The organism is Nocardia sp. NPDC057272 (assembly GCF_042668615.1).
GTDB lineage: Bacteria > Actinomycetota > Actinomycetes > Mycobacteriales > Mycobacteriaceae > Nocardia.
In genome coordinates, this window is sequence record NZ_JBHUYK010000013.1 from 56,952 (window position 1) to 102,265 (window position 45,314).

40 protein-coding genes (1 of these 40 only partly in view) are annotated in these 45,314 nt (G+C 68.1%); 23 read left to right on the forward strand and 17 right to left on the reverse strand.

Annotated elements, in window-relative coordinates; all coding sequences use genetic code 11:
• The 4 genes from ACFULV_RS19005 to ACFULV_RS19020 form a co-directional block, all read left to right on the forward strand.
• A protein-coding gene (locus ACFULV_RS19005; protein WP_378658319.1) for a ThiF family adenylyltransferase crosses the window boundary here: on the forward strand, window positions 1–350 show its end. The gene continues 829 nt to the left of window position 1, outside the view; only the last 350 of its 1,179 coding nucleotides appear in the window; the start codon falls outside the window, past its left edge; it ends in the stop codon at window positions 348–350.
• Window positions 347–979 (forward strand): GNAT family N-acetyltransferase, encoded by a 633-nt coding sequence (locus ACFULV_RS19010; RefSeq protein WP_378626793.1) that lies wholly within the window; start codon window positions 347–349, stop codon window positions 977–979. The genes ACFULV_RS19005 and ACFULV_RS19010 overlap by 4 nt, the downstream gene beginning before the upstream one ends.
• Before the next feature lie 158 nt (window positions 980–1,137).
• Window positions 1,138–2,112, forward strand: coding sequence for a helix-turn-helix domain-containing protein (locus tag ACFULV_RS19015; RefSeq protein WP_378658321.1), 975 nt, complete (start codon window positions 1,138–1,140; stop codon window positions 2,110–2,112).
• 199 nt (window positions 2,113–2,311) lie between these two features.
• Window positions 2,312–2,524: a multiprotein-bridging factor 1 family protein gene (locus ACFULV_RS19020; protein WP_378626795.1), complete on the forward strand. Its 213-nt coding sequence runs from the start codon at window positions 2,312–2,314 to the stop codon at window positions 2,522–2,524.
• 68 nt (window positions 2,525–2,592) lie between these two features.
• Here the strand turns inward: ACFULV_RS19020 and ACFULV_RS19025 are convergent, their stop codons facing one another.
• The gene (locus ACFULV_RS19025; protein ID WP_378658324.1) at window positions 2,593–3,966 is read right to left on the reverse strand and encodes a cutinase family protein; all 1,374 of its coding nucleotides are present in this window, start codon (window positions 3,964–3,966) and stop codon (window positions 2,593–2,595) included.
• A gap of 206 nt (window positions 3,967–4,172) precedes the next feature.
• Window positions 4,173–4,616, reverse strand: coding sequence for an acetyltransferase (locus tag ACFULV_RS19030; protein ID WP_378658326.1), 444 nt, complete (start codon window positions 4,614–4,616; stop codon window positions 4,173–4,175).
• Between the two features lie 848 nt (window positions 4,617–5,464).
• On the opposite strand from ACFULV_RS19030, the gene ACFULV_RS19035 reads away from it, so the two are divergent.
• A complete protein-coding gene (locus tag ACFULV_RS19035; protein ID WP_378658328.1) occupies window positions 5,465–6,988 on the forward strand; it encodes a flavin-containing monooxygenase in 1,524 nt (507 codons plus the stop codon).
• Between the two features lie 132 nt (window positions 6,989–7,120).
• Here ACFULV_RS19035 and ACFULV_RS19040 read toward each other — a convergent pair whose 3' ends face one another.
• From ACFULV_RS19040 to ACFULV_RS19055, 4 genes are all read right to left on the reverse strand, one after another.
• Window positions 7,121–7,405, reverse strand: a complete 285-nt coding sequence (locus ACFULV_RS19040) for a GlsB/YeaQ/YmgE family stress response membrane protein (RefSeq protein WP_378626799.1) — start codon at window positions 7,403–7,405, stop codon at window positions 7,121–7,123.
• Between the two features lie 171 nt (window positions 7,406–7,576).
• Entirely contained in the window at window positions 7,577–8,107 is a 531-nt protein-coding gene (locus tag ACFULV_RS19045) for a hypothetical protein (protein WP_378658331.1), read from the reverse strand.
• A gap of 91 nt (window positions 8,108–8,198) precedes the next feature.
• The gene (locus ACFULV_RS19050) at window positions 8,199–9,902 is read right to left on the reverse strand and encodes an amidohydrolase (protein WP_378658333.1); all 1,704 of its coding nucleotides are present in this window, start codon (window positions 9,900–9,902) and stop codon (window positions 8,199–8,201) included.
• A gap of 227 nt (window positions 9,903–10,129) precedes the next feature.
• The gene (locus ACFULV_RS19055) at window positions 10,130–10,648 is read right to left on the reverse strand and encodes a MarR family winged helix-turn-helix transcriptional regulator (protein WP_378658336.1); all 519 of its coding nucleotides are present in this window, start codon (window positions 10,646–10,648) and stop codon (window positions 10,130–10,132) included.
• 90 nt (window positions 10,649–10,738) lie between these two features.
• Between ACFULV_RS19055 and ACFULV_RS19060 the strand changes: the two genes are divergently transcribed.
• Both ACFULV_RS19060 and ACFULV_RS19065 read left to right on the forward strand, forming a co-directional pair.
• Window positions 10,739–12,844, forward strand: a complete 2,106-nt coding sequence (locus tag ACFULV_RS19060; RefSeq protein WP_378658338.1) for an MMPL family transporter — start codon at window positions 10,739–10,741, stop codon at window positions 12,842–12,844.
• 35 nt (window positions 12,845–12,879) lie between these two features.
• Window positions 12,880–13,473 carry a hypothetical protein gene (locus ACFULV_RS19065; RefSeq protein ID WP_378658341.1) on the forward strand — a complete coding sequence of 198 codons (594 nt, stop codon included), beginning with the start codon at window positions 12,880–12,882 and terminating at the stop codon, window positions 13,471–13,473.
• A 19-nt stretch (window positions 13,474–13,492) separates the two neighbouring features.
• Here the strand turns inward: ACFULV_RS19065 and ACFULV_RS19070 are convergent, their stop codons facing one another.
• Window positions 13,493–14,056 (reverse strand): TetR/AcrR family transcriptional regulator, encoded by a 564-nt coding sequence (locus tag ACFULV_RS19070; RefSeq protein ID WP_378658344.1) that lies wholly within the window; start codon window positions 14,054–14,056, stop codon window positions 13,493–13,495.
• Window positions 14,037–15,254: an MFS transporter gene (locus ACFULV_RS19075; protein ID WP_378658346.1), complete on the reverse strand. Its 1,218-nt coding sequence runs from the start codon at window positions 15,252–15,254 to the stop codon at window positions 14,037–14,039. The genes ACFULV_RS19070 and ACFULV_RS19075 overlap by 20 nt, the downstream gene beginning before the upstream one ends.
• A gap of 263 nt (window positions 15,255–15,517) precedes the next feature.
• Between ACFULV_RS19075 and ACFULV_RS19080 the strand changes: the two genes are divergently transcribed.
• From ACFULV_RS19080 to ACFULV_RS19095, 4 genes are all read left to right on the forward strand, one after another.
• On the forward strand, window positions 15,518–16,936 hold the full coding sequence (locus ACFULV_RS19080) for a glyceraldehyde-3-phosphate dehydrogenase (RefSeq protein WP_378628298.1): 1,419 nt from the start codon (window positions 15,518–15,520) through the stop codon (window positions 16,934–16,936).
• A 165-nt stretch (window positions 16,937–17,101) separates the two neighbouring features.
• Window positions 17,102–18,604: a hypothetical protein gene (locus ACFULV_RS19085; protein ID WP_378658348.1), complete on the forward strand. Its 1,503-nt coding sequence runs from the start codon at window positions 17,102–17,104 to the stop codon at window positions 18,602–18,604.
• Window positions 18,605–18,737: 133 nt separating this feature from the next.
• Entirely contained in the window at window positions 18,738–19,985 is a 1,248-nt protein-coding gene (locus ACFULV_RS19090) for an AAA family ATPase (protein ID WP_378658351.1), read from the forward strand.
• Window positions 19,982–21,205 carry a VWA-like domain-containing protein gene (locus ACFULV_RS19095; RefSeq protein ID WP_378658354.1) on the forward strand — a complete coding sequence of 408 codons (1,224 nt, stop codon included), beginning with the start codon at window positions 19,982–19,984 and terminating at the stop codon, window positions 21,203–21,205. The genes ACFULV_RS19090 and ACFULV_RS19095 overlap by 4 nt, the downstream gene beginning before the upstream one ends.
• Before the next feature lie 11 nt (window positions 21,206–21,216).
• Here ACFULV_RS19095 and ACFULV_RS19100 read toward each other — a convergent pair whose 3' ends face one another.
• A complete protein-coding gene (locus ACFULV_RS19100) occupies window positions 21,217–21,627 on the reverse strand; it encodes a hypothetical protein (protein WP_378658356.1) in 411 nt (136 codons plus the stop codon).
• Between the two features lie 179 nt (window positions 21,628–21,806).
• On the opposite strand from ACFULV_RS19100, the gene ACFULV_RS19105 reads away from it, so the two are divergent.
• From ACFULV_RS19105 to ACFULV_RS19115, 3 genes are read left to right on the forward strand one after another with little or no spacing between them, the layout of a single operon-like run.
• A complete protein-coding gene (locus ACFULV_RS19105; RefSeq protein WP_378658359.1) occupies window positions 21,807–22,739 on the forward strand; it encodes a PDR/VanB family oxidoreductase in 933 nt (310 codons plus the stop codon).
• A 13-nt stretch (window positions 22,740–22,752) separates the two neighbouring features.
• A complete protein-coding gene (locus tag ACFULV_RS19110; protein WP_378658362.1) occupies window positions 22,753–23,955 on the forward strand; it encodes an FAD-dependent oxidoreductase in 1,203 nt (400 codons plus the stop codon).
• A complete protein-coding gene (locus tag ACFULV_RS19115) occupies window positions 23,952–25,463 on the forward strand; it encodes a class I adenylate-forming enzyme family protein (RefSeq protein ID WP_378658364.1) in 1,512 nt (503 codons plus the stop codon). The genes ACFULV_RS19110 and ACFULV_RS19115 overlap by 4 nt, the downstream gene beginning before the upstream one ends.
• Here the strand turns inward: ACFULV_RS19115 and ACFULV_RS19120 are convergent.
• The 7 genes from ACFULV_RS19120 to ACFULV_RS19150 are packed head-to-tail and all read right to left on the reverse strand — an operon-like array spanning window position 25,441 to window position 32,625.
• Window positions 25,441–26,151, reverse strand: a complete 711-nt coding sequence (locus tag ACFULV_RS19120; protein WP_378658367.1) for a 5'/3'-nucleotidase SurE — start codon at window positions 26,149–26,151, stop codon at window positions 25,441–25,443. The two genes, ACFULV_RS19115 and ACFULV_RS19120, sit on opposite strands and share 23 nt — an antisense overlap.
• Window positions 26,126–27,307: an ABC transporter ATP-binding protein gene (locus ACFULV_RS19125; protein WP_378658370.1), complete on the reverse strand. Its 1,182-nt coding sequence runs from the start codon at window positions 27,305–27,307 to the stop codon at window positions 26,126–26,128. Before ACFULV_RS19125 ends, ACFULV_RS19120 begins: the two co-directional genes overlap by 26 nt.
• Window positions 27,308–27,312: 5 nt before the next feature.
• Entirely contained in the window at window positions 27,313–28,128 is an 816-nt protein-coding gene (locus tag ACFULV_RS19130) for a carbohydrate ABC transporter permease (RefSeq protein WP_378658373.1), read from the reverse strand.
• On the reverse strand, window positions 28,115–29,041 hold the full coding sequence (locus ACFULV_RS19135) for a carbohydrate ABC transporter permease (protein WP_378658376.1): 927 nt from the start codon (window positions 29,039–29,041) through the stop codon (window positions 28,115–28,117). The genes ACFULV_RS19130 and ACFULV_RS19135 overlap by 14 nt, the downstream gene beginning before the upstream one ends.
• The gene (locus tag ACFULV_RS19140; protein ID WP_378658378.1) at window positions 29,038–30,024 is read right to left on the reverse strand and encodes a sugar phosphate isomerase/epimerase family protein; all 987 of its coding nucleotides are present in this window, start codon (window positions 30,022–30,024) and stop codon (window positions 29,038–29,040) included. The genes ACFULV_RS19135 and ACFULV_RS19140 overlap by 4 nt, the downstream gene beginning before the upstream one ends.
• A 47-nt stretch (window positions 30,025–30,071) precedes the next feature.
• Window positions 30,072–31,364: an extracellular solute-binding protein gene (locus tag ACFULV_RS19145; protein WP_378658380.1), complete on the reverse strand. Its 1,293-nt coding sequence runs from the start codon at window positions 31,362–31,364 to the stop codon at window positions 30,072–30,074.
• A gap of 37 nt (window positions 31,365–31,401) precedes the next feature.
• Window positions 31,402–32,625 carry a cytochrome P450 gene (locus tag ACFULV_RS19150; protein ID WP_378658383.1) on the reverse strand — a complete coding sequence of 408 codons (1,224 nt, stop codon included), beginning with the start codon at window positions 32,623–32,625 and terminating at the stop codon, window positions 31,402–31,404.
• A 74-nt stretch (window positions 32,626–32,699) separates the two neighbouring features.
• Here ACFULV_RS19150 and ACFULV_RS19155 point away from each other — a divergent pair, with 74 nt between their 5' ends.
• The 6 genes from ACFULV_RS19155 to ACFULV_RS19180 all read left to right on the forward strand — a co-directional run bounded on the left by ACFULV_RS19155 (window position 32,700) and on the right by ACFULV_RS19180 (window position 38,975).
• On the forward strand, window positions 32,700–32,903 hold the full coding sequence (locus tag ACFULV_RS19155) for a hypothetical protein (RefSeq protein WP_378658386.1): 204 nt from the start codon (window positions 32,700–32,702) through the stop codon (window positions 32,901–32,903).
• 94 nt (window positions 32,904–32,997) lie between these two features.
• Window positions 32,998–33,936: a LysR family transcriptional regulator gene (locus tag ACFULV_RS19160; protein ID WP_378626831.1), complete on the forward strand. Its 939-nt coding sequence runs from the start codon at window positions 32,998–33,000 to the stop codon at window positions 33,934–33,936.
• A gap of 69 nt (window positions 33,937–34,005) precedes the next feature.
• Entirely contained in the window at window positions 34,006–34,527 is a 522-nt protein-coding gene (locus tag ACFULV_RS19165) for a DUF4442 domain-containing protein (protein ID WP_378626832.1), read from the forward strand.
• On the forward strand, window positions 34,527–35,405 hold the full coding sequence (locus tag ACFULV_RS19170) for an alpha/beta fold hydrolase (RefSeq protein ID WP_378658388.1): 879 nt from the start codon (window positions 34,527–34,529) through the stop codon (window positions 35,403–35,405). The genes ACFULV_RS19165 and ACFULV_RS19170 overlap by 1 nt, the downstream gene beginning before the upstream one ends.
• 154 nt (window positions 35,406–35,559) lie before the next feature.
• On the forward strand, window positions 35,560–37,140 hold the full coding sequence (locus tag ACFULV_RS19175; protein ID WP_378658391.1) for a PfaD family polyunsaturated fatty acid/polyketide biosynthesis protein: 1,581 nt from the start codon (window positions 35,560–35,562) through the stop codon (window positions 37,138–37,140).
• Window positions 37,137–38,975: an AMP-dependent synthetase/ligase gene (locus ACFULV_RS19180; RefSeq protein WP_378658394.1), complete on the forward strand. Its 1,839-nt coding sequence runs from the start codon at window positions 37,137–37,139 to the stop codon at window positions 38,973–38,975. Before ACFULV_RS19175 ends, ACFULV_RS19180 begins: the two co-directional genes overlap by 4 nt.
• On the opposite strand, the gene ACFULV_RS19185 is transcribed toward ACFULV_RS19180, so the two are convergent.
• The gene (locus ACFULV_RS19185) at window positions 38,972–39,442 is read right to left on the reverse strand and encodes a PaaI family thioesterase (protein WP_378626839.1); all 471 of its coding nucleotides are present in this window, start codon (window positions 39,440–39,442) and stop codon (window positions 38,972–38,974) included. The genes ACFULV_RS19180 and ACFULV_RS19185 overlap by 4 nt on opposite strands.
• 274 nt (window positions 39,443–39,716) lie before the next feature.
• On the opposite strand from ACFULV_RS19185, the gene ACFULV_RS19190 reads away from it, so the two are divergent.
• The 3 genes from ACFULV_RS19190 to ACFULV_RS19200 form a co-directional block, all read left to right on the forward strand.
• Entirely contained in the window at window positions 39,717–40,919 is a 1,203-nt protein-coding gene (locus ACFULV_RS19190; RefSeq protein ID WP_378626841.1) for an NAD(P)/FAD-dependent oxidoreductase, read from the forward strand.
• A complete protein-coding gene (locus ACFULV_RS19195) occupies window positions 40,906–41,517 on the forward strand; it encodes a GDSL-type esterase/lipase family protein (RefSeq protein WP_378658397.1) in 612 nt (203 codons plus the stop codon). Before ACFULV_RS19190 ends, ACFULV_RS19195 begins: the two co-directional genes overlap by 14 nt.
• Before the next feature lie 23 nt (window positions 41,518–41,540).
• On the forward strand, window positions 41,541–45,314 hold a 3,774-nt coding region (locus tag ACFULV_RS19200; RefSeq protein WP_378658399.1), incomplete at its 3' end, for a beta-ketoacyl synthase N-terminal-like domain-containing protein.

The window sequence follows — 45,314 nt, forward strand, 5'->3', positions numbered from 1 at the left end:
CCCATCGCCCGCTGTTCCACGGTCGCACCGGTGGGTCGACCGCGTCCGATGTCGCGGGGATGGACCGGGGTGAGCTGCTGGCGTTTCTGCTGACAGTGGTCGATGAGCCGCGGCTGAGCCCGGCGATGCGCGACGCGGTCGGTGAGATCGGCCGAAGCCTGTGCAGCTGGCCGCAGCTCGCCTCCGGGGTGATGCTCGGCGGCGCCCTGGTGGCGGACACGGCTCGCCGGATCCTGCTCGGCGAGCCGATCCCGTCGGGGCGAACCTATATCGACCTCGACGAGCTCATCCCCGCGGTGGGCCCACAGATCGCTCCGGCGTTCGTGCGGGCGATGGAGGAAGTCCGTTGACGATCGACCTGCGCAATGTGGAACTGGTCGGCCCGCGGCTGCGGTTGCGTGATCTCCGTGCCGGTGATCTGGGCGTGTATCAGCGGATCTTCACCGACCCGCACCTGACCCGATACATGGGCACCGACAGCATGGGCGTCCGGGCGGCCGCGACGTCGTTCGAGGCCGCCCTGTGCTCCCGCGGCGAGACACCGCGGCGCAAGTACACATTGGCGATCACGGCACCGGGTGAGGACACCATGGTCGGCACCATCGGCCTGCTGGTGGAGGATTTCGGCAGCAACGCGATGATCGGCGGTCTGGTCGTGGTTCCGGAAGGGGCGCTGCGCGCCGGTGGGATCGAGGCGGGGCGGCTGATGGCGGCATTCGCCTTCGGGCCGCTCGGGATTCACCGGGTATGGGCGGGGCACCGCCACGATCATCCGGTGATGGACACGGTGATGTCGGGAGTGGGCTTGACGCCGGAGGCGCGGCTGCGCCAGCTGTACCGAACCCAGGGTCGGTGGCGCGACGTGTGCATCTATGCGGCTCTGCGGCCGGAATGGGCTGCGACGGCGACGCCTGCCGAACGTCGAATCCTGGCGTTACGGCCCACCACGGCAAGGGAACACGCCACCGTGGGTCGGTGAAGTCGGTGCGGCAACCCTGCCGAATCGGGCTCCGGGCGCGCCACGGCGCGATAGCATCGCCGACTACAGGCCCCCGAATCGCCACCACCCGAATACGCGCAGCGGTCGGCGATGGGAGGGACTCCGCCGCCGACGAGAATCCGAAGTAGAGATCACAAATGGCAGTGCTGATCGACTCCGACTACTTCACGCCGGCGGACCGGCGGGAGGCGGTCACCGCAATCCTGCAGGAAGCCGATATCGGGGCCACCCTGCAGATGTGGGATTCGCCTGCCGAAGTGGTCAGCCGTCACCAGGCCTGGATGCTGGGCCCGATCGCGCTCACTCGCTCCGAGGTATCCGGTCACCAGGTCTGCCGAACCAGTCGGCACGAGCGAACCACGCCCAGCGACACCCTGACGGTGACCGTGCAGAACGGGCAGGTTCGCAGGCACGAACAGTTCGGTGCGCAAACGCTGATCGAGCCCGGCGCCTGCGAAGTGATCGACCTGGCCACGACGTTCGCCTCCGGCTGGCACGGTCTCGGCGGAACGCTGTGCCTGCAGCTGTCCAGGGAGCGCCTCGGCATTTCCGCGGAGACGGTCGTCGCGGCGCACGGGCGGCTGGCGGCGTCACCGCTGTACCCGATGGTCACGGCGCAGATTCAGCATCTCGTCGGGATCGCCGACCAGCTCGAAGCGGATCCGGCCGCTGCCTCCGTGGGTGAGTCGTGCCTGGAAATGGTTCGGGCGCTACTGATCTCGGCGGCCGGCCGCGGGCCGGGTGACGGCGCCGCCATCCCGGAGCAGCTGCTGATCGAGCAGATCCTCGGGTATGTGCGGACCCACCTGTCCGATTCGGACTTGAAGATCCCCGATATCGCCGCAGGCAACAACATCTCCGTGCGGCACCTGTACAAAGTCTGCGCGCAGTCGGGTATCAGCCTCGAGCAGTGGATCATCGAACAACGCCTGGTCCGGGCCCGCGACATGCTGATCGACAGAGGCTACGCGCACCGGTCCATCGCGTCCGTGGCCGGTGCCGTGGGTTTCCGCGACGCCGCCCACTTCGCCCGGCGATTCCGCGAGGCATTCGGGATGACGCCCCGTGACTGGCGCCGCAGTGCCACCGATGTGGGCACCCCACCGAAGTAGCGGGGGTCCCGGGCCCGAATGCACGCACGTTTGTGCGTGCACAGTCAGTCGTCGTGCAGTCACAGCCTCCTTCGCGGGCCGATTCGCCGATACCTTTCGAATGTGGCTGCGCGAGACCGCATCAGGAGGACGAGGGTTCGCCGACGGGCACCCGCGCCGATGCGGTCCGTGCTGAGGGCATCGAGAGAAAGGGGAGACCATGTCCACGATCGGCAAAGCGATTCGGGCGGCAAGGATGGCCTCCGGGTTCACCCAGGCGGAGTTGGCCGACTGGATCGGAATCGCGGACGGAAACCAGATCAGCCGGTGGGAGCGCGATGTGGTGACACCCAGTGCCGACAGTGTCGGCGAGTTGTCGAGAGTTCTGGGGGTGCGTCTCGACAACTCGGTCGGAGATGCCGTGACGTGCTGATCTGATCTGAATGCTGGTGTGTCAGCTCGATGCAGGTCGAGCTGACACACCAGCGAATGTTGTCCCGGCTACGAAACGACCTGGGAGCTCAGGTAGTTCAGGAGGATCAGGACGTCGTCGCCGTAGTCGACGTGAGCCTCGGAGGCGTAGAAGTTGGCCATGTCCACGCCTTGGCGGGCCAGCTGGACGAGCTCGTCGATGGTGGCGGGGTCGGCGATGTCGAGCAGGGTTCGGGCGGTTGTGCGGAGGTCTGCCCGGATGCCGGCGGCGATGGGGCCGAGCACGGAACCGGTGAGGTCGGCGCCGGTGGCGGCCAGGTTTGCCAGGTCGGTGGCGGCGGCGAGGGGGTCGTTGCGATCGAGGGATTCGACCGCACGCCAAAGGATTTCCTGAATTCGGCCCACCCCGTCGGCGATGCTCAGAAAATCGATGGGCACGAGGGCGTCGGCGATGAGGCTGACGGCTGCGGTCCAACCCGAGGGGTCGACGGCGGCGGCCGCGCGGATGACCTGGGCGACCAGGGCTCGATCTACACCCGCGGCGGCCTGGACCAACGGGGACAGTGCAACATTCAGGGCATTCGCGGCCAGGTGCGCACCGCGAATGTCACCCGCCGCGATGAACTCCGAGAGGTGGGTGAGGTCGTCGAGAATGGTGGGCAGGTTCGCCGCGGTGGCGGTCCAGCCGGCGCCCATGGTCACAGCCTGAGCGATCAGGCTGCTGGGATCGACCGTGGCGGGGATAACATTCGCGATCGGTTCGGGATCACCACTCAGGACCCGGCCCAACGCGGCGAGGAACGGGGAGGCGGTGGCATCGAGAGAGCAGTACAGGTCGCCGTCGGTACACAGGGTGCGAACCCGGTCGGTCAACGCACCGAAATCCCGGCTCCGCGTTCCGGCTATGCCGAGGCCGGGCTGCGGATTACCGAGGGAGAGCGTGGTATTCGGATCGCGATGCGGATCGGCCAGTAGTCCGACACCGACCCCTCGATCGGCATCGAGGGGACCGTCGCCATTGCCGATCTCGGTGGCGAGATCGCCGATGCCGTCCGCGCCCTGGCTGTAGCCGGCGAGGACGACCCGCGTCGAGCTACACAGGCCGCGCATCATCTGGTGCAGGCGGGATTCCAGCGTCCCCAGGGACTCCGCGTAGCTCAGGCCCAGGTCGAAAGCGCTTGCGGCATAGGGGACGTAGAGCACGGTGATGTCACGACCGAATTGCCGTTGCAGGCCATCGCCGACGGGCTGGAGCATCCCGACGGGCACCCTGGGATCGGCGCCCGGCGTGGTCTCCCAGGTCCCCGGCGCGAAGATTGCCGTGTACGGGGTGCAGGGCCGCGCGCTGGGCGTGTCCGCCCGCGCGACGCCTGTCGCCGCGGTCCCGGCCGCGACGACGGCGGCAACCAGTATCGCCGCGGTGGATCTCGACAACCTGTCCATCGTCCAATTCCTCTGTTGCCGAAGGGAATTCGTGACGTACGACAGGTGCCGAGTTGCGCCGAACCGTCCGTCGGGGCCAATTCTCGCCACTCGCCGCCGGTTTCGCCGAGGTTTTCAGACACAGTTTCATTTCAGATTGTATGCCGGGGTCGCACGGTGTCGTGATCGAGCCCGGCTCGCGGCTTTCGCGCTTCGCGGCTTCGGCATCATGCCCGGTCGTGGCGAGCGGGCTGCCATGCGGTGACGGCCCAGATGACCACCACGCTGATCGCGATGATCACGATGGACCATGCGGGATAGTAGGGCAGGGACAAGAAGTTCGCGATGATCACCAGTGCCGCGATGCCCACCGCCGCGTATCGCGCCCACGCGGTGCCCGATATCAGACCGATCGAGCAGACGATGGCGATCACACCGAGGACGACATGGACCCAGCCCCAGGTGGTCGCGTCGAATTCGTAGACGTAGCTGAAGCCGGCGACATAGAACTCGTCCTCGGCGATCGCGGAGATGCCCTCGAGGATGGAGGCCGCCGCGGCGATGAACAGCATGATCGCCGCCAGTACGGAGATTCCCTCGGCGGCGGCTTGCCGTGCGAAGGGCTCTTCTTCGGGAACGGGACGATTTGCGGAACGATTGCGATCGGTCATGACAAGCCCCTTGCTGCGGCGAAATTCCGCCATCGCAGATCTTCGAGACTCCTGCAGGTCGCAATGACAGGCAATCGCGTACTTCGGTAGGGACGGCGGATTGCGCGGCACGCCGCTGCGCAGCGCCGACTGAAGGGTGGTGCTCGCGATCGGAGTTCGATCGCCCACGATCCGTCTAGCTCGACACGCAGCGATTTTACCGGAGACTCTCCTGTCGATGCGGCGATGTTTCAGGTTCGCAATCCGCGCTCGCGGCCTTCCCTGAACCCTCGTTGAACGACGTGGTGGCCACTCGTGGCGCGGTGGGCCGTCGGATCGTCGGCCCGAAGCGCGACGACACCCCGGCTCGACCGAGACCGCCTGCCGAACGGTCAGATTGCCGGATGATTGCCGTTGCTGGTGGGGCGGGGACAAGTCGCGTGCGCGCCGGTCGGAGAGAACTCCCGAGCCCGGAAGCAAGCGAATCATGTGCGGCCGTTTCCCGAGCATTGGAGGAGTTCACGGTATGACATGTCCCAATTCGATTGTTCGGGTGGTGATTCCGCGGACAACAGCGTCGTCTTCGGCGCACCCGGGACTCGGACGTGGACCGCCGCGGTGGTGAAGGCAGAAGGGTCGTTGTCGACCGCTCTGCTCGCGAATTCACCCGGGGTCGCGTCGCCGCATTCAGCGCGCATCTTCCTCGGATACCGGATCGGGTGCCTCCCCGCGAGCACGGGGAGACACCCGAAAACAGCTCTGCACGGCGGTCGCCACCGCCCACAGAGCAGATGCAGACACTTGGAGAACTCTGCGATGACCACACTAGATGTACTCGTCATTCTCGCGCGCCCCTATGGCGCCCGCCGATGACCGGGCCCACGATCACCCACGAAGTAGTTGTCGTCGGGGCGGGCTTCGGTGGGCTCACCATGGCCGCGCAGCTGCGGCAGGCCGGGGTGCGTGACTTCCTGATCCTCGAAGAAGGACCCGAGGTCGGCGGGGTGTGGCGGGAGAACACCTATCCGGGCTGTTCCTGCGATGTGCCCGCGCACCTGTACTGCTTCGCCTTCGACCCGTATCGAGACGTTCGCGTGCGCTACCCGGATCAGCAGGCGATCTTGACCTACATGCGGGAGGTCACCGACCGCAACGGTTTGCGTGCGCATCTGCGCTGCGATACCGCCGTGACGGCCGCCGACTACAGCGACACCGACCGCACCTGGACCCTGACCACGACCACCGGGGAGCGGATCCGCACCGACGCGGTCGTGTGGGCGCTCGGCCAACTGCATCGACCCGCGATTCCTCGGTTGCGGGGAGCACGCACCTTCGGTGGCCGTGCGTTCCACTCCGCACGGTGGGATCACACCGCGGATCTGAGCGGGCAGATCGCCGTCGTCGGCACCGGTTCCTCGGCGGCGCAGATGATTCCCGAGCTGGCCCGCGTCGCGGCCGGTGTCACCGTGTATCAGCGTTCCCCGTCCTGGGTGCTGCCCAAGCCCGCCGCGTCGTTCGGTCCGCTGTCGCGGTGGGCGCTGACGCATGTGCCCGGTCTGCACGACCTGTATCGGGCCGGGATCTACTACGCCGCTGATCTGGTTCTCGCGCCGATCATGCGTGCGGGGTGGTCGGCGGGACCGGCCGAACTCGTTGCGCGGGCCCACCTTCGGTGGCAGGTGCGCGATCGTGAACTGCGCGCGAAGCTCACACCGAACTACCGGATCGGGGAGAAACGGATCCTGCTCGACAACGAATACTATCCGGCGCTGGCCCAGCCACACGTCGAACTGGTCACCGACCGCATCGACCGGCTCGGACCGGACGGGATCCGCACTGTCGACGGCACCGAACGCCGCGCCGATGTCATCGTGTGGGCCACCGGATTCCGTGCGCCGGAGTTCCTCGCCGGGGTGCGAATCCGTGGCCGTGGCGGAGTGGACCTGCACGACCAGTGGCGGCGCCGAGGACGACCGACCGCCTTCTACGGACTCGCGGTGCCCGGCTTTCCGAATCTCTACATGATCGCCGGGCCGCACTCGTTCACTCCGTCGAACAGCAACCCCTCGGTCAAGCAACACCAGGCCCGCTACATCACGCGCTGTCTGGCCCTCAGCGCGGACCGGGGTGCACCGGTGGAGGTGACCGAGCGGGCAATGGCGCGCTACCTCGACCGTCTGGATCAAGCTCTCGCCCGGACGATCTGGTGTGATGGTGCGGCGACGGCATGGTGGAAGCGCGCGGACGGCACGATCACCAATGCCTGGCCAGGAACCGTCAGCGAGTTCGAGCACGAGATCGTCGGCAGCGATCCAGCCGAGTCGTTCGCGAAGGTAGCCGCGACCACCGGAGCACGCGACGCCGATCGAAAGGTCGCGGAGCAGATCACCTGACCGCGCTGCGGCGGGACCTCGGCACTGTTGGGCCGGGGCCCGCCGAGGAGCGGCACCGTTCGCCGCGCAGGGGCGCTCGACCTCGCCGCCGGCCACGACGGCGGGCGGCGGACGAGCGCCGACGCGTTCGGCTCAGGCCACCGGCGGGTGTTTGCGGGCGCCCATCGACTCGGCCGCGAACAGCAGCACCACCGCCGCGATGACCGCGAGGACGAAGCCCCAGAAGTTGAGCTCGGTGATGGAGCCGACGCCGATGAGGCTGGCGATCACGCCCGCGATCAGCGCCGCCGCCATGCCGAGCACCAGGGTCATGCCCATGCTCATGTTCTCTTTACCCGGCTTGAGCACTCTGGCGAGCACGCCGACCACGGCGCCGATGATCAAGAATCCACAGATCTGAACAATCGCGTTCCACATCGCTCGAACCTCCACGTTGTGCCGATGGCCGGGGAGTGCCGGTTATCATCGATCATTTCTCCCCTTCGCCCGCAGAACCAGGGTCGTGTCCTCGGCGTTGTCGAAGCGTGTCCGCGCCGACGCCGGATCACACCATCGCCGTCGATATCGCTCCGGTCGCCATGGACGGGCTCAGAACGCAGGATCCACCCGGCACTCGCTCGCGGACCGGCCCGTCGGGGCGGTGCCGTCGCCCTGATCGAACCGCCACTGTGCGATCGGGCCCGCCGGCCGCCAGCGCAGGCCGCGCCCGTCCGGCACGGCTTCGTAGACAGCATCCCGACCGCTGACCAGCTGCTCACCCACGCAATAGTCGTTGTATCCGGTGCCCGGCTGGACCGCCCCCGCGCTGAAGCGGCCGGTGGGCTCGGCGGCGGCGCCCGGATTGGCGACCGTGCTCGTCCGATGCGTCGATGCTCCGCGATCCCAGCGTGCGTCCCCGGTCCGCGATCGGTCGCAGGTGAAGGTCCAGCCACCGGCGACGATGGTGGCTCCCTGTGAGTACGGGGTGCCCGCCCACAAACAGCTGACGGCGGTGTCCGCGGACGCGGTTCCCGTCGAGAGCCCGAGCAGGCCCGCTACCGTGACAGCCGATGCCAGCGCTGCTACACCGCGACGCCGTCGAACGGTTCCTGAAATGTCCTGATTGCCAACGGTTTCCATCCTTCGATGCTCCCGTCGGGACGGGTCGGGCACATCAGGTCCCGACCCGGAGCTTCAGCTCAGGGATTCCCCTCGGTCGAGGGGCGCAGGCTCAGCAGCACGGTCCGAGGTGCGCGCCGGGGCGCGGGGTCGCGTCGCTGTTCGGCACTGCGGCCAGGAACGCGTCGAGGTCGACCCGGCGCCCACCCACCCACGTGCCGTTGACCCGGACGGTCTCGCCCAACGTGGCCGGGTCGACCTCGTAGGGGTCACCGGACAACTCGACGAAGTCGGCCAGCTTGCCGACCGTGATGGACCCGATCAGGTGATCGCGGCGCAGGGTGCGGGCGGCGTTGATCGTCTGCGCGCGGATCGCGTGGTCGAGCGGAATCGCCTGATCGGCGCCGTGGACGGTGCCGGCGCGGGTGCGTCGGGAGGCGACGGTCTGGATGTTGACCAGCGGCGACGGTGGCGAGACCGGCCCGTCGTTGTGCAGGGACACACACGCCCCAGAGGCCAGCGCGTCGGCGGTGGGCTGCCACCGGCTGCCGTGTTCGTGGTCGAAGATCGCGCCGTCGAGCAGATCGCCCCAGAAGTAGTACTGGAACGGTGACATCGACACGTGCACGCCCAGCCTGGCCGCACGATCCATCTGCGCGCGCGTCGCTCCGCCCAGGTGTTCGATCCGCCACCGGTGATCGGTGCCGGTCAGGCCGTGGCGCTGCAACGCCGCCTCGTAGGCGTCCAGGGCCAGCTCGACGGCGAGATCGCCGTTGGAATGGAACGACATCTGCCAGCCGGCGGGCGCGGCGTCGTCCAGAATCTCGTCCAGCTGCGATCGGGTGTAGTTCAGCGAACCGGTGCCGCCCGCGGTCGCCGGGTCGATACCGGCGCGCCGAGTCGCCTCGGTATCGAGGTAGGGAAACGACGTCGCCGCACTGCCCACCCAGACCGCACCGTCGGTCCAGAGCTTGACGCCGGCCTTGCGCAGCATCTCGTCGCCGGAGGCGAAGGTCTCGGGCTCGGTGTAGGTGTCTGTGGTCGACATCTCCCACAGGTTGACCCGCAGCGGGCACGATGTGGTGGCGGCCAGTGTCTCGTAGTCGTGTTTGGTCTGCGGGTCGTAGGCCATGTCCGAGGTCGTGGTGTACCCGGCGCGCGACATCGCCGCGAAGAACCCGGCGCCGCTGAGCAGCGGGCTGGGCATCTCGGCGATCAACGGAGTCATGACCGCGGTGAGCACCGGCACTTCGAATCCCTGACCGTCGAGCGAGCCGTCCGGATTGCGACCGTAGTGACCGCCGTCGGGGTCCGGTGGCGGGTTGCCGGACCAGCCGTACCGCTCGATGAGCGCGGTGTCGAAGTAGATGCCGTGCGCGGAGTTGTCCAGGACCACGGCCACCCGATCACCGAAGATCGCGTCCAGGTCCGATGCTGTCGGTGCCGCGTGTTCCTGGAGCAGTGCGTCGAACCCGTTGAACACCAACGGCGTCGACGGATCGGTCGCGGCGATGGCGGCTGTGAACACGGCCACCACATCGGCCCAGGTCGGGGCTACCCACGGGGTGATCTGCGCGATGGGTGGTTGGGTGAGGACCCCGCCCAGGAACGGATGCCCGTGCGGTTCGACGAACCCCGGCAGCAACGCTCGGGCGCCGGTATCGATGACCTCGGCATCCGGGGCCACCGCCGACACGCACTCGGCCAGCGACCCGACCGCGACGATGCGCGAACCCGAGACCGCGACGGCGTCAGCGCGAGGGCGGTCCTCGTCCATGGTGATCACGGTGCCTGCGGTGAGAACGAAATCCGACACAGCCAACTCCCTCGCTTGTGGTGTTCGAGGTGGAGAAAAACTCGCCCGACCGTGGACACCGATTCGGCGGCGACAAGGGCCGGACATGCTGCTGACCAGCACAGGCTATTCCGAGAGGGCTACCGGAAGAGGGGACGACACGCGTATCCGAGCGCAGATCGAGCGGCCCGGTAGACGTCGGCGTCGTGGCACGCTGAGTGGCTGCGAATGGCCGGTTCCGGACGTGCCTATTCGGCGGCGGTCTGCCCTGGCTCCGGCACCTCGGCGTAGAACTCGCGCAGCGCGGCCGTGACGCTGACGAGCACGCGGTGGGCGGCCGTCAGGTCGCTGTCGGGCAGGGCGGACAGCGCCTCGCGGGTGCGGGAACCGAGCGGTCCGAAGAATCCGGCGGCGACCGACATGCCGTGGTCGGTATAGGTCAGGTTGACCCGCCGTCGGTCCGCCGGGTCGGGCACGCGGTCGAGGTGCCCGGATTCGATCATGCGCTCGACCAGGTAGGTGACGGCGGGCGCGGAGACGCCCATCAACTTGCTCAACTGGCCCGCGCTCACGGGTGCGCCCTCGGCGTCAGCCGTGGCGACGTGCATCAGGGCGCGGAAATCGTTCGGGCGCAGGTCGTTCGATCGCGCGAAGACGTGACCGATCTGTTCGGAGATCGCGGTCAGCGCACGCAGATCCCGGGCGATACCGGTTTCCAGCTCTGCCCGGTCGGCGGCCGGGTTCGTGTCGGCGGTGTCGTCATCCACGCGCGGCCTCCTCTCTGTCCGACAGGGAGCTTAGCCGTCGGAGCCACCGGCATTGCCAATTAGTTAAGTTTCTGAAATAGTTTCGGCGTGATGCGAGTGAGCGACGGAAACGGGTGGGACCGGTTCGCCGGGCTGGTCACCGGTCGGCGATCGTGGGCGGTACTGCTCGCTGTCGTCGCGGCCGCGATGGCGGTGATGGCGCTGGCAGGGAGCAACGACAGCGCGGGCCAGGCCCCGGTGTCGTTGCCACGATCGGCGGAATCTTCCCTGGCCGCCGAAGCGGCGGCACGGTTTCCCGATGCCGGAACCGCCGCCGCGATCATGGTGGCGACCCGCGTCGACGGCGGAGCGCTGACACCGGCCGATCTCACGGCACTGGAAGCGGCGCTCACCCGCGCGGGTGGCCCGCCGACCGACGGCCCCCGGGTGATTCTCGCTCCCGACGAGCGGGCCGCGCTCGCCCAGATTCCGGTGTCCGCACAGCTCAACGGCTTCGCGCTCACCGACCGGATCGGCGAACTCCGCGCCGCCGTCACCACCGATCTGCCCGATACGCTGCGCGTGCAGATCACCGGCGGACCGGCTTTCGGCGCCGACATCGCCGACTCCTTCTCCGGTGCGAACTCGCTGCTGCTGATCGTCACCGCGATCGTGGTGATGGCCCTGCTCATCGTCACCTATCGCTCGCCGGTGTTGTGGCTGGTGCCGCTGACGGTGGTCGGGCTCGCCGACCGCGTCGCCACCAGTGTCGGCACGCTCCTGGCCGAGCTCACCGGGCTCGCTTTCGACGGTTCGACGTCGGGCATCACCAGCGTGCTGGTCTTCGGGGCGGGAACGAACTACGCGCTGCTGTTGGTATCGCGGTATCGCGACGAACTGCATCGCCACACCGACCATCGAGCAGCGTTGCGCGCCGCGGTGCGTCATGCCGCGCCCGCCATCGTGGCCAGCAATGTCACCGTTGTCCTGGCTCTGCTGACGCTGTTGCTCGCGCTGCTCCCCAACACCCGCAGCCTCGGCGCGTTCGCCGCCGCGGGACTCGTGGTGGCGCTGATCTTCGTGCTCGCCGCGTTGCCGCCGGCGCTGGCACTGTGCGGCCGGCGGGTCTTCTGGCCGTTCGTGCCGAAGGCGGACGGGCGCGACGCGGCCGAGCAGGGCGTCTGGGCGGTCGTCGCGAAGCGGGTGGTGCGACGCCCTGCCGTCGTGGCCGGGGCGGCGTCGGCGGTGCTGATCGTCTTCGCGACCGGGCTCGTGACCACCGGTATCGGGCTCTCGCAGACCGAGCAGTTCCGCGTCGAGGCCGAGTCCGTCGACGGGCTGGAAACGATGGCCGACCACTTCCCGTCCGGTTCGTCGGATCCCGCCGTGGTGATCGCGCGCAGCGAAACCACCACCCCGATCCAGTCGGCCCTCGATGGCGTGCGGGGCATTTCGCGCGCCACCGCTACCGGTACCTCCGCCGACGGTGCGACACGGTGGTCGGTCGTGCTGGACGCGCCGCCCGGCTCGGCGGAGGCGTTCACCACCATCGAGGCGATCAGGACGGCGGTCGGCACGATCCCCGGCGCTGAGGCCCTCGTCGGCGGTACGGACGCCGAAGCGCTCGACATCCGCGACGCCGCCCGCCGTGACCAAGCGCTGGTCATTCCGCTGATCCTCGCCGTCGTGCTGCTGGTGTTGCTGGCACTGCTGCGCGCGGTGCCCGCCGCCGTGCTGCTCGTCGGCGTCACGGTGCTCAGCGCGCTCGCGGCGCTCGGTGCGGGCAGCTGGATCAGCGGCACGATCTTCGGCTTCCCCGCCCTGGACACGAACGTGCCGCTGTTCGGGTTCCTGTTCCTGGTCGCGCTGGGTGTGGACTACACGATCTTCCTGGTCACCAGGGCCCGCGAGGAAGCGGGCGCGCACGGCACCACCCAGGGCATGGTGCGCGCGGTCGCCTCGACCGGGGCCGTGATCACCAGCGCCGGCGTGGTGCTGGCCGCGGTGTTCTGTGTGCTCGGTGTGCTGCCGTTGATCACCCTGACCCAGTTGGGCATCGTGGTCGGGATCGGCATCCTGCTGGATACGTTCGTGGTGCGCACGCTGGTTGTCCCCGCGCTGTTCGCGCTGCTGGGCGACAAGGTGTGGTGGCCGGGAGCGCTCGCGAAAGCCGAAGCGGCGCAGTCTGCGTCGACCGAGACAGTGGCCATGGACTGATTCGTGTGGTGCCCGCGAGGTGGCAGTATGCGGGGGTGGGTGATTTCTTCGAACGGATCGTCGATCTCGAGGTGGCCGCGGTCGACGCGGGCGCGTCGGCGGAGCGGATGGTCGACTGGATGGTGTCGCGGGGATGGCTTCTTCGGGAGACATCGGGTGAGGCGATGTACAGCCTCGATGTCGAGGAAGGGTATGTGGCGGGACCTGATTGGGTGGAGATCGCCCAGCACTGGGGCGATGATTGGACCCCGGCGCCGGTCGCCGTGATCGTCGGGAGGAATGCCCACTATCCCGGTCAGGGCGCTGTCGAACCGTCCACCGCGTCCTGTCCGCAGTGCCAGGCGACCACGGTGATCATCGACTACCCGCAGGCCTGGGAAGCCGATCCCGTGGTGTGGCAGCCGTTTTCGGAGGCGATCGACTCGTGGAAAGGGACCGGCGAAGGCGCGGTCACCTGCGTCACCTGCACTACGGCGAGCCCGGTCACCAGCTGGCAATGGGGCGACGGCTTCGTCCTCGGCGCACTCGCCTTCGACTTCTGGGGCTGGCCACCCCTGACCGACGAGTTCGTCGCCGAGTTCACCGCCGAGCTCGGTCACCGGACCGCACGCCACACGGGCAAATTCTGAGCGGATCGCCGTCTGGGTGTCAGCGGTCGAACAAGATCGTCCGCAGAACCGACTCCCATTCCGCCGCGCTCGGTGGTTCACCGGTGACCAAGGCCTGTATCAGCAGGCCGTCCACGGTTCCCGACAGAATGCGCAACCGGATGGCGTCGTCGGTGTATCGACGGCCGAAGCGTTCGATCGCGGCCAGCCAGCGGCGGGGTGGGTCCCGCAATTCGGGGCGGCAGGCGGCCAGGAGATAGAGCTCGAACTCGGCCTGCAGATGCACGGTGTCGGCCAGTGCCGCGACCATCATCGCGGCCAGCGCCCGCACGCCCTCCTCGCCGCCCCCGCTCGCGTCGGTCAGCTGCCGGATCCGCTCGGCATCGCGGTCCATGCAGGAGGTGAGGGCGGCGGTGAGGAGGTCGTCGATCGTCTTGAAGTGGTAGGCGGCCGAGGTCGGCGGCTGACCCGCTTCCTTGGCGACGGCGCGGTGGCTGACGCCGGCGACGCCGTCGCGAGCCACCACCCGGAGGGTGGCCTCGATCAGCTCCTTCTTGCGCCGCTCGCCCTTGAGCCTGCGGCCGTCAATGCTCGCCTCGACCAACCTCGACCTCCTCGCGCGCGGCTCTCGCCAGCGGCGCCCTCGCCAACAATGCCACCGCCAAGGCTACGGTGCCCGCCGCGACTGCCACGGCGAAGCCCGCTGCCGGCCCCGACCGGTCGACGACGGCGCCCGAGAGCAGTGCGCCGAGCGCGATGCCCGCGCTGAGCCCGGTGAGCGCCCAGGTCATGCCTTCGGTGAGTGCGGCCGCGGGCACTGCGCGCTCGACGAGTCGCATGATGACGATCATCGTCGGTGCGAAGAACGCCCCGGATACGAACATCGCGATCGCCAGTGCGGGGATGCCGTCGACCAGCAGCAGCGGCAATGTTGTCAGCATCGTGCCCGCCACCGCGAGTGCGAGTTGTCGCGGCAACGGCATCGACAGCTGGAATGCCCCGAACGCCAGTCCGGCCAGCCCGGAGCCGGCGGCATAGGCGGCCAGCACGGTCCCGGCGCTCGCGGGTACGCCGAGCTGCTCGGCGAAGGCGACGCTGACCACGTCCACGGTCCCGACGATGACGCCGCCCGCCGCGAGGATCGACGCCAGCATCCGCACCGCCGGGATCCTGATCGCCGAGGCTTTCTCATCATCCGGAACATCTTCTCGCACAGGAGGTTCGGTCCGCCTCTGCGGCACGAACAGCAGCACGCCGATCAACAGCAGAATCGCCGCGAGCAACGGTCCGGCCTCGGGGAACAGCGCCGTCGAGAGCACGACCGCCAGCGCGGGTCCGGCGACGAAGGTCAGTTCGTCGACCACCGATTCCAGGGAGAACGCCGTGTGCATCCGGGGGGAACCGGCGTGGACATAGGACCAGCGAGCTCGCACCATCGCCGACATGTTCGGCAAGGTCCCGGCCAGCACGGCAGCGGCGAACAAGGTCCAGGTCGGCGCGTCGTAGCGGGCGCTGAGCAGCAGCGCGGCCGACCCGAGCACGCTCAGCCCCATCGCGGGGAGCAGCACTCGCCCTTGCCCGAGTCGGTCGACCAGCCGGGAAACCTGCGGTCCGGCGACGGCCGTGCTCACGGTGAAGGTCGCCGACACGGCTCCGGCCAGCGCGTATTCGCCGCGCAGCTGCGAAATCATCGTGATGATGCCGATCGCCATCATGGCGAGCGGCAGCCGGGCGATGAAGCCGGCGGCGGAAAAGCCAACGGCTCCAGGGGCTTTGAACAGGGCGGCATAGGGATTCGCCATCGAGGTCGACCTCCAAACAATTTGAACGAGTGTTCCAATTGTTTACCGTACGCCATGGGGACAGGGCTGGTGCTCGAGGTGGTGGAGGTCGGTCGGTGCGCCGGTTCAGTGCGACGCCGATCTCACCGGTGGGGAGTGGCCCACGGTGAAAATTCCGCGCTCACTAGCATCGATGCAGCGGAAATATCGATGAACCCAGAGGACGTGTGTTGACTACCGAACAACTTGATCGCTGGAACGCTCAGGAAGCTGCGGCGGAGGCGATGATTCCCATCATCGGGACGTTGTACCGCAGCAAGGGTGTGACGATTCTGCTGCACAGCCGGTCGCTGGTGAACAAGTCGGTGATCAGCATCCTGCGGACGCATCGGTTCGCGCGGCAGATCGGCGGCGAAGAGCTGTCGGTGGACGAGACCCTGCCGTTCCTCGAGGTGATCAGCCGGCTGGATCTGGGGCCGTGCAAGATCGACCTGGGCCAGCTGGTGATGGCATTTCACGCCGACGAGCGGGGCCTGTCGGTCGAGGAGTTCACCACCTCGGTGCTGGCCGAGGTGAGCGACGGCAACAAGGCCGTGTCACAGGGACCGCGTGATGTGGTGCTCTACGGGTTCGGGCGGATCGGGCGGCTGGTCACCCGGCTGCTGATCGAGAAGGCCGGGTCGGGCAACGGGCTGAGCCTGCGCGCGGTGGTGGTGCGCAAGGGCGGTGACGACGACCTGGCCAAGCGGGCGTCGCTGCTGCGTCGCGACTCCGTGCACGGGCACTTCAACGGCACGATCAAGGTCGACACCGACAACGACACGATCACCGCGAACGGCAACGTCATCAAGTTCATCTACAGCGATGACCCGACGACCATCGATTACACCGCCTACGGCATCGACAACGCGATCCTGATCGACAACACCGGTCGCTGGCGTGACCGCGACGGCCTGGAGCAGCACCTGCGCCCCGGCATCGCGAAGGTCGTGCTCACCGCGCCCGGCAAGGGTGACGTGCCCAACATCGTGCACGGCGTCAACCACCGCGACCTGGACCTGTCGCAGCAGATCTTCTCCTGCGCCTCCTGCACGACCAACGCGATCGTGCCGCCGCTCAAGGCCATGGACGACGAGTTCGGCATCGTGCGCGGGCACGTGGAGACGGTGCACTCGTTCACCAACGACCAGAACCTCCTGGACAACTACCACAAGGCCGATCGTCGCGGTCGCTCCGCGCCGTTCAACCTGGTACTCACCGAGACCGGCGCCGCCTCCGCGGTGGCCAAGGCGATGCCGGACTTCAAGGCCAAGATCACCGGCAACTCGATCCGCGTGCCCACCCCGGACGTCTCCGTCGCGATCCTGAACCTGCAGCTGAAGCAGGACACGACCAAGGAAGACGTGCTCGCGTACCTGCGCCAGGTATCCCTCGCGGGCCCGTTGAGCCGCAACCTCGACTACACCGCCGCCACCGACGCGGTCTCGAGCGACTTCATCGGCTCGCGCGCGGCCTCGATCATCGACGCCAACGCCACCATCGTCGAGGGCGACACCGCCATCCTCTACGTCTGGTACGACAACGAATTCGGCTACTCGTGCCAGGTGGTGCGGACCGTGCAGTACATCTCGGGCATCGAATACCCGACCTACCCGCAGCTGGGTGCGCAGTCCGACACGCGCGAGCTCACCGACGCGCGGTAGCGACCCTCCGGCAAGGCGGGCATCTGGTCTGTGACCAGGGCCCGCCTGCCTCGTCGACTCGGTGGCAGCGCATGCGAGGCGACCACCACCGCTTGTCGGGTCGCGCGTTGTTGTGCATACTGGCGACATGACATCGAGTCGAAAGGGCGTTCTGCGCCCGGGCCGTTGAGCCCCACGCCGGTCATCGCACCGGCTTCTCTCCCGCGTGAACGCGGGGAATTCACCGAAAATCCGCAGTCTTCCCGTACGTCCTATGACGATGCGCGCCTCGACCTCTGGCTGCGTGTGCGCGAACTCGCTGTGCCGTCCGCCATGATCGAGGCCGCCACCGCACGGCGGCTCGTCGGCGACTGGTCGGGGGCCTGCGCCGCTGCGCATGTCGATCTCGATGTGGATCTGCGGGCGCTGGCGCGGACCCACGGGCGAGGACTCGCCGCTCGGGTACGGGCCGACCTGCGATATCTGGCGCCGGACCTGTTGCGCTGGCATCTACCCAGAATCGCGCCGGACGGTCTGTTGCGACCAGGGTTGACGATGGTGCTGGCTCGCTACGAATCCGGGAGCGTCACCGGTCTGGACAGCGCGGCCGGAGACGTAATGCGGTGTGACGGTGCGGATTCCGTGTATCTGGTGGTCCGTACGCCACCGGCCTGGGCGGCCGCCGGACAGCGGATCAGCCTCGCGCTGTGGGACATGACGAGCCCCGCGACCAGCGCGCGCATGCACCCACATCCCCGACCCAACAGTCGCTACCGACTCGACCTGCACCGGCATCTGTGGGATTCGCGCAGGGCAGGGGAGTTGCGACACCGTTCCGGGGCAGCACAATTCGCCGCACCGAGGCTCGCGACAGGCGACGACGGCGATCTCGGGGATTCTGTGCCCGCAACGGTGCCGCCGGGTTGCGCCGTCGACCGGTGGGCGGAGGAAGCGGCGATTCTGTTGCGGGCCGGTGGGCGTCGGTCCGGGTTGGTGCTGGTGCGGTGTGGTGCGCGGAAACGTGTCGTTCTGGACGTGCGTGCGGACGACCCACTCGCCGTGCGGATTTCGCGAGAACACCCGCGCGGCGGAATCTCCGCTCTTCCGGTGCTACCCGACGCGGCGACCTGGGTGCTCCCCGATCTGGAGTTGCTGCGAGCGGGCGTGCTCGCCGCCGATCGACTGCATCCGCTGGTCGCCTCGGCGCTCGGCTGTGACGGCGCGCCGACCGAGACATCCGGGACTACCGCCGCCGGTCATCGGATCGTGGAGTGCCGGGGTGAACGCCACCGGATCGGGTTGGTGAACGGCGTGCTCGCCGCACTGGATCACGACCCCGCCGAAATCCGGCGTGAAGAACTGCTGGCGGCCCTGACCGGAACACCGATGGCCTGCCTTCAGGCCATCGACCGATCACTGCGCCAACCGGATTGGCTCGCCGGCGTCTGCGATCGCCTGGACCATGGCGATATCGACGGCGCCCTCACCATCGTCGAAGGCAAGCTCGGCGCCGACGCGGTGCTGCGCGACGGACCGCTTCGCGACGCACTCGAAGCTGCTGTACGGCAACGGATCACCTATGGCCTGTTCCGGGCCGGCCTACCCGCACCCGGTCGCGGCCACATCCCTCCCGATCGGTACGACCGCAAGGGGCGTCGCCCCCGCCCGAGACACCTGACCTTGCACTGAGTTGCCGTCCGGGCCATCAGGGCGCGTCTTGTCGCGCTGCTGACCTTCGTGCTGTCTCGACCGACCCTGCGGTCGAGCTCGCTCCACCTGCTCTCATCCATCGAATTCTTCTGAACCCAAAGGTGATTCACACATGTCTGTTCAAACCCTGTGCCCGTCGCTCCCGATTCGCGTCACCGACTCCCAGCTCGACGTCGCGGGCGAACTCCTCGCCCTGCTGGGTACGGTGAAAACGGAGCCGCGCACCAACACGCAACTGGAAGCGCTCACCTTGGCCGTGGCCGCCGATCTGCCGGTGCTGCTGTGGGGTGAGCCGGGCATCGGCAAGACCGCTGCCCTGACCCAGCTCGCGCAGTCCCTTGACCTGCCGCTGACCACGGTGATCGCGAGTGTGCACGAGCCGTCGGACTTCTCCGGCCTGCCGATCATCGGCGACGACCCCGCGACCCAGGGCGTACCGATGGCGCCGCCGGACTGGGCGGTTCGACTCGTACGGGCCGGGCGCGGTCTGCTGTTCCTCGACGAACTGTCCACCGCACCGCCCGCCGTGCAGGCCGCGTTGCTGCGCGTTGTTCTCGAACGGCGGGTCGGCGCACTGGAACTGCCGCCGGGTGTGCGCATCGTCGCGGCCGCCAACCCACGCTCGTCGGCGGCCGACGGCTGGGAGCTGAGCCCGCCGCTGGCGAACCGATTCGTGCACCTGCAGTGGACTCACGAGCACGACGTCGTCGTCCGCGGCCTCGGCGGAACCTGGCCACACGCGACCTTGCCTCGGCTCGCTCCCGAAAGCCTGCCGGAGGCGGTCGCCTTCGCCCGTCGCGCGGTATGCACCTTGCTCGCGGCTCGGCCCAAGCTCGTGCACCAGATGCCCACCACCGAAACCCGGCGGGGCGGTGCCTGGGCGTCACCACGGAGTTGGGAGATGACCGTGCGGCTGATCGCCTTCGCCACCGCGGCCGACGCGAGTCGTGACGTGCTGTCGCAATTGATCCGCGGCACCGTCGGTGACGGGCCCGGTTTCGAACTGCTCACCAGCATCGACCGGATGGATCTGCCCGATCCGGAAGCACTGCTGGCCGATCCGGTCGCCGCTGAACTGCCGACCCGGGGCGACCTGCGCCAGGCCGTTCTCGACGGTGTGGTGGCGGCGGTGCGCAAACGACCGGAGCGGGCCCGATGGGACGCGGCTTGGTCGCTGCTGGTGAAAGCCGTGGAAACCGGAGCACCCGACCTGGTGGTTGTTCCCGCGACAACGCTGGCCACGCTGCGCCGCGAGAACTGGGAGGTGCCCGCGGCGATCGAACAACTCGCCGGGGTGGTGTCGGTGTCGCAGAGTGCCGATCGCGCCGCGGCCCGGGTTGCCGTGAAGGCGGGCCGATGACAGCGGATACCACCGGATTGGATTTCGGCAAGCTGTATGCCGCACGGCTGCACGCGGTTTCGGCCCGCCCCTATCTGGCGACCGCTCTGTACGCGCTGCACATCGTCGAGTCGCCGAGGGCGCCGACGATGGGCGTGGACAAACACTGGCGGTGCTACGTCTCGCCACGATTCGTCGACTACACACCGGTGGAAGAACTGGCTTCGATCCTGGTGCACGAGGTGTCGCACCTGCTGCGAGACCATCACGCGCGCAGCGACCGCTACGCCCACGCCCACGACCTGACCGGTCCAGGGGAGCGGCTGCGCATGAACATCGCCGCGGACGCCGAGATCAACGATGACGCGTTCGGTGACGGGCTGGTCTGGCCCGAGGGCGCCGTGCTGCCCAGCGCATTGGGGCTGGACCCGGGGCAACTCATGGAGGACTACCTGGGTCAGTTCCGCCTCGGGCGGCTGACCGAAGACATGGCGTGGCTCGACTGCGGCAGCGGCGCGGATGGATCGGACCGCGAATGGGAGCTGGGACCCGACGGCGCGGACGGTCTCAGCGAACAGCAGCGCGACGGCGTCCGATTCCTTGTGGCACAGGGCATCGTCGGGCGTCCAGGAGACGCGCCCCAGGGGTGGCGACGCTGGGCGAAGGAGGCGTTGCATCCTGCCCAGCCGTGGCGGGACCTGCTCGGCGCGGCACTGCGCGCGGCCGCCTCGGCTCCCGGCGTCGGCGAGGACTACACCTACCGGCGCCCCGCCCGCCGCTGCACCGCACTGCCCGGCATCGTGTTGCCCAGCCTGCGTCGCACCCCACCCAAGGTCAGCGTGGTCATCGACACCTCGGGCTCGGTCAGCGACGACGAGCTGGGCAGCGCCCTGCTCGAAGTCGCCGCCATCATCCGCGCCGTCGGCGGACGCCGCGACCTGGTCACCGTGTTCTCCTGCGACGCGGCGGCCAGAATCGCCCACCCGCTGTGCCAGGCCGAGGGCATGACGCTGATCGGCGGTGGCGGCACCGACCTGCGCACCGGTTTCACCCACGCCCTGCGCACCCGGCCGGACGTCCTCGTCGCCCTGACCGACGGCCAAACCCCCTGGCCCTCCCACCAACCGGCCTGCCGAACCGTCGTCGGACTCTTCCGCCGGGAACGCGCGTGGCGCCACGACGACCCGGACTACGTCCCGGACAGCCCACCCGCATGGGCGCGAGTGGTCGACATCGGCTGACGGGTCATCCACTACGGGGCGCGCCGCGCCCGTACCAGCGGCGAAACGAACATGAACGAGCCGGACAGGAAGAGCCCGGCGAGGGGGATCAGCGGGAGGTAGGAGATCCACACGATCGGCTCCGGTTGTGCCAGCGCGATCACCGTGGCGACAACGGTGACGACGAATACCGCCGCCGACCAGCGATGCACCTGACGGCCGCGACCAGCACTGCCACTGAACGCCGACAGCCGGTGCGGGCCGCGCAAGAGCCGTACGAACATCGAGGCACCGGACAGGAACAGCCCAGCGAGCGGAATGAGCGGCAGGTAGACCACCCATTCGGGCCCGCTGAGCGACAACCCGATCACCGTGATGAGCACGGCCGCGAGGAAGGCGACGGCGAGCATGCGATGAGTTCGCCGAACCCAGCTGATGTTCATCGAAAACCCTTTCGTCGATCCATGGAAAACAATGCTGGCACGGCGCCGACCTGGAAACTTCTCGATTCCTGATCGTTTCTCCCGCCGACCACCGACAGTCGATCGACCCCATTTCAATCCGGCAATTCGTTGAAAGTATCAATCCCCGCGGGCCGCCGAACCCCTGCGAGACTCGTCGTGTGATCAGCGCGATTGTGCGAATTCGGTCCATCACCTACGAATCAGAGGGCGTGCTGTCCTTTGTGCTCACCGACCCCGGCGGCGCGCCACTGCCGCCGTGGGCACCGGGTGCGCACGTGGATGTCGTCCTGCCCGACGGCGTCGTTCGCCAGTACTCGCTGTGTGGCGATCCCGCGAATCGGGACAGTTATCGCATCGCGGTGCTGCTCGAGGAGCAGGGCCGCGGCGGGTCGGCGTGGATGCACGAGAACGTGCGGCCGGGCACGCTGTTGGAGATCCGGGAGCCACGCAACAATTTCCCGCTCACGCAGGCGGCGAGCTACCTCCTGATCGCCGGCGGCATCGGGATCACGCCGCTGTTGCCGATGATCCGCGAACTGGAACAGCGCGGCGCCGACTGGCAACTGCACTATGGCGGCCGCACCGGCGCGCGGATGGCGTTCGCCGGCGAGCTGTCCGTCTACGGTGCGAGGGTTCGTCGCTACGCGCAGGACGAAGTCGGGCTGATGCCACTGGCCGAGATTCTCGAGCCGGTGACCTCGGGCACGCTCGTGTACTGCTGTGGTCCCGAGCCGCTGTTGGCCGCGGTCGAGCAGCACTGTGTCGCGGATGCCCTGCGGCTCGAGCGTTTTCATCCCAAGGAGATCGTGGCCACCGGACCCGACCGGCCGACCACCGTCGTGCTCAACCGTTCCGGCCGGACCATCGAAGTACCGGCCGGGTCGTCGGTCCTGGACGCACTCGAACGGGCCGGCTCCGACGTGCTGTGGTCGTGCCGCGAAGGAACGTGCGCGACCTGCGAGACCACCGTGCTCGAAGGCGAAGTCGAGCACCGTGATTCGGTGCTCACCCCGGCTGAACAAGAGTCGGGCAAAACCATGATGATCTGCGTTTCCCGAGCGCGCACGGACCGTCTCGTGCTCGATGCCTGAAAGGTCGAAAACTGTGCACGATGTCATTGTTGTCGGCGCGCGCTGCGCCGGCGCCACCGTCGCGATGCTGCTCGCGCGGCGTGGCTACCGGGTGCTCTGCGTCGACCAGGCGCTTTTTCCCAAGGATGCCGTGTCGACCCACATGCTGCGGCAGGGTGGTCTGGCGCGACTGCGGGATTGGGGTCTGCTCGATCGGCTGAAAGCCACCGGCTGCACGCCCATCCACTCGATCACCATGTCCTACGCCGACGCCCACTTCTCCGGCTTCTCCGACCCGATCGACGGTATCGCCGAGACCTACGCGCCGCGGCGCATCGTGCTCGACAAGCTGTTGCAGGATGCCGCCCGCGAGGCCGGGGTCGATCTGCGCGAAGGCGTCACCGTGACAGATCTGGTGCGCGACGGTGAGTTCGTCACCGGCATCGTCGGTCGCGACCGCGACGGCGAAACGGTGACCGAACACGCTCGCCTCGTCATCGGCGCCGACGGATACGCGTCCACCGTCGCCCAGCTCACCGGGGCCCAGAAATACGACGTGATCCCGGGGGAGACCTTCACCGCCTACTCCTACTGGTCCGGCCTGACCATGCAGAGCCAGTTGCGGATCGGCGACAAGCAGGCAGTCGGCGGCTGGCCGACCAACGACGGCAAGACGCTGATCTGGTGTGTGCAATACGTCGACCGGTTCGCGCCGTTCCGCACCGATGTCGAGGCCAACTTCTCGTTGGCGTTCAAGGAAACCGCGCCCGACCTCGCCGAACTGCTCGACACCGGCGAACGCGACGAACGGTTCTACATCGCCCGCTACCCGGAGAACTTCTACCGCGAATCGCACGGCCCCGGGTGGGCGCTGGTCGGCGACGCCGGATATCACAAGGACCCCTTCACCGGGCTCGGGATCAGTGACGCGTTCACCTACGCCGACCTGCTCGCCGAGCGGGCGCACGAGGGGCTGTCGGCGGCGCGGCCACTCGACGAAGCGCTCGCCGAGTATCAGGCGCAGCGGGATCGGTCGAGCAAGCCGATGTACCGGTTCACCTGTGAGTCCTCGCGACTGGTGCTGCCGGACAAGCACGTCGAGGTGATGCGCGCGTTGCCGAGCAGTGCGAAGCACACGCAGCAGTGGTTCCGGATGATGGCGGGCGGGCTCAGCGGCCGGGACTTCTTCGCCGAGGACAACCTCGCCGCGCTGCTCGACCCGCAGGGTGCGCGATGACCGTGCAACCGTTCGACACCGCCGGGATCTTTCGCGACGAGCACGGTGTCGCGCACTACGCCGACCTGCCCGATTCCCTGGTGGACATGCTGCGCCACACCGTGAAGATGTGGCCCGAGCAGGAAGCCGTCGTCGAGATCGGTGGCGAGCGACTCTCGTACCGGCGACTGTGGGACCGGGCCGCCGAGGTCTCCGGTGGGCTGCGGGACAAGGGAATTCTGCCGGGCGACCGTGTCGCCATCTTGTTGAACGCCGGAACGGAGTGGGTGGTCGGCTTTCTCGGGATCGTGCTCGCGGGTGCGGTTGCCGTGCCGGTCAACACCCGATTCGCGGACCCCGAAATCGATTATGTCCTGACCGATTCCGATGCCGCGTTCAGTCTGCGGCCGAACGAGGCATTACCCCAGGGCGATCCCTACGTCCACGAGGGCGCGGGCCCCACGGATCTGGCCGCGATCTTCTACACCAGCGGGACGACCGGACGGCCCAAGGGGGCTATGACCACGCATCGCAACCTGCTGTCCACCGTGGAGAACGTGCGCCGGCTCGCCCACATCACCGCCGACGAAGGCCCGACCCTGCGCAACCTGGTCTCCGTGCCGTTGTTCCACGTCACCGCCTGCAACAGTCAGCTGATTCCCCAGCTGGCCATCGGCGGCAGCACGATCATCCTGCCGCAGTTCAAGATTCAGGCTTTCCTGCGGGCGATCGTCGACGAGCGGATCACCTCGCTCACCAATACTCCCGCCATCTACTACCTCGCGTTCCGGCAACCCGACTTCGCCGACTTCGATCTGAGCGCGGTGAACCGGGTCGCCTACGGCGGCGCGCCGGTCGCTCCCGCGCTGGTCGCCGAGATCGCCCGGCACTTTCCGAACGCGCGGCTGGCCAACGGGTTCGGTCTGACCGAGACCTCGTCCATCGCGACCTACCTGCCCCACGAATGGGCCACCGAACACGCGGAATCGGTGGGGTTCGCCGCGCCGATCATCGACCTGGCCATCGACGCGCCCGATCCGGTCAGCGGAGTCGGCGAACTGCTCATCCGCGGTGCCACTGTCGTCGCCGGATACTGGAACAACCCCGCCGCCACCGCCGCGACCTTCGTCGACGGCTGGCTGCGCACCGGTGACCTCGCCCGCATCGACGAGCGGGGACTGGTGTCGATCGCCGATCGGGCCAAGGACATGATCAACCGCGGCGGCGAGAACGTCTACTGCGTCGAGGTGGAGAACGCCCTCGCCGGGGCCCCGGGCATCGGCGAATCCGCGGTGGTCGGGGTGCCCGACGACATGATGGGCGAGAAGGTCGGCGCGGTGGTGGTGCCGGTCGAGGGCGTCGAGTTCGACGAAGCCGCCGTGCTCGACTACCTGCGTGAGCGGCTCGCCGATTTCAAAGTGCCCCAGTACTTCTCGGTGCGTACGGCGCCGTTGCCGCGCAACCCCGGCGGGAAGGTCGTGAAGACCGCGTTGCGGTCCGAACCGTTCAAGCCCGCCGGACGAGGGTGATGCTGGTCCGCCGCTGTTCGGCGAAGGCGTGGATGTCGTCGTCGGGCGCCAGATCCTCGGCACGGTAACCGATCGTGCTGAGGATGGCGCCCTGGGCGATGTCGAAGACATCGGTGTAGTACAGCGCGCGGCTGACCCTGGTGTAGGCCGGATCCGCGCCCCGGTCGGTGCCGGACAGGTTGACGTTCGCGGTGAACCAGCCTGCCCGCGCTGTGAGCAGCGTGGTGAGTACCCCGGCTGTCGCCTTGGGGACCCAGCTCCAATCCCAATCGTGCGGCGCGTTCCACGGACCACCGAACTCGCGCGAGAGCGCGATGCCGGGCACACCGCGCGCTCCCGCCTCCTGGACGGCACCGTAGGTGCCGCTGACATTGAGGGTGGCGCCGATGTTCTCGCCCGCGTTCACCCCGCTCAGGCACAGATCCACCGGCGCGATGACCCCGGCGGTCAGCGCGAACACCACGCAGGCCGCCGGGGTCGACCCCACATGAATCGTGGGAATTCCGGCGGTCGGCGCCGCCCACTCCCACTCCACCGCGACGCCACTGCGCCGGGACTGGCTCGCGCCCGACATCGGACCGCTCGGTGCTACCACCGTCGCGTCGATGCCGAGCGCCCGCACGGCTTCCGCTAACGCCAGGAGCCCCGGCGCGCGGTATCCGTCATCGTTGGTGATCAGCAGGTGCATCGAATTCCGTTATCCGGGAGCCGGTTTCGGGGTCGAACAAGTGCAGCCGGTGGACCGGGACGAACACCTGGATCCGTGCGCCGACGGCCGGGGCTGGATCGTTGGCGGGCAGCGTCACGGCCCAGCGGCCCGATTCGCCGGTGCACTGTGCGATCTTGGAGTCGCCGGTGAACTCGACCAGCTCCACCACACCGTGTACGAGCAAGCCCGGGCCGTCGTGGTCACGGAGCGTGCCGTCACCGGGCCGCCAGCCCAGTTTCAGTTCGGCGGGAACACCGGGGACAGCCTGGGGGAGCAGTACTTCCAGTCCGCGCCCGGTCATCTCGTCCCCGGCTTCGTTCATCGTCACCGTCGCCAGGTTCATCGGCGGGCTACCCAGGAACGTCGCGACGAACAGATCGACCGGTCGCCGGTACACCTGCGCCGGACTACCGACCTGCAACACCCGCGAGTTGTTCATCACCACCAGGTGGGTGGCCATCGACAATGCCTCGAGCTGGTCATGGGTGACGAGCACGACGGTATTGCCGAGCTCGCGATGCAGCCGTACCAGCTCGACCCGGGCCTGCTGGCGCAGCTGCGCGTCGAGCGCGGACAGCGGCTCGTCGAGCAGCAGCACCTTCGGCTGCCGAACGATCGCCCTGGCCAGCCCGACCCGCTGACGCTGACCGCCCGAGAGCTGAGCGGGCTTGCGGTGGCGCAGTTCGCTCAGTCCGAGACTGTCGCACGCGCCGGCCACCCGTCGCTCGATCTCGGTGCGGTCCAGCCCGGACTTGCGGTTGTGCTTGCCCTCGAGCCGAAGGCCGAAGGAGATATTGCGCTCGACGGTCATGTGCGGGTACAGCGCGAAATCCTGGAACACCATCGAGACTCCGCGTCGTCCCGGCGCCACCTCGGTGACGTCGGCGCCGTCGATGAGCACTCGCCCCGCGGTGGGGGTGATCAGGCCCGACACCACGCCGAGCGCGGTCGACTTGCCGCAGCCGGACGGGCCGACCAGCACGGTCAGCGATTGTCCGGGTACGTGCAGCAGGTCGACGTCGAGGGCCGGGCGGTCCTCGTCGTATTGCTTGGTGATGCCGTCGAGCACCACGCCGGCCGAGAGATCGAGCTCGGTGGTCAGCACCGGGGGCTCGCTCACACTGAGACTGGTCATGTCGATTACCGAACCCCTGAATGAAGGAAGGCGTCCGCGATCCGTCGCGACGCCAGGACATAGATGATGACGACCGGCAGTGATGCCAGCATCGCCGCGGCGAGCATCGGGCCGTACTCCGCGCTCTCCGGACCGAGGAACAGGGCCAGACCCGGCTGGATGGTCGTGTCCTCCGGATCGGGCATCACCAGCAGCGGCCACAGGAATTCGTTCCACGTACTGATGAACAGCAGGATCGCCACCGCGCCCAAGGCCGGGCGCAGCACGCCGAGCACCACGTGGCGCAGGATCTCCCACGACGTGGCGCCTTCGAGCACCGCCGCACCGATCAGCGATTGCGGCACCGAACGAATGTGGTCGCGCAGCAACAGCACCGCGAGCGCGCTGACACCGAGCTGCGGGATGATCACCCCGATCGTGTGGCCCTGCCAGCCCAGCTTCGCGGTCATCAGGAACTGCGGGATGATCAGCGCCTGCGGCGGGATCAGCAGCGAAATACCGACGGCCGCAAGGACGAAGCCACGGCCGCGGGCCTTGTCGAAACGCACCAGCGCGTAGGCGGCGGGCAGTGCGACCAGCATCGTCGCGATGGTGACGCCGGCGGCCATGATGAACGTGTTGAGCAGCAGCCGCCCGATCGGGAACCGGCCTACCGCCATCTCGTAGTTCTCCAGGCTGGCCGGATACGGGAGCGGGTTCAGATCGAAGATCGTCGACACCGGTTTGAAGGAAGTGGTCAGCGCCAAGACCACCGGGAACAGCATCAGCACAATGGCTGTGATCAGAAGCAGGTGTCTGCCGATCGCGTCACCGCGTCGCACGGAATCTCCTCGAGAGCAGGGTGTGGACGGTCAGGAGCAGCCCGAACGCGAGCGCGATGACGATGGCCGCCGCCGATGCGGTGCCCGCGTCGAAAAAGGTGAAACCGTAGGTGTAGAGCCGGTAGTAGACGTTGTCGGTGGCATTGCTGGGTCCGCCACGGGTGAGCACACCGATATTGGTGAACAGCCACGGCCACACCACCACCATCGACAGCATCCCGAGCAGGATGATCGGGCGACGCAGCTGCGGCAGGATGATCGACCGGGTGATCTCACCTTCGGTGGCGTCGTCCAGGCGCGCGGCGTCGACGGTGCGACGGTCCAGATTCGCCAGCGCCGCTCCGAACAGCAAAGTGTTGAGTGCCACCACCTTCGGTGCCGTGACCACGACGATGGTCGGCAACGCGGTGGCCGGGTCACCGAGCCAGTTGACCGGCTCCACTCCGACGAATCCGAGCGTTTGATTCACGATGCCGTACAGCGGGTCCAGAATGAACTGCCACGACAGCGCGTTGGCGACCGGCGCGAGCACGACCGGCAGGAACAACAGCATCCGGTAGAACTCGCTGACCCGGCCCGGGCGCTTCCACAGCGCGATGGCCAGCGCGCACGGGACGACCGTCGCGAACGGCAGCACGAACAGCGCGTACTTCAGCGTGTTCCAGGCCGCGTTGCCGAATTCCGGTTCGGTGATGAGGGTTTCGTAATTCTTCAGACCGTTGAACTCGATGTCGGGGGACACCAGGTTCCAGTCCAGAAAGCTGAGCACCGCGGTGAACACGAGCGGACCGTAGACCCACACGGCGATCGAGAGCATGGTCGGCGAGAAGTACAGCCAGGCAAGCCCGGTCGCGGCGGGGCGCTCGACCACGCGTACCTTCGGCGTCACCTCGGGGGTCTTGGTGAGCGTCATGAACGGGCTCGCACATCGAGCATCCGCAGGGTAGTGTCCAGGGCTTCCGCGTAATGGCGGGCGTGGCGCATCTCGATGATGATCGCCGGATCGCGGGGGAACGACGTCGCCAGGACCTCCGCCAGCGGGATCGTGCCCCAGCCGGGTGGCAGGTGCAGATCGCCCTCACCGAGGAGTTCGAGTTCGTACGGGCTGGCATCGGGCTGGCGGGCCATCCGGCCGAAATTGTCGTGCAGGTGAACATGGCCGACAACCGGGGCGACCTCGCGTATCGCGGCGAGGTAGTCGTAGTTCAGGTAGCCGGCCGACAGGTACGCGTGGCCGACGTCGAGGCACATCGTCACTGCGGGGTGATCGATCTGCTGCACCTGCTCGGCGACCATGTCCAGGCGCATCCCGTAGGAACGGCGGGTGAGTACCGCGGGACCCGGCGCCCGGTTCTCGACGGCGATCGTGACCCCGCGCGCGCCGGATTCGTCGGCCAGCTCGCGCAGCATCGTGCGCTCGGTCGCCATGCCCGCGGTGAGTGCCGCACCGTCGCTGTAGAGGTTCGGCAGCACTCCGGCGTGGTAGACCAGCACCTCGGCGCCGATCGCGGCGGCCACCTCCAGATCCGCCAGCAGACCGAGTTGCTGTGCGGAGGCAGTGCCGGTGTCGAGCAGATTGCCGGTCCGTCCGGACGAATGCCACGAACTGTGCAGGGTCAGCCGGAGTCGGCAATCGGCGAGCGCGTCGCGTAGCGCCGCCAGCCGGGAGCGCTGCACCCGTCCGCCGATCACCACCCCGAGGCCGCAGCCGCCGAGCTCGGCATAGCCGAATCCGGCGGTCGCGGCCTCATCGAGGAATTCGCGCATCTCCTCGAAATCGGAGCGCAGGAGCTGCTTTCCCGACCACGGATTGACCGTCAGGCCGATCTTGTTCGGGATCGCGCCGCCGTCGGTCGAACCGTTCGGCGGCGTGTGTGCGAATACCTGGTGTGACAACGGTGTCTCTCTTCGAGGGGGTGGTGGTCAGCGGATGGTGCGTGAACTCAGTTGAGTCCGCGGATCTTCGCGGCGGCGGCGCGCAGGGTCGCCGCCGGGTCGGCGCCGCGAAGGACGATCGGTTCGACGGCCTCGTCCTGGAGGATGACGACGCCCTGGTTGGACTGCTTGCCCGGGAATGCGGTGTAGGGAGCCAGATCGGCCATCTGCTTGACAGCCGAGCCGAGTCGCGGGTCGGCCGAGGACTCCGCCGCGGTCCGCAGCGGCAGGTAGCCCATCTGCGAGGCGATGAGCTTGAAGCTCTCGTCGTTGGTCATGAACTGCACGAACTTCCACGCCGCCTTCGCCTTGGCCGCGTCCTTGGCCACGATCGTCAGGCCGGAGCCGGAGAAGGTGGGGCGGGCGGGCAGGTTGTCGAAGGCGGGCAGCGGTGCCACCTGCAGGGCGAACTTGCCCTTGGCTGCCGCGTCGAGGGTCAGCAGACCACCGCCGGTGGTGACCAGCATGCCGAGCTTGCCCGAGTTGAAAGCGCTTTGCGCGGAAGCGAAGTCGACCGCGGGCTGCACACCGGACTTGGTCAGATCCTGGATCGTCGACAGCGCGGTGATCACCGGGGCCGAGTCGACGGTGACTTCACCGCTGCTCGACACCAGCGCGCCACCGGCACTGTTGACCAGGGACTGGGTCAGGTAGTCGGACTTGCCCGGGTCGGCCGCCGAGACGTACACGCCCTGCGCCTCGGTCTTGTCCTTGATCGCCTGCGCGGCCTGCTTGAGCTGGGCCATCGTCTTGGGCGGCTGGGCGGGATCGAGCCCGGCGGCGGTGAACAGGTCGGCGTTGTAGAAGACCACCGGGGTGGCCATCATGAACGGCATCGCGACCGGCTTCTTCGCACCGGCGACCGGGGTCGCCTTCAGTACCGACGGCACGAAGCCCGCCATGTGCTTGTTCCACTCGTCGGTGCCGGCGACCTCTTCGAGCGACCGCAGCGGCAAGGTCTGCGAGGCCTGCGCGACCTTGCTCCATCCGATCTGCGCGACATCGGGCGGGTTGCCCGCCACCACTTCGCTCTGGAGTTTGGTGAGCGCGTCGGCCGTCGGAACCGACTGCGGCTTGACGGTGATCTTCGGGTTGGCGGTCTGGAAGTCGTTGATCAACTTCTCGATGCCCTTGCCCAGCGGGTTGGCCTGTCCGTAGGTGTAGGACAGGAAGGTGATGGTCACCGGGTCGTCGGCCGCGGCCGGGGCCGAGGTGTTCTGGCCGCAGGCTGCAAGCAGCGTGGTGACCGCGACGAGCACGATCCCCCATCCGGCCTTACGGCCGTGGTGGTGCGAGTTCATAACAGGCTTTCTGTGGAGGGGGTAGTCGAATCGGAGGTCAACGGAGTCGGACTCCGCCGTGCGTGACGGTCAAGGCGTCGATGCCACGCAGGTTCACATTGGGCCGGTAGCGCAGCGATCCCGGGACGAGCACCGGGTCGATCACCCGGCCGGCGAAGGCGGACAGCGCCGCGGCGCCCTCGGCCCGGCCCAGCGCCGCGGCGAGGCAGAAGTGCGCCCCGGCCGAGAAGGCGAGGTGGTCGGCCGCGCCGCGGGCCACATCGAAGCGGTCGGCGTCGGGGTAGTGCTCGGGATCGCGATTGGCCGCGGCGAGCAGCACCAGCATCGCGGTGCCGGGGCTGATCGCGGTGCCGCTCACCTCCATGTCGCGGGTGGCGATGCGCATCACGAACTGGATCGGCGCGTCGTAGCGCAACGCCTCGTCGGCGGCGCTGATGCCCAATCCGGGGTCGGCGGCGAGGATCTCGCGCTGGTCCGGGTTCTGGAGCAGGGCCAGCACGCCGTTCGCGATGAGGTTGGCGGTGGTCTCGTGGCCGGCGACCATCAGCAGCACACAGGTGGCGAGCAGTTCGCCCTCGCTGAGCACCTCGCCTTCCTCCTCGACCTCGATGAGTCGCGAGAGCAAGTCGTCGCCGAGGTTGCCGCGCCTGCGGGCGATCAGGTTGACCAGGTAGTTCATCAGCTCGTTGCGCGCGCCCTCGGCGTCGTCGAGGTCGTCGTTGTGGACGACGAGGTTGAAGTCCAGGACACGGCCCAGGCGGCGGGCGGCGGGTTCGAAGTCGCCGAACTCCTCGACGGGGATGCCGAGCAGAGCGCACATGATCCGCACCGGCAGGGGCAGCGCGAATTCGGAGATCACGTCGAATTCGCTCTTACTCGCGATATTTTCGATGAGTTCGTCCACGATCGAGTGGATCTGCGGCTGCGAGGCCCGAATAACCCTGGGCGTGAAGGCCTTCGACACGAGCCGGCGAATGCGGGTGTGCGCGGGCGGATCGAGGAACAGCAGGGACTCCGGGCGCTCCGGGTGATCCTTGCCGAGCCGGGAAAGCTTGGGGTCGTTGCGCACCGACGGATCGCGCAGCACCTGCTGGCAATCGGCGTAGTTGGCGATGATCACGAGGTCGCCGCCTTTGGTGACCAACGGGGACTTCGTGCGCAGGGCGCGGTGGACGGGATACGGATCGGGTCGGGTATCGGGAGCGAACAGTTCGGCCAGTGTCGACTCGGCGTCGTGCTGGCTGGCAACCGTGGTCGTCATATTCTGGGCTCCTTCGAAAATCGGCGTCGAAATTACTTCGCCTGCACCGGATAAAAGTCTTCCACTCCGGTGTCGTGGGCGACAACGCGGAACGCATTATTGATCAATTGCGGTACGAAATGGATCGCCCTGTCAAGACGGGGATCATCGGGTTTTTCCGAGTCAGCGATTCGAGTGCCGAATCGACCGTGTTCATCGTGCTGCTCGCGGCGCCGGTCACCGCGAGGCGGGGTGGACACGCCGTACAAATGGCAGGAATTCGGTCGCTGCTCATCTGAGCTTCACGGGCCCGTTCCCCGATGACGTGCGGTGCCGCTATACAAGGTGCATATCTCGGACGAGTCACGTACCTGATCACGCGAGGCGCGCACTATGGAGACACGGCATATCGAGGCATTTCTTGCCATCGCTGACGAACTGCACTTCGGAAGGGCGGCCGCCAGGCTCCACCTCACGCAACCGTCACTCAGCCAGCAACTCAAGCGCCTGGAACGCCATCTCGGCGTCGAACTGGTGTCACGGACGTCGCGGGTGGTGCAGCTGACCCCCGCGGGCGAGGCGTTCCGCGCCGACGCGCGACGGATTCTCGGGGAGGTGCACTCGGCGACCAACACCGTCCGCGACATCGCGGCGGGGCGGATGGGCAAGATCAACATCGGGTTCAACGGGCGGGCCGGGCAGCTCATCATGCCCAGGTCGCTGGCCCAATTGCACGCGCACTACCCCAATATCACCACCAAACTCAGCTCGGGTCGCTCCGGGCCGCAGCTCACCGCTCTCACGCGCGGGGAGCTCGATGTCGGGCTGCTCTACGGCGGCGCGTCCAACGGCGGGTCGGTGCTGTCGCGGTGTCTGCTGCAGATGCGCATCGGCGCGCTGGTGGGGCAGGGGCACCGGTGGGCCGACCGGTCCTCGATCTCGATCCGCGAACTGGCCGAGACGCCGTGTGTGCTGTTCAACCGCGAGGTGAGCCCGGCGATGTACGACGCCATCATGACCGCGGGCGAGCGGGCGGGCGCGTTCCCGAAGGTCGCCGAGTACATGAACGACTCGGTGGCCACCGAGATCACCGTGGCCGCCCGCCGGTATGTGGGGTTCGCGTCGTTCATCAGCATGGACGAGCCGCGGCCGATGGGTTTGAAGGTGGTTCCCCTCGTCGATCCGGAACCGGTGGTGGAATTACAGGTGGCCTGGCGCGTCGACAGTCCCAACGAAGTGGTGCAGGTATTCCTGGACAGCCTCGATTCTACGAAGAATTTCCTGCAATCCACTATCCGCGGCAAGGTGTACGGAGAACCGCTGGCGAGTTGATTACCATTCGGTCGATTGAGATCGGCAATGGAAATCCGAATCGGCGGGTGCGGATGGTGCAATTAATTCATGGCACCTGAACTGAAAACCTCAGCCACCCTCGGTTCGGTATTCGAGGCGATCGATCCGGATAACCCCGACTTCTTGCATCTGCAGCGAATTGTGAGCAAGTTGGTCCCCTTCGGTACCCACGCGGGGACCGAGATCACCGAAATCGGTCCGCACCGCGCGATCGTGGAAATTCCCGACGAGCCCTACGTCCTGAACCATCTGCGTACCGTGCACGCCGGTGCGCAATTCCTGGCCGCCGATATCGCCGGCGCGTGCGCCTTCGTGGGCGCGCTGGCGTCGCGGTTGTCGGCCATCGACACCCTGGTGCTGCGCGACGCGCGGCTGTCGTTCCGCAAGCCCGCCCTCGGCCGGATCCGGGCGATCGGGGTCATCGACCCGAGCGACGTCGCGACGGTACTGGCGGCCAAGGGTGGCCAGCGGCTGGATGTGGACGCGCGGGCGCTGATGTACGACACGGCGGGTGTGCTGGTCGGCAAGGTCGCGCTCGACTACGTCTGCACGCTGGCCGCGGAGGCGTGATGAGTGAGCAACGCGCCCAGATCGTCGGGCTGGAATCGACCACCGTCGCCACCTCCGACGGCGCCACCCTGGCGGTCCGCCTGCTGCCGCAGGCGGATCCGGCCGCACCGGTGGTGCTGATCCTGCCCGCCATGGCCATCAAGGCCAAGTACTACCTGCCGCTGGTCACGGCCTTGCACGCGGCCGGACTGACGGCCGCTGTCGTCGATCTGCGCGCGCAGGGCGACAGCCTGCCCGCACTGGGGGAAGGTCCCGGGTTCGGCTATCGCGAGCTGATCGAGGTGGACCTGCCCGCCGTGGCGGACGCGCTGCGCGAGCGGTTCCCCCAGGCGCCGCTGCACCTGTTCGGGCACAGCCTCGGCGGACAGCTCGCGTTGCTGTTCGCCGCGGCCGAACCGGATCGGGTCGCGAGCATCACGACGATCGGTACCGGTTCGGTGTATTGGTGGTCGTTCGAACTGCGCAGGCGCCTCGAGGTGCTGGCGCGCGGCCTGTCGGTCGGTGCGGTCACCCGGCTGCGCGGCCGGTGGACCGGCGGTGGCGGCATCGGGCCGATGACCGCGGGCGTGATGATCGACTGGGCCCGGCACCTGCGGACCGGCAACTACCGGCCCAGCGGCAGTGCCCGCGACTACGACCGGTTGCTGCGCGAATTCACGCTGCCGGTCCTGCTCATCTCGCTCGACGGCGACCCGCTCGGCCCCGAGTCCACGGTGCGGTTCCTGAGCAAGCGGATGGGCGCCGCCCAGCAGCACCGCTGGCACATCGACCGGACCTCGGGCTTCACCCACATCGGCCATGCGTCGTGGGTGAAGGACAGCGAACTGGTCGCGCCCGCGGTCGCGGCCTGGGTTACCGAAGGCCGACCGCCCCGGTAGCGAGGCCCGACCCCCTCGGAACACGAAGACCGACTGCCTCGCCTCAGGAAGGCCGGCCGCTCCTCGGCGACGACGGTGTCGTTCGCGGCGCCGACCGTCTGCGGCACCTCTCGCTAGCGACCTCTGCCCTCGGGCTCTCAGAAGGATTGGCACAGTGACGACTTCCCTTGCACCCTCGGCGCTCGCCAGGGACGACTACTCCATCTACCGTGCGCTGTCGGAATTGGACAAGCCGGTGTTCGTGGTCCGTGACGATCGCGGTGTCGCGGTGACCACCGATGCCGGTACCGCTCGCGGTGCGCAAGTGCTGGCCGCGGCTCCGGCGCTGCGGCCGGAAACGCTGGGCAACACCGAGTTCCGGCAGACCCACGGCGTGAACTTCGCCTACCACGCCGGTGCGATGGCCAACGGGATCGCCTCGGCGCCGATGGTGGTCGCGATGGCGCGCGCCGGCTTGCTCGCCTCGTTCGGCGCCGCCGGTGTGCTGCCCGCCCGGATCGACGAGGCTCTGGCCACGATCGGGCGTGAGGCGCCGGGAAAACCCTTCGCCTGCAACCTGATCCACAGCCCCAGCGAGAACGCGCTGGAGCGGGCGATCGTCGACGCGTGCCTGCGCCACGAGGTGCGCTGCGTGGAGGCGTCGGCCTTCCTCGACCTGACCCCGCAGGTGGTGCGTTACCGGCTGGCCGGCCTGCACCGTGACCCGAACGGTCAGGTGATCGCCCGAAACCGGGTGATTGCCAAGGTGTCTCGCGCCGAGGTGGCCGAACTGTTCCTGCGTCCGGCGCCGGAGCATCTGGTGCGCGGACTGCTCGACGCGGGAGAGATCACCGCCGAGCAGGCGCAGCTGGCGGCATCGGTTCCGATGGCCGACGACATCACCGGCGAGGCAGATTCCGGTGGCCACACCGACCGCCGTCCGCTGGTGGTGCTGCTGCCCTCGCTGCTGGCGGTGCGCGAACGGATCCAGCGCGAATACGGTTTCGCCCAGCGGGTCCGGGTCGGCGCGGCCGGTGGCATCGGCACCCCGGCGGCCGCCGCGGCGGCCTTCGCGATGGGTGCCTCCTACGTGGTCACGGGGTCGGTCAATCAGGCCACCGTCGAAGCGGCGCAGTCGGAGACGGCGAAGCGGCTGCTGGCCGCGGCGGGCGTCGCCGACACCACCATGGCGCCCTCGTCGGACATGTTCGAACTCGGCGTCGACGTGCAGGTGCTGCAACGCGGCACGATGTTCGCGAGCCGCGCACGACGGTTGTACGACACCTATCGGCGCTACGACGGCATCGAGGCGATTCCCGCCGCCGAACGCGCCGAAATCGAGCAGCGGATCCTGGCCCGCTCCTTCGACGAGGTGTGGAACGACTGCCTCGGCTACTTCCGTGAGCGCGACCCCGAGCAGATCGCGCGCGCCGAGGGGAACCCGAAACGCCGGATGGCACTGATCTTCCGGTGGTATCTGGGCCGGTCGTCCGGCTGGAGCACGGCCGCGACGCCCGAGCGCACCCTCGACTATCAGATCTGGTGCGGGCCCGCGATGGGCGCGTTCAACGACTGGGTCGCCGGCACCTACCTGGCCGCACCGGCGCACCGCCATGTCGCCGAGGTCGGGCTGCAGATCATGCACGGTGCGGCGTTCGCCACCCGCGTGAGTCAGTTGCGCGCGGCAGGCGTGCGGCTGCCGGGCCGCTGCTCGACCTACGTTCCGGCCCCGCTGACCAGCATCGAGTCACGATGAGTAGCGCCGTGCAGGGAGACAGCGCCGTGCAGGATGACAGCGCCGTGCAGGATGACAGCGCCGTGCAGGGACCGCGGGTCGCGCAGGAATACAGTGTCGCGCCACTGGTCACGATGGCCGATGACGACAACTTGGCCAACGTGGTGTTCCGCAAGGCCGCGGCCGATCCGTCGGCCGTGGTGTTCAGCCGAAAGACGGTCGAGGGCTGGCTCGACGTCGACTACGGCGAGTTCGCGCGACTCGTTCTCGGACTCGCGAAAGGCCTGTTGGCCAACGGGATCGGCGCGGGCGATCGGGTGCTGATCCTCGGTGGGACCAGTTTCGAATGGTCGGCGGCGGACTTCGCCGTGCTGAGCGTGGGCGCGGTAGCGGTACCGGTGTATCCGACGTCGTCGGCCGAGCAGATCCAGCACATCGTGGCCGACGCCCGCCCCAGCGCGTGTTTCGTGGAGACGATCGAGCAGTGCGACCTGATCGGTGCGGCCGCGGGGGACGATCTGCGCGGCCGGGCTTGGCTGCTCGGTTCGTCGTTGCCCGCGCTGATCGAGCAGGGCGATCCGATCGCCGACGCCGAGGCCACCGAGCGTCGGCTGGCGGTACGCGCCGATGATGTCGCGACGATCGTCTACACCAGCGGCACCACGGGCGTCCCCAAGGGCTGCCTGCTGACGCACCGCAATATCTTCGCCGCCGCGGCCAACGTGGTCGAACTCCTCGACACCGTATTCCGCCGCACCCCAGCTGATCCCGTGTCCACACTGCTGTTCCTCCCGCTCGCGCACGTGTACGGGCGGGTCGTGCAGTTCGGGTGTGTATCGGCCGGAGTCCGCACCGGCCTGGTCGCCACCCCCGCGCAACTGCCCGCCGAACTGCCGATCTTTCGACCGACGTTCCTGATCGGTGTCCCCTACGTCCTGGAGAAGATCCGCAAGGCAGCGCGTCAGGCACTCGGCAGTGATCGGTACGACGCCGCGGAGGCGGCGGCGATCGCTGTCGGCCACGCGCGCAGGCGCGGTCAGCAGCCACCGGCGGGCGCGGTGATCGACGCCCGGATCGGCGAACAGTGGCGTGGCATGCTCGGCGGGCGGCTCGAGCACATGGTCGCGGGTGGCGCGTCGCTGGAACCGTCGACGGCGGACTTCTTCACCGGCATCGGTGTGGAGATCATCGGCGCGTACGGCCTGACCGAGGCGTCGTCGACGGTCAGTATGAGTGCGCCGCACGCCAATCGGGCAGGCGCGGTCGGCCGACCGGTGCCCGGCACGACCGTCGCGATCGCCGACGACGGCGAGATCCTGGTCCGGGGCCCGCAGGTCTTCCCCGGGTACTGGCCCGACGGCGGCCACGCGGCCGAGAAGTGGCTGGCCACCGGCGATCTCGGCCGGCTCGACGAGGACGGATTCCTGTTCATCACCGGCCGGCGCAAGGAGATCATCGTCACCAGCGGCGGCAAGAACGTGGCGCCCGCGCCGCTCGAGGACCGGGTTCGCCTGCACGCCTTGGTGAGCAACTGCATGCTCGTCGGTGAAGGCCGACCGTATGTGAGCGCCCTGATCACCGTCGATCCGGTGGTGCTGGCTCGCTGGGCCGCGGAGCACGGTGTCGACGTGTCCGCCGGGGTCCCGACCGAAGACACCCGCTTGCTGGCGGAGATCTCCGCCGGTGTCGAGGCGGCGAACCGGCTCGTCTCCCGTGCGGAGTCGATTCGCCGGTTCGCCGTTCTCGCGGAGGACTTCTCGATGGAGAAGGGTCAGCTGACAGCGTCGTTGCGGCTGCGCCGCGCGGCGATCGAAGCCGATTTCGGCGCCGTCATCGCCACGCTGTATCCGGACTAGGCCGCGCCCAGCCAGCAGAAGTACTCGAGATCCACCTTCGCGAGCAAGGCGCCGCTGTCGTCGTGCAGCAGCGCCTTTCCGGTGATATCGAACTGCTCCTCGGTCCTGCGCCCGACCACCTCGGCCAGGATCGGGGAGCTCACCGTGCCGCTGGCGCGGACGCGACCGCGGGCAGGCCGGAAGAAGGTGGCCTTGGTGCCACGCAGCACAAAGGTCCGCACGTGCAGGATGCGCGGCGCGATGACGCCGGAAAACGCACCGGCACAGGCTACTTCGGCGGCGAGGAACAGCGCGCCCGCGTGCACCGTGCCCAGGTGGTTGCTCATCGCCGGCGCCTCGGGGATCTCGGCCACCGCCGAGCCGGGACCCAGCTCGGTCATCCGCACGCCCACCAGGTTCACGAACGGGACGAGAGTGTCGACGGTCTTGCGGATCTGTTCGTAGTCCGGTGTCGCGGCACCGGTCATATTCGTCAGCCGAGCCTGCGCTGCGGCAATTCCGGGGGCCGGTTCATTTCCAGTTGGCATGCCCCAATTAGCCCATATCGAACCGTTTCTCGTGATGAACGGAAGTTGAATTCAACTATTCATCCGGGCTGCCGGACAGCTAATACTCGAATCCATTGTTCTGGAACACCTATTCATGTAATCCGTTTGGAAATCGGTACGCGGATCGAGTGGTTCGTCTCCGTAAAATCTCAACCGGGGCCATAAGCGTTTCATTTACTGAGGAGTCACCCTGATGTATGACGCGATTGTTGTCGGCGCGCGGTGCGCGGGTTCACCGGTCGGCATGTTGCTGGCGAGGCAGGGGCATCGAGTCCTGGTGGTGGACCGTGCCACCTTCCCCAGCGACACCGTCTCGACGCACTACATTCAGCAGCGCGGGCTGGCCAGGCTGGCCCAGTGGGGCCTGCTCGACAAGCTGATCGCCACCGGTGTGCCGGCGATCAAGCGGATGACGGTGTCCTACCTCGACATCGTCATCGCGGGGTTCGCCGATCCCATCCAGGGCATCGATGCCACCTACGCGCCGCGGCGCACCGAACTCGACGCGATCCTGGTCGAGGGCGCCGAGGAGGCCGGTGCCGAGGTTCGCACCGGCTACACCGTCAGTGAACTGATCATCGAAGACGGTGTGGTCGTCGGTATTCGCGGTTCGGTCGCCGGTGGGGAGATCGCCGAGGAGCGGGCCCGCATCGTGATCGGCGCGGACGGCACCAACTCGTTCGTCGCCAACGCTGTCGGCGCCGAGACCTACACGAAGGTCGCGGCCGAGTGCTTCATCTACTACTCCTACTTCAGCGGCCTGTCGCAGTCGGAGTTCCACAGCCGCATCGGCGACAAGCAGCAGATCGGCATCTGGCCGACCCACAACGACCAGACCCTCGTCGCGGTCATGCGCAAGATCGACACCTACGCCGATTTCCGCGCCGACGTCGAGGCCAACTTCGTGAAGGTCGCTCGCGAGATCCTGCCCGAGTTCGCCGAGGAACTGGTCACCAAGGGCAAGCGCGAGGACCGCTTCTACCCGATGCGGTATCCGGACAACTACCGCCGCCAGTCGCACGGCGAAGGCTGGGCACTGGTCGGGGACGCGGGCTACCACAAGGACCCGTTCACCGGGCTCGGCATCTCCGACGCGTTCGACTACGCGGCGCTGCTCGCCGAGCGGGTACACGAGGGTCTGAGTGACCAGCGGCCGATGGCCGAGGCGCTCGCCGATTACCAGCGCGAGCGTGACGAGAAATCGCAGTCCGGTTTCGAATTCACCTGCACCATCTCCACGCTCGAACTGACCCCGCAATTGCTGGCTGTTTTCCGCGCGCTGGAAAACAACGAAGAATATGCCAAGGACTTCTTCGCGATGGTCGGCGGCGGAATGACCGGCGAGGAATTCTTCGCGCCGGAACGCATAGCGAAATTGCTCGGTGCCAACGCATGAGCTGATGGTGCTCGGCGACAGTTTCGCGGAGGGGCGCGGCGGTTCGGTGAACGCCGACGGCTCCTTCGCGGGATTTGTCGCGCACGTCGAGCACCTGCTCGGAATTTCCGGCGCGACCCTGAACCTCGGCTCCTACGGGGCCACCACCCAGGATGTCCTCGACCGCCAGCTGCCGGTCGCCCTCGCCGCCGATGCTCCGCTGATCGGCGTGATCGTCGGCGGAAACGACCTGGTCACCGACTTCGACCCGGATCGCTTCCGCCGCAACCTGCGTCACATCTACGCCGGGCTGGCGCGCCCGGATCGGCTGGTGTTCACCACGAACTGGCCGAACATCCCGGACCGTCTGCCCGGCCTACCCGAATCCGTCCGCACAGTGTTGCGGTCGCGATTCGCGCAAGCCAACGACTATCTCGACGACCTCGTCCACGAGTTCGATCTCGTGCGACTCGATTTGGTGAACGCACCCATCACCGCGGACCCGGTCATGTGGTCCCCGGACGGCATGCATCCGAGTCCGGCGGGCCATCAGCTCATCGGCACGGCGATGGCCGACCTCATCGACGAGGTCCGGACTGTGCGAGTTTCGCAACTCTGAGCAGAAGACAAGGGATAGCAACCATGAACGACCACCTTCGGCACTCCGAAGACCCGGCCATGACGCGTCGACTGGCCGACAATCCGATCGCGATCGTCGGACTGAGCGGACTGTTCCCCATGGCCGCCAACTTCCGTGACTTCTGGCAGAACGTCGTCGACGCCGCGGACTGCATGTCCGACGTGCCGGCCACGCACTGGAATCTCGACGACTACTACGACGCCGACCCGACGGCGCCCGACAAGACCTATTGCCGCCGCGGCGGTTTCGTGCCCGAGATGCCGTTCAGCGTCACCGAGTTCGGGCTGCCGCCCAACCAGCTCGAGGTCACCACGGTCGTGCAGTTGCTGAGCCTGCTCGTCGCCCGTGACGTGCTCGCCGACGCGGGGGCGGTCGGGTCGGACTGGTACCGGCCCGAGCGCACCGGGGTGGTCCTCGGCGTCGCCGGACCGACCACGCTGTCGCACCCGTTGGCCGCCCGGCTGTCGACGCCGGTGCTCAAGGAGGTCATTCGCAGTTGCGGACTGACGCAGGCCGACGCCGAACAGATCGCGCAGAAGTACGCCGATGCCTTCCCGTCGTGGGAGGAGAACTCGTTTCCCGGTCTGCTGGGCAATGTGATCGCGGGCCGGGTCGCCAACCGCCTCGATCTCGGCGGCATGAACTGCACCGTCGACGCGGCGTGCGCCAGTTCGCTGTCGGCGGTCCACGTCGCGATCAGCGAGCTGGTGTCCGGTCGCGCCGACATGATGATCACCGGTGGCTGTGACACCGAGAACTCGATCTTCGGTTACCTGTGCTTCAGCAAGGTCGGGGCGCTGTCGCGGTCCGGTGTCATCAAGCCGCTCGACGACAGTGCCGACGGCACCCTGGTCGGCGAGGGCATCGGCATGATCGCCCTCAAGCGCCTCGCTGACGCCGAGCGCGACGGTGACCGGGTGTACGCGGTGATCAAGGGCATCGGATCGTCGAGCGACGGGCGCTTCAAGAGCATCTATGCCCCGCGCGCCGAAGGGCAGCAGGCCGCCCTGCACCGCGCCTACGAGGACGCGGACTGCTCGCCCGCCACGATCGGGCTGTTCGAGGCCCATGCCACCGGTACCCGCGTCGGCGATCAGACCGAACTCGCCGCGTTGAACGCGGTGCTGCGCGAGGCCACCGACGAGACCGGCTACGCCGCGATCGGCAGCGTGAAATCCCAGATCGGGCACACCAAGGGCGCCGCCGGTGCGGCCAGCCTGATCAAGCTGGCGCTGGCGTTGCACCACAAGGTGCTGCCGCCGACGATCAATGTCACCGCGCCGAACAAGGCGCTCGACGAATCCTCACCGCTCTACATCAACACCAGGACCCGGCCGTGGATTCGTGATCCGCACCGGCCGCAGCGCCGCGCGGCGGCATCGGCGATGGGCTTCGGCGGCACCAACTTTCACGCGATCCTCGAGGAAGCAGGCGACGACCGCGGACACGCGCTCACGATGCACCGCACCGCGCGGGTCCACCTGTGGCACGCCGCCTCGACGGCCGAACTGGCGAGCTTGCTGAGCTCGGACGCCGCCCCGAACGGTGACGCCGGGATTCCGGCCGAGCACGCGCGCGTCGGGTTCGTGGCGCGCGACGACGAGGAAGCGTCGGCACTGCGCGCACTGGCGGTGACCGAACTCGCCGGTGACGCCGACGAATGGACGCATCCGCGCGGCATCGTCTTCCGCCGGCGTGCCATGCCCGATCTGAAGATCGGCGCGCTGTTCGCCGGTCAGGGCAGCCAGTACGTGGACATGGGCCTGGCCGCGGTGCTGAACAACCCCACCGTCGCCACCGCCTTCGACGAGGCCAACGCGGTGTTCGCCGACGCCGCCCGGCCGCCTGCCGCAGTGGTGTTCCCGGCGCCGGTGTTCGACCCCGAGCTGCGCAACGCCCAGGAAGCGACGTTGCGGCGCACCGAGTTCGCGCAGCCCGCGATCGCGGCGCTGTCGGTGGGCCAGTACCGGTTCCTGTCCGAGCGCGGCCTGGCCTGCGAAGGGTTCATGGGCCACAGCTTCGGTGAGCTGACCGCGCTGTGGGCGGTGGGTTCGCTCGACGCCGTCGACTACTTCACCCTCGCCAGGGCACGCGGTGCGGCGATGGCGATCGACACCGACGCCGACGCGGGCACGATGGCGGCGGTACAGGCCGACCGTGAACAGGTCGGTGCGATCCTCGCCGACCATCCCGATGTGAGCGTGTGCAACCACAACGCTCCCGACCAGGTAGTGGTCGGAGGCGGCACCGCCGCCGTCGCGGCATTCGTCGCGGCGGGCCGGGCACAGGGGCTGACCGTACGAGAGTTGCCGGTGGCGGGCGCGTTCCACACCCGCTACGTCGCCCACGCGGTCGAGCCGTTCAAGGCGGCGGTGAAGAGCGTCGCCATTCGTGCCCCCAAGGCCAAGATCTACGCGAATTCCCGGGACGCCGAATACGGTGCGCGGGTCGCGACCAACCGGCGCGTGCTCACCGAGCAGCTGCTCGAAACCGTCGAGTTCGTGGCAGGTCTGCGGGCCATGCAGGCCGACGGCTGCAATGTGTTCGTCGAGTTCGGCCCGAAGGCCACGCTCACCTCGCTCGTGCGCCGCACGCTCGGCGCCGAGGTGATCGCCCTGTCCACCGATCAGGGGCCGACCGGCGACAGCGATGTGGCGCTCAAGAAGGCGGCGCTGCACCTGGCGGTGCTGGGTGCGCCGATCGTCGACATCCACCGCCACGACGCCGCACCGTTCGCGGTGCCGGAGGCGCCCGGCATGGTGGTGCGGCTCAACGGCCGTGATTTCGTGCCGGAATCCCGTAAGGAGCTCTACCGCAAGGGAATCGAGGAAAAGGTCGTGTTGGAAGCTGTCACCCAGGCGCGAGCGGCCGCCGAAGCCGATGCCGCGGCACAGGCACAGGTGGTCGCCCGAGCGCACGCCGCCGAGCAGGAGCGAGTCACCGCCGAGACCTACGCCGCCGCGCAGGCCGAGGCCGCCCGAACGCACGCCCCCACTCGGGAATTGGTGAGCGCCGAAGCCCCGGCCGCCGCGCCGGTCCGGGCGGGTTCGACCGTCGGGAGTCAGACCGCGACCGGATACGACGCGGCGGCCCAGCAGCACCTCGACATCCACAGCCGATACGCGCAGGGTCAACTCGAGGTCGCCGAAGGGCTGGTCTCGGTGCTGCGCGACGCGCAGCGGACGGGTGGCGCCGATGACCGCCTCCACGCGACCGTGCACGCCATCAAGGAACAGAGCCTGGCGATCGGCCGTACCCATGTCCGGGTCAACGAGATCCTCGCCTCGCTGTCGGGCCTCGAACTCGGATCCCCGGCGCCGACCGTCGATGTCGCGACCACGAACGGGACGAGCGGCTTCCACGCCGAACTCCCCAGCGGCAACGGAAACGGCAGCCACACCCACGCGGCGGCGCTGCTCGACCACCGGACGGCCCCGCATCCCTCGGCGCCGAACGTTCAATCACCTGCTCCACAACGGAATACGGCACCGTCGCCGATCCACGACCCCCAGCCGACGCGAGCGGCGGACGTGGCCTCGGCACGCCAGACGGTCGAGGCCGAGACCCTGCCCCAGACCACGGCGCCCGGTGCCCTCGCGGTGAGTGAGACCCCGGCGCTCGATGCCGAAGCGGTGTGGTCGGTGCTGTCGCAGGTGGTTTCGGAGAAGACGGGTTACCCGCCGGAGATGCTGGCGTTGTCGCTGGATCTGGAAGCCGATCTCGGTGTGGATTCGATCAAGCGGGTGCAGATCATGGGTGCGGTCGGTGAGCGTATC

Coding starts and splice junctions, on each gene's coding strand:
- ACFULV_RS19015 (WP_378658321.1), top strand. CDS start 1,138: ATGGCAGTGCTGATCGACTCCGACTACTTCACGCCGGCGGACCGGCGG.
- ACFULV_RS19020 (WP_378626795.1), top strand. CDS start 2,312: ATGTCCACGATCGGCAAAGCGATTCGGGCGGCAAGGATGGCCTCCGGG.
- ACFULV_RS19025 (WP_378658324.1), bottom strand. CDS start 3,966: ATGGACAGGTTGTCGAGATCCACCGCGGCGATACTGGTTGCCGCCGTC.
- ACFULV_RS19030 (WP_378658326.1), bottom strand. CDS start 4,616: ATGACCGATCGCAATCGTTCCGCAAATCGTCCCGTTCCCGAAGAAGAG.
- ACFULV_RS19035 (WP_378658328.1), top strand. CDS start 5,465: ATGACCGGGCCCACGATCACCCACGAAGTAGTTGTCGTCGGGGCGGGC.
- ACFULV_RS19040 (WP_378626799.1), bottom strand. CDS start 7,405: ATGTGGAACGCGATTGTTCAGATCTGTGGATTCTTGATCATCGGCGCC.
- ACFULV_RS19045 (WP_378658331.1), bottom strand. CDS start 8,107: ATGGAAACCGTTGGCAATCAGGACATTTCAGGAACCGTTCGACGGCGT.
- ACFULV_RS19060 (WP_378658338.1), top strand. CDS start 10,739: ATGCGAGTGAGCGACGGAAACGGGTGGGACCGGTTCGCCGGGCTGGTC.
- ACFULV_RS19075 (WP_378658346.1), bottom strand. CDS start 15,254: ATGGCGAATCCCTATGCCGCCCTGTTCAAAGCCCCTGGAGCCGTTGGC.
- ACFULV_RS19080 (WP_378628298.1), top strand. CDS start 15,518: ATGATTCCCATCATCGGGACGTTGTACCGCAGCAAGGGTGTGACGATT.
- ACFULV_RS19090 (WP_378658351.1), top strand. CDS start 18,738: ATGTCTGTTCAAACCCTGTGCCCGTCGCTCCCGATTCGCGTCACCGAC.
- ACFULV_RS19095 (WP_378658354.1), top strand. CDS start 19,982: ATGACAGCGGATACCACCGGATTGGATTTCGGCAAGCTGTATGCCGCA.
- ACFULV_RS19100 (WP_378658356.1), bottom strand. CDS start 21,627: ATGAACATCAGCTGGGTTCGGCGAACTCATCGCATGCTCGCCGTCGCC.
- ACFULV_RS19115 (WP_378658364.1), top strand. CDS start 23,952: ATGACCGTGCAACCGTTCGACACCGCCGGGATCTTTCGCGACGAGCAC.
- ACFULV_RS19120 (WP_378658367.1), bottom strand. CDS start 26,151: ATGCACCTGCTGATCACCAACGATGACGGATACCGCGCGCCGGGGCTC.
- ACFULV_RS19125 (WP_378658370.1), bottom strand. CDS start 27,307: ATGACCAGTCTCAGTGTGAGCGAGCCCCCGGTGCTGACCACCGAGCTC.
- ACFULV_RS19135 (WP_378658376.1), bottom strand. CDS start 29,041: ATGACGCTCACCAAGACCCCCGAGGTGACGCCGAAGGTACGCGTGGTC.
- ACFULV_RS19145 (WP_378658380.1), bottom strand. CDS start 31,364: ATGAACTCGCACCACCACGGCCGTAAGGCCGGATGGGGGATCGTGCTC.
- ACFULV_RS19150 (WP_378658383.1), bottom strand. CDS start 32,625: ATGACGACCACGGTTGCCAGCCAGCACGACGCCGAGTCGACACTGGCC.
- ACFULV_RS19160 (WP_378626831.1), top strand. CDS start 32,998: ATGGAGACACGGCATATCGAGGCATTTCTTGCCATCGCTGACGAACTG.
- ACFULV_RS19165 (WP_378626832.1), top strand. CDS start 34,006: ATGGCACCTGAACTGAAAACCTCAGCCACCCTCGGTTCGGTATTCGAG.
- ACFULV_RS19170 (WP_378658388.1), top strand. CDS start 34,527: ATGAGTGAGCAACGCGCCCAGATCGTCGGGCTGGAATCGACCACCGTC.
- ACFULV_RS19180 (WP_378658394.1), top strand. CDS start 37,137: ATGAGTAGCGCCGTGCAGGGAGACAGCGCCGTGCAGGATGACAGCGCC.
- ACFULV_RS19185 (WP_378626839.1), bottom strand. CDS start 39,442: ATGACCGGTGCCGCGACACCGGACTACGAACAGATCCGCAAGACCGTC.
- ACFULV_RS19190 (WP_378626841.1), top strand. CDS start 39,717: ATGTATGACGCGATTGTTGTCGGCGCGCGGTGCGCGGGTTCACCGGTC.